The 57061-nt window shown below is 40.8% G+C and carries 73 protein-coding genes, 1 rRNA gene and 2 other annotated features; of the genes, 3 read left to right on the plus strand and 71 right to left on the minus strand.

The genetic code is table 11. The features are described 5' to 3' along the window. The 3 genes from GLW08_RS19710 to GLW08_RS19720 all read right to left on the minus strand — a co-directional run. Positions 1-111 (minus strand): 16S ribosomal RNA (locus tag GLW08_RS19710); the annotation flags it as partial. 676 nt (positions 112-787) lie between these two features. Then, positions 788-1447, minus strand: coding sequence for a beta-phosphoglucomutase (pgmB, locus tag GLW08_RS19715; RefSeq protein ID WP_160850340.1), 660 nt, complete (start codon positions 1445-1447; stop codon positions 788-790). A gap of 67 nt (positions 1448-1514) precedes the next feature. Continuing rightward, positions 1515-1736 carry a hypothetical protein gene (locus GLW08_RS19720; protein ID WP_160850341.1) on the minus strand — a complete coding sequence of 74 codons (222 nt, stop codon included), beginning with the start codon at positions 1734-1736 and terminating at the stop codon, positions 1515-1517. A 153-nt stretch (positions 1737-1889) separates the two neighbouring features. Here GLW08_RS19720 and pdaB point away from each other — a divergent pair, with 153 nt between their 5' ends. Next, the gene (gene pdaB / locus GLW08_RS19725; RefSeq protein ID WP_160850342.1) at positions 1890-2651 is read left to right on the plus strand and encodes a polysaccharide deacetylase family sporulation protein PdaB; all 762 of its coding nucleotides are present in this window, start codon (positions 1890-1892) and stop codon (positions 2649-2651) included. Between the two features lie 10 nt (positions 2652-2661). Here pdaB and GLW08_RS19730 read toward each other — a convergent pair whose 3' ends face one another. Then, positions 2662-3342: a KinB-signaling pathway activation protein gene (locus GLW08_RS19730; RefSeq protein ID WP_160850343.1), complete on the minus strand. Its 681-nt coding sequence runs from the start codon at positions 3340-3342 to the stop codon at positions 2662-2664. A 443-nt stretch (positions 3343-3785) separates the two neighbouring features. Between GLW08_RS19730 and gerD the strand changes: the two genes are divergently transcribed. Together gerD and GLW08_RS19740 are read left to right on the plus strand one after the other, a co-directional pair. Beyond that, positions 3786-4445 (plus strand): spore germination lipoprotein GerD, encoded by a 660-nt coding sequence (gene gerD / locus GLW08_RS19735; protein ID WP_160850344.1) that lies wholly within the window; start codon positions 3786-3788, stop codon positions 4443-4445. After that, entirely contained in the window at positions 4429-4578 is a 150-nt protein-coding gene (locus tag GLW08_RS19740; protein WP_160850345.1) for a hypothetical protein, read from the plus strand. Before gerD ends, GLW08_RS19740 begins: the two co-directional genes overlap by 17 nt. Before the next feature lie 181 nt (positions 4579-4759). On the opposite strand, the gene GLW08_RS19745 is transcribed toward GLW08_RS19740, so the two are convergent. The 67 genes from GLW08_RS19745 to radA all read right to left on the minus strand — a co-directional run bounded on the left by GLW08_RS19745 (position 4760) and on the right by radA (position 56729). Further along, on the minus strand, positions 4760-5812 hold the full coding sequence (locus tag GLW08_RS19745) for an Mrp/NBP35 family ATP-binding protein (RefSeq protein ID WP_160850346.1): 1053 nt from the start codon (positions 5810-5812) through the stop codon (positions 4760-4762). Positions 5813-6039: 227 nt separating this feature from the next. Beyond that, positions 6040-6756: an N-acetylmuramoyl-L-alanine amidase CwlD gene (gene cwlD / locus GLW08_RS19750; RefSeq protein WP_160850347.1), complete on the minus strand. Its 717-nt coding sequence runs from the start codon at positions 6754-6756 to the stop codon at positions 6040-6042. Between the two features lie 64 nt (positions 6757-6820). Continuing rightward, positions 6821-7264, minus strand: a complete 444-nt coding sequence (locus GLW08_RS19755) for a DUF2521 family protein (protein ID WP_160850348.1) — start codon at positions 7262-7264, stop codon at positions 6821-6823. Positions 7265-7993: 729 nt separating this feature from the next. Next, positions 7994-8386 carry a 30S ribosomal protein S9 gene (rpsI, locus tag GLW08_RS19760; RefSeq protein ID WP_160850349.1) on the minus strand — a complete coding sequence of 131 codons (393 nt, stop codon included), beginning with the start codon at positions 8384-8386 and terminating at the stop codon, positions 7994-7996. 19 nt (positions 8387-8405) lie between these two features. After that, entirely contained in the window at positions 8406-8843 is a 438-nt protein-coding gene (gene rplM, locus GLW08_RS19765; protein ID WP_036824363.1) for a 50S ribosomal protein L13, read from the minus strand. A 163-nt stretch (positions 8844-9006) separates the two neighbouring features. Further along, positions 9007-9750, minus strand: a complete 744-nt coding sequence (gene truA / locus GLW08_RS19770; RefSeq protein WP_160850350.1) for a tRNA pseudouridine(38-40) synthase TruA — start codon at positions 9748-9750, stop codon at positions 9007-9009. A gap of 13 nt (positions 9751-9763) precedes the next feature. Then, the gene (locus GLW08_RS19775) at positions 9764-10561 is read right to left on the minus strand and encodes a CbiQ family ECF transporter T component (RefSeq protein ID WP_160850351.1); all 798 of its coding nucleotides are present in this window, start codon (positions 10559-10561) and stop codon (positions 9764-9766) included. After that, the gene (locus GLW08_RS19780; protein WP_160850352.1) at positions 10558-11427 is read right to left on the minus strand and encodes an energy-coupling factor ABC transporter ATP-binding protein; all 870 of its coding nucleotides are present in this window, start codon (positions 11425-11427) and stop codon (positions 10558-10560) included. Before GLW08_RS19780 ends, GLW08_RS19775 begins: the two co-directional genes overlap by 4 nt. Beyond that, positions 11403-12242: an energy-coupling factor ABC transporter ATP-binding protein gene (locus GLW08_RS19785; RefSeq protein WP_160850353.1), complete on the minus strand. Its 840-nt coding sequence runs from the start codon at positions 12240-12242 to the stop codon at positions 11403-11405. Before GLW08_RS19785 ends, GLW08_RS19780 begins: the two co-directional genes overlap by 25 nt. Before the next feature lie 154 nt (positions 12243-12396). Then, positions 12397-12756, minus strand: a complete 360-nt coding sequence (rplQ, locus tag GLW08_RS19790) for a 50S ribosomal protein L17 (RefSeq protein WP_160850354.1) — start codon at positions 12754-12756, stop codon at positions 12397-12399. A gap of 46 nt (positions 12757-12802) precedes the next feature. After that, complete coding sequence (locus GLW08_RS19795; protein ID WP_160850355.1) at positions 12803-13747, minus strand: DNA-directed RNA polymerase subunit alpha; 945 nt, start codon at positions 13745-13747, stop codon at positions 12803-12805. A 183-nt stretch (positions 13748-13930) separates the two neighbouring features. Then, the gene (rpsK, locus tag GLW08_RS19800) at positions 13931-14320 is read right to left on the minus strand and encodes a 30S ribosomal protein S11 (protein ID WP_160850356.1); all 390 of its coding nucleotides are present in this window, start codon (positions 14318-14320) and stop codon (positions 13931-13933) included. Between the two features lie 24 nt (positions 14321-14344). After that, positions 14345-14710, minus strand: coding sequence for a 30S ribosomal protein S13 (rpsM, locus tag GLW08_RS19805; RefSeq protein ID WP_036819757.1), 366 nt, complete (start codon positions 14708-14710; stop codon positions 14345-14347). A gap of 23 nt (positions 14711-14733) precedes the next feature. Next, the gene (rpmJ, locus tag GLW08_RS19810) at positions 14734-14847 is read right to left on the minus strand and encodes a 50S ribosomal protein L36 (RefSeq protein WP_036819759.1); all 114 of its coding nucleotides are present in this window, start codon (positions 14845-14847) and stop codon (positions 14734-14736) included. A gap of 34 nt (positions 14848-14881) precedes the next feature. Then, a complete protein-coding gene (gene infA, locus GLW08_RS19815; protein ID WP_027446514.1) occupies positions 14882-15100 on the minus strand; it encodes a translation initiation factor IF-1 in 219 nt (72 codons plus the stop codon). Then, positions 15078-15410 carry a KOW domain-containing RNA-binding protein gene (locus tag GLW08_RS19820; RefSeq protein WP_160850357.1) on the minus strand — a complete coding sequence of 111 codons (333 nt, stop codon included), beginning with the start codon at positions 15408-15410 and terminating at the stop codon, positions 15078-15080. Before GLW08_RS19820 ends, infA begins: the two co-directional genes overlap by 23 nt. Positions 15411-15426: 16 nt before the next feature. After that, a complete protein-coding gene (map, locus tag GLW08_RS19825) occupies positions 15427-16173 on the minus strand; it encodes a type I methionyl aminopeptidase (protein WP_160850358.1) in 747 nt (248 codons plus the stop codon). Next, positions 16173-16823: an adenylate kinase gene (locus GLW08_RS19830; RefSeq protein ID WP_160850359.1), complete on the minus strand. Its 651-nt coding sequence runs from the start codon at positions 16821-16823 to the stop codon at positions 16173-16175. The genes map and GLW08_RS19830 overlap by 1 nt, the downstream gene beginning before the upstream one ends. A 34-nt stretch (positions 16824-16857) precedes the next feature. Further along, entirely contained in the window at positions 16858-18150 is a 1293-nt protein-coding gene (secY, locus tag GLW08_RS19835) for a preprotein translocase subunit SecY (RefSeq protein WP_160850360.1), read from the minus strand. After that, the gene (rplO, locus tag GLW08_RS19840; protein ID WP_160850361.1) at positions 18150-18590 is read right to left on the minus strand and encodes a 50S ribosomal protein L15; all 441 of its coding nucleotides are present in this window, start codon (positions 18588-18590) and stop codon (positions 18150-18152) included. Before rplO ends, secY begins: the two co-directional genes overlap by 1 nt. A gap of 32 nt (positions 18591-18622) precedes the next feature. Continuing rightward, positions 18623-18805, minus strand: a complete 183-nt coding sequence (gene rpmD / locus GLW08_RS19845; RefSeq protein ID WP_036819776.1) for a 50S ribosomal protein L30 — start codon at positions 18803-18805, stop codon at positions 18623-18625. A 13-nt stretch (positions 18806-18818) separates the two neighbouring features. Next, positions 18819-19322: a 30S ribosomal protein S5 gene (rpsE, locus tag GLW08_RS19850; RefSeq protein WP_160850362.1), complete on the minus strand. Its 504-nt coding sequence runs from the start codon at positions 19320-19322 to the stop codon at positions 18819-18821. A 22-nt stretch (positions 19323-19344) separates the two neighbouring features. Next, positions 19345-19707: a 50S ribosomal protein L18 gene (gene rplR, locus GLW08_RS19855; RefSeq protein WP_036819782.1), complete on the minus strand. Its 363-nt coding sequence runs from the start codon at positions 19705-19707 to the stop codon at positions 19345-19347. Between the two features lie 32 nt (positions 19708-19739). Continuing rightward, positions 19740-20276, minus strand: coding sequence for a 50S ribosomal protein L6 (gene rplF / locus GLW08_RS19860; protein WP_160850363.1), 537 nt, complete (start codon positions 20274-20276; stop codon positions 19740-19742). A gap of 30 nt (positions 20277-20306) precedes the next feature. Then, on the minus strand, positions 20307-20705 hold the full coding sequence (gene rpsH / locus GLW08_RS19865) for a 30S ribosomal protein S8 (RefSeq protein WP_160850364.1): 399 nt from the start codon (positions 20703-20705) through the stop codon (positions 20307-20309). 29 nt (positions 20706-20734) lie between these two features. After that, positions 20735-20920 (minus strand): type Z 30S ribosomal protein S14, encoded by a 186-nt coding sequence (locus tag GLW08_RS19870; RefSeq protein WP_036819790.1) that lies wholly within the window; start codon positions 20918-20920, stop codon positions 20735-20737. A 29-nt stretch (positions 20921-20949) separates the two neighbouring features. Further along, a complete protein-coding gene (gene rplE / locus GLW08_RS19875) occupies positions 20950-21489 on the minus strand; it encodes a 50S ribosomal protein L5 (RefSeq protein ID WP_036819791.1) in 540 nt (179 codons plus the stop codon). A 26-nt stretch (positions 21490-21515) separates the two neighbouring features. Continuing rightward, positions 21516-21827 carry a 50S ribosomal protein L24 gene (gene rplX, locus GLW08_RS19880; RefSeq protein ID WP_036819794.1) on the minus strand — a complete coding sequence of 104 codons (312 nt, stop codon included), beginning with the start codon at positions 21825-21827 and terminating at the stop codon, positions 21516-21518. A gap of 37 nt (positions 21828-21864) precedes the next feature. After that, a complete protein-coding gene (rplN, locus tag GLW08_RS19885) occupies positions 21865-22233 on the minus strand; it encodes a 50S ribosomal protein L14 (RefSeq protein WP_036819797.1) in 369 nt (122 codons plus the stop codon). A 43-nt stretch (positions 22234-22276) separates the two neighbouring features. Beyond that, complete coding sequence (rpsQ, locus tag GLW08_RS19890) at positions 22277-22543, minus strand: 30S ribosomal protein S17 (protein WP_160850365.1); 267 nt, start codon at positions 22541-22543, stop codon at positions 22277-22279. A gap of 20 nt (positions 22544-22563) precedes the next feature. Beyond that, on the minus strand, positions 22564-22767 hold the full coding sequence (gene rpmC, locus GLW08_RS19895; RefSeq protein WP_036819803.1) for a 50S ribosomal protein L29: 204 nt from the start codon (positions 22765-22767) through the stop codon (positions 22564-22566). Beyond that, positions 22757-23191, minus strand: coding sequence for a 50S ribosomal protein L16 (gene rplP / locus GLW08_RS19900; RefSeq protein ID WP_036819805.1), 435 nt, complete (start codon positions 23189-23191; stop codon positions 22757-22759). Before rplP ends, rpmC begins: the two co-directional genes overlap by 11 nt. Before the next feature lie 18 nt (positions 23192-23209). Then, a complete protein-coding gene (gene rpsC, locus GLW08_RS19905) occupies positions 23210-23848 on the minus strand; it encodes a 30S ribosomal protein S3 (RefSeq protein ID WP_160850366.1) in 639 nt (212 codons plus the stop codon). Between the two features lie 3 nt (positions 23849-23851). Further along, positions 23852-24193, minus strand: a complete 342-nt coding sequence (gene rplV / locus GLW08_RS19910; protein WP_160850367.1) for a 50S ribosomal protein L22 — start codon at positions 24191-24193, stop codon at positions 23852-23854. A gap of 19 nt (positions 24194-24212) precedes the next feature. Then, entirely contained in the window at positions 24213-24491 is a 279-nt protein-coding gene (gene rpsS, locus GLW08_RS19915) for a 30S ribosomal protein S19 (RefSeq protein WP_160850368.1), read from the minus strand. A gap of 54 nt (positions 24492-24545) precedes the next feature. Next, positions 24546-25376 (minus strand): 50S ribosomal protein L2, encoded by an 831-nt coding sequence (gene rplB, locus GLW08_RS19920; protein ID WP_160850369.1) that lies wholly within the window; start codon positions 25374-25376, stop codon positions 24546-24548. Between the two features lie 34 nt (positions 25377-25410). Further along, the gene (gene rplW / locus GLW08_RS19925) at positions 25411-25701 is read right to left on the minus strand and encodes a 50S ribosomal protein L23 (RefSeq protein ID WP_160850370.1); all 291 of its coding nucleotides are present in this window, start codon (positions 25699-25701) and stop codon (positions 25411-25413) included. Then, complete coding sequence (gene rplD / locus GLW08_RS19930) at positions 25701-26321, minus strand: 50S ribosomal protein L4 (protein WP_160850371.1); 621 nt, start codon at positions 26319-26321, stop codon at positions 25701-25703. Before rplD ends, rplW begins: the two co-directional genes overlap by 1 nt. Before the next feature lie 25 nt (positions 26322-26346). After that, on the minus strand, positions 26347-26976 hold the full coding sequence (gene rplC, locus GLW08_RS19935; RefSeq protein ID WP_160850372.1) for a 50S ribosomal protein L3: 630 nt from the start codon (positions 26974-26976) through the stop codon (positions 26347-26349). A 30-nt stretch (positions 26977-27006) separates the two neighbouring features. Then, positions 27007-27315 (minus strand): 30S ribosomal protein S10, encoded by a 309-nt coding sequence (rpsJ, locus tag GLW08_RS19940; RefSeq protein WP_036819828.1) that lies wholly within the window; start codon positions 27313-27315, stop codon positions 27007-27009. A 1121-nt stretch (positions 27316-28436) separates the two neighbouring features. Beyond that, on the minus strand, positions 28437-29627 hold the full coding sequence (tuf, locus tag GLW08_RS19945) for an elongation factor Tu (protein WP_160850373.1): 1191 nt from the start codon (positions 29625-29627) through the stop codon (positions 28437-28439). A 140-nt stretch (positions 29628-29767) separates the two neighbouring features. Beyond that, positions 29768-31846, minus strand: coding sequence for an elongation factor G (fusA, locus tag GLW08_RS19950; protein WP_160850374.1), 2079 nt, complete (start codon positions 31844-31846; stop codon positions 29768-29770). A 45-nt stretch (positions 31847-31891) separates the two neighbouring features. Then, positions 31892-32362: a 30S ribosomal protein S7 gene (gene rpsG, locus GLW08_RS19955; RefSeq protein WP_160850375.1), complete on the minus strand. Its 471-nt coding sequence runs from the start codon at positions 32360-32362 to the stop codon at positions 31892-31894. Between the two features lie 61 nt (positions 32363-32423). Then, positions 32424-32837: a 30S ribosomal protein S12 gene (rpsL, locus tag GLW08_RS19960; RefSeq protein ID WP_160850376.1), complete on the minus strand. Its 414-nt coding sequence runs from the start codon at positions 32835-32837 to the stop codon at positions 32424-32426. Positions 32838-32946: 109 nt separating this feature from the next. After that, positions 32947-33198, minus strand: a complete 252-nt coding sequence (locus GLW08_RS19965) for a 50S ribosomal protein L7ae-like protein (RefSeq protein ID WP_160850377.1) — start codon at positions 33196-33198, stop codon at positions 32947-32949. A gap of 140 nt (positions 33199-33338) precedes the next feature. Beyond that, on the minus strand, positions 33339-36956 hold the full coding sequence (gene rpoC, locus GLW08_RS19970) for a DNA-directed RNA polymerase subunit beta' (protein ID WP_160850378.1): 3618 nt from the start codon (positions 36954-36956) through the stop codon (positions 33339-33341). Positions 36957-37021: 65 nt separating this feature from the next. Further along, on the minus strand, positions 37022-40573 hold the full coding sequence (rpoB, locus tag GLW08_RS19975; protein ID WP_160850379.1) for a DNA-directed RNA polymerase subunit beta: 3552 nt from the start codon (positions 40571-40573) through the stop codon (positions 37022-37024). Between the two features lie 317 nt (positions 40574-40890). Then, on the minus strand, positions 40891-41511 hold the full coding sequence (locus GLW08_RS19980; RefSeq protein ID WP_160850380.1) for a class I SAM-dependent methyltransferase: 621 nt from the start codon (positions 41509-41511) through the stop codon (positions 40891-40893). An 80-nt stretch (positions 41512-41591) separates the two neighbouring features. Continuing rightward, positions 41592-41954, minus strand: coding sequence for a 50S ribosomal protein L7/L12 (rplL, locus tag GLW08_RS19985; protein ID WP_160850381.1), 363 nt, complete (start codon positions 41952-41954; stop codon positions 41592-41594). A gap of 52 nt (positions 41955-42006) precedes the next feature. Beyond that, positions 42007-42507, minus strand: coding sequence for a 50S ribosomal protein L10 (rplJ, locus tag GLW08_RS19990; protein WP_160850382.1), 501 nt, complete (start codon positions 42505-42507; stop codon positions 42007-42009). 71 nt (positions 42508-42578) lie between these two features. Further along, positions 42579-42734, minus strand: a sequence feature (ribosomal protein L10 leader region). A 48-nt stretch (positions 42735-42782) separates the two neighbouring features. Then, positions 42783-43481, minus strand: coding sequence for a 50S ribosomal protein L1 (gene rplA, locus GLW08_RS19995; protein ID WP_160850383.1), 699 nt, complete (start codon positions 43479-43481; stop codon positions 42783-42785). A 113-nt stretch (positions 43482-43594) separates the two neighbouring features. Continuing rightward, a complete protein-coding gene (gene rplK, locus GLW08_RS20000; protein ID WP_036819862.1) occupies positions 43595-44020 on the minus strand; it encodes a 50S ribosomal protein L11 in 426 nt (141 codons plus the stop codon). A 141-nt stretch (positions 44021-44161) separates the two neighbouring features. After that, on the minus strand, positions 44162-44698 hold the full coding sequence (gene nusG / locus GLW08_RS20005) for a transcription termination/antitermination protein NusG (protein ID WP_036819866.1): 537 nt from the start codon (positions 44696-44698) through the stop codon (positions 44162-44164). Positions 44699-44834: 136 nt separating this feature from the next. Then, positions 44835-45008: a preprotein translocase subunit SecE gene (secE, locus tag GLW08_RS20010; RefSeq protein ID WP_036819868.1), complete on the minus strand. Its 174-nt coding sequence runs from the start codon at positions 45006-45008 to the stop codon at positions 44835-44837. Between the two features lie 42 nt (positions 45009-45050). Next, positions 45051-45200, minus strand: coding sequence for a 50S ribosomal protein L33 (gene rpmG / locus GLW08_RS20015; protein WP_160850384.1), 150 nt, complete (start codon positions 45198-45200; stop codon positions 45051-45053). A 74-nt stretch (positions 45201-45274) separates the two neighbouring features. Next, positions 45275-45925, minus strand: coding sequence for an RNA polymerase sporulation sigma factor SigH (gene sigH, locus GLW08_RS20020; RefSeq protein ID WP_160850385.1), 651 nt, complete (start codon positions 45923-45925; stop codon positions 45275-45277). Between the two features lie 83 nt (positions 45926-46008). Beyond that, a complete protein-coding gene (locus GLW08_RS20025; RefSeq protein WP_160850386.1) occupies positions 46009-46518 on the minus strand; it encodes an NYN domain-containing protein in 510 nt (169 codons plus the stop codon). A 3-nt stretch (positions 46519-46521) separates the two neighbouring features. After that, on the minus strand, positions 46522-47265 hold the full coding sequence (rlmB, locus tag GLW08_RS20030) for a 23S rRNA (guanosine(2251)-2'-O)-methyltransferase RlmB (RefSeq protein ID WP_160850387.1): 744 nt from the start codon (positions 47263-47265) through the stop codon (positions 46522-46524). Beyond that, entirely contained in the window at positions 47265-47672 is a 408-nt protein-coding gene (locus GLW08_RS20035) for a Mini-ribonuclease 3 (protein ID WP_160850388.1), read from the minus strand. Before GLW08_RS20035 ends, rlmB begins: the two co-directional genes overlap by 1 nt. 2 nt (positions 47673-47674) lie before the next feature. Further along, entirely contained in the window at positions 47675-49075 is a 1401-nt protein-coding gene (gene cysS / locus GLW08_RS20040) for a cysteine--tRNA ligase (protein WP_160850389.1), read from the minus strand. Further along, a complete protein-coding gene (cysE, locus tag GLW08_RS20045) occupies positions 49065-49730 on the minus strand; it encodes a serine O-acetyltransferase (RefSeq protein WP_160850390.1) in 666 nt (221 codons plus the stop codon). Before cysE ends, cysS begins: the two co-directional genes overlap by 11 nt. 118 nt (positions 49731-49848) lie before the next feature. Continuing rightward, positions 49849-50072, minus strand: a binding site (T-box leader). Positions 50073-50116: 44 nt separating this feature from the next. Continuing rightward, positions 50117-51586 carry a glutamate--tRNA ligase gene (gene gltX, locus GLW08_RS20050; RefSeq protein WP_160850391.1) on the minus strand — a complete coding sequence of 490 codons (1470 nt, stop codon included), beginning with the start codon at positions 51584-51586 and terminating at the stop codon, positions 50117-50119. A gap of 102 nt (positions 51587-51688) precedes the next feature. Next, entirely contained in the window at positions 51689-52174 is a 486-nt protein-coding gene (ispF, locus tag GLW08_RS20055) for a 2-C-methyl-D-erythritol 2,4-cyclodiphosphate synthase (protein WP_160850392.1), read from the minus strand. 4 nt (positions 52175-52178) lie between these two features. Then, entirely contained in the window at positions 52179-52877 is a 699-nt protein-coding gene (gene ispD, locus GLW08_RS20060; RefSeq protein ID WP_160850393.1) for a 2-C-methyl-D-erythritol 4-phosphate cytidylyltransferase, read from the minus strand. A 119-nt stretch (positions 52878-52996) separates the two neighbouring features. Continuing rightward, positions 52997-54112, minus strand: a complete 1116-nt coding sequence (locus GLW08_RS20065) for a PIN/TRAM domain-containing protein (RefSeq protein ID WP_160850394.1) — start codon at positions 54110-54112, stop codon at positions 52997-52999. A gap of 162 nt (positions 54113-54274) precedes the next feature. Beyond that, a complete protein-coding gene (gene disA, locus GLW08_RS20070) occupies positions 54275-55348 on the minus strand; it encodes a DNA integrity scanning diadenylate cyclase DisA (RefSeq protein WP_160850395.1) in 1074 nt (357 codons plus the stop codon). Position 55349: 1 nt separating this feature from the next. Continuing rightward, entirely contained in the window at positions 55350-56729 is a 1380-nt protein-coding gene (radA, locus tag GLW08_RS20075) for a DNA repair protein RadA (RefSeq protein WP_160850396.1), read from the minus strand. Positions 56730-57061 lie beyond the last annotated feature (332 nt).

A 57061-nucleotide genomic window follows, 5' to 3' on the forward strand; every position in this document is an offset into this window, starting at 1 on the left:
TCGATCCACAACAATTACCCCGAAGGGATCATGTTGCTTCACGCGCTCGACTTGCATGTATTAGGCACGCCGCCAGCGTTCGTCCTGAGCCAGGATCAAACTCTCCATAAAATGAAGAAGTTCGCCTTTGCATCATTCAAAATGATTACTGGCTAATTCGTTAAAAAATTAACAGGTTGTTTACAAGTTGTTTTGTTCAGTTTTCAAAGATCAAAACATCGCCAGAAAGCGACTTTTGCATTATATCAAGAAATCAAATTGAAGTCAATAAATTTATTTAAAATTATTTCGCCTCAAAATGTTGTTCTTAGAAATCTTTTTCGCATTCCTTAATGCGACGCTAACTAATTTATCATGTTGTTCATTTGAAGTCAATTAGTTTTAATAAAAAACTTAAATCAGCGTTGTTTTTAAGGTCATGTGCGTTGTTGTCTCATTGACAACAGATAATAATATAGCACATGAAATGCTTCTTCGCAATAGGTTATATCAAATAATTTTTTAAAATAGATGAAACCAATTTATACTGCGTTTATTTCTTATAGAGAACCCCGATTTTTTCCGATGTTAAGAGGTGATTTGAGTTTCTTAACAAGAGCTCTCCCAATCACCTAAGGAAAAGCGCACTCAACAGCAACGATTACTTAATACCTCCAATGGAATTGGGACTGAAGCTAGGCACATGCAACCTCAACTTATTCTTTTATCGTTAAAAATCTTCTACTCTTTTTATAGGAGATTCCTTATTACTAAAGATAGCTTTTCATTGTTTCTACTATCATGAAAATTACATTTCTAATCGTCTTTTCAACTCTTCCCAAGAAAGCTGGGTTGGTTTTTGAACTACCCAGTCGGCTTGTGTCAGAACTTTTGCCGATCCAATACCAACTGCGTACATTCCAGCTGCTTTAATAGCCTGAACTCCAGCTTGGGCATCTTCAACACCTACACAATAAGCTGGGTCTACACTTAATTGGTCCGCGCCCTTCAAGAAAATCTCTGGATCAGGTTTACCATTTTCAACTTGAGCGGCGTCTACAACCGTATCTAGATATTGCTCTACTTCCAATCGCCTGATAACAGGTTTGGCATTTTTACTAGCTGAGGCTAGCGCTGTTTGAATACCCGATTCCTTTATTTCTTTCATAAACTCTAAGATGCCGGGCAACAAATCGTTTGGCGTTATATCTTGAATAAATGTTTTATAATGTTCATTCTTTTTTGTAGCGTAAAAATCTTTTTCTTGTTCTGAGAGTTGTTTGTTTCCGTGTTCGAGGATTTTTTCAAGCGATTCTTTACGACCTACTCCTTTTAATCTTTCATTAAACGAGCGATCCATCGGAATACCTAAATCATCCGCTAATTTTTTCCATGCTAAATAGTGATATTCAGCGGTGTCTGTTATAACACCATCTAAGTCAAAAATCACTGCTTGAATATGTCCCATACTCCCCCACCTAACTGTTAATGTGTTTCATCTTTCCTACACTATACCACAGAAGGAAGGGGTTGTCTTACCTATGCTTATACTTAGGCGGGAGATACTTGAGGCATTCTTTCTCTGTTGCAAACCGCTTAAATAGCTTGAATAAAATACGATATCTTTCTTCCATCGCTCTTTTCACAATATGTTCTATACGTTGATCCCCTAAATCGTGAAGCAATTCTTCCATTTCTCTTCTCAATAGATACTCTATTTCTTTACGTTCAAGTTCATTAATCATAAAACCTAACATAAACAATCACCTCTGTATGGATGGCATCTTCCCACTCATTGTGTCCATTTATTTGCATTTTATTAAAATCATTCCAAAAGGCTTGTTCATATCTTATTTTTCTCTACATAAACTAACTATAGATATAGATTAAGGGAAGGGATGTGGAGAGGTGTGCAACATTTTCATGTTTGGAAGTGGTCAAGCTTAAAAAGATGGGGATTAGTAGTCATTGCTGCTCTATTTTGTGCCATTTTTCTTGTTGTGGAACGAGACAGTGCATTTTCTGTATTTTCAACAGATAAAGGACCTAGAGCGTTAATTAGTAGTGGGGAAAAAGGGAAAGATGTTTCATTAACCTTTAATATTAGCTGGGGGCAACAACAAGTATATCCAATATTAGACACGTTAAAAAAGCATGGTGTGAAAGCGACATTCTTTGTAAATGGGGAATGGGCTGAACGTCACCCTGAGATTTTAAAGGCCATTACCGAAGATGGACATGAATTAGGTATGATGGGATATCGTTATAAAAGCTACCTGAAACAAGATATTACACAGGTTAAAAAAGACCTTTTATACGCTAGAACAGTCTTTGGGAAATTAGGGTATGATGAGTTATCTTTACTACGTACACCTAATGGACATGTTAACAATGAAGTTATTACGATGGCTAGTAAATTAGGGTACCAAGTCGTGCAATGGAGTGTAAACCCTAAAGATTGGGATAACCCTGGTACTCAAGTTATCGTTGACCATGTCATGAAAGAAACAAGTGGTGGAGACATTATTTTAATGCATGCTTCAGATTCCGTTAAACAAACAAACAAAGCCTTAGGAACTATTTTACCTGGCATCAAACAAAAAGGGTTCCACTTTGTCACGATTTCAGAACTTATTTCAAAAGCAGAAACAGAATCCTCACCTATTAATTAAGGGCAAACGCTTATTTACGTTTGCCCTTCTTCTTTTTAGGTTTTTTTGATTTATTTGATGATGAAGGTTGTTGCTTGGATTCCGTTGGAGATTCTTGGTCATTCCCCAAAGTTGTTAACCGATGCAACAATAGAATTTGATATGTGTTGCACAATAATAACGGGAAAATCATAAGTAATACATAATCCTGATCCCCAGCTTGTAATGCAGGAACCCATTCGACTGATGTTACGACGACCATAAAAAATAATGCAGGAATGAATGCATGCTTATTTGTCTCCCTTGCTTTTATGGTTGCTACAATCCACCCATATATAAAAATGAGGATAGGGGCAATAAGGAACGGCCAAATACTTGGGTCACCTTCTACATCACGATAACGAAAATAAACTAAATCAAACAACGCAAAACCAATTAGGCCTATTTGAATCGGAACCCAAAACCTTCGAAACATCCCTAAACCAAATTGGTGAACAGTTAAATACGCAAAAAAGCCCATTTGACTAATAATACTAAAAATGAAGCCAAATCCTAAAAACGTTAAAACGACTCCTAACAATCCAAAAGCATTAAAAGGCTGCAATGCTTCCATGTAAGCGTCATTTTTAACAAAAAAGCTTATGATTAACGTGGAAAGTCCACCCCATAATAATGTCCTGAGAAATAACCTTACCCATTTTCTACTTGTCAAAATCGTTCCTCCTAATGAAAGGCGCAAGTGCCCATTTAGCATGCCCACACGACGGGGATGGGTTCATGTTGCTACGTGATGCGGGCGTACAGGACGTAGTTCAGTTCGATATCGCTGCGTGACGCAGCGTTTTTAATCGAATTTCCATATCACCCCAAAACTTCATTCGTATGAAATAAAGGAAACATGGAGAGCGGTAGCAATCCTTATGTTTACTTAACTTAAGTGAGGAAGTTTGCTGGGCAGCTGGAGTCAGACGTAATAGCGCCAAAATTTTACTTTTATTTTCTGAGAACATATCTCTCTTTTATATATTTTTTCGTTAAACCATCCTTAGGTATTTTATCACGAAGAACTGCTTTTTTCCTTAGTTTCCTGCGTATAAATTTTTTCATATATCTAATATTAAGCATAGGGACGAAAGATGTGAAAGGAGTGCTCTTATGCTTAGGATAAAGAACCTCATTGTTATAGTAGCATCTCTATCTTTCTTAACTGCTTGTTCTGGTAATTCGTCCTCAGGAGGGGAACAACCCCAATATGAAACCACAAAAAAAATGGTGGTGGATATTCTCAAAACGGACGATGGGAAAAAGGCAATTACGGAAGTCTTGAATGACGATAAGATGAAACAGCAGGTTGTATTAGAATCGGATGTTGTCAAAAAATCGATTGAAGAGACCATCACTTCCGACAAAGGTAAGAAATTTTGGACAAAGCTGTTTGAAAACCCTCAATTCTCCAAAACCTTTGCCAAGTCCATGACTGAGGAACAAAAAAAGTTAACGAAGGATCTAATGAGTGATTCTGAATATCAAAAAAGTATGCTTGAGATTTTACAAAACCCTGAAATTACGAACCAAATGCTTACCGTTATGAAAAGTCAGCAATTCCGTGAACACCTTGAGAAAACCATTGAAGAAACCATGAACACCCCAATGTTCAAAGCAAAAATGAGTGAAATTGTACTCAAAGCCGCCGAAGAAATGAAATCCACTTCCGGTGATGAAAAGAGCAAAGGGCAAGGTGAAGGTGGAGATCAACAAAGTAAAAGTGGTCAAGGAAGTGGCGCTGGTGGAGCACAAGGTGACAGCGGTTCTTAATAAGAAAGGCGCAATCGCTGGTTTAGCGACGTATGTGCTGCGCCTACTCGACGTAGGTTGGTTTGATGTTGCTGCTCGATTCAGCGGTCTTAATCGAATCTCTTTCAGCCCAGAACTTCACCCAGTAAGATAAATGAAACACGAAAGCATGCGCGATTCGATGTTGACTTATCGACCGGAAGAGAGGGAAGCATATTAGCTGCTTATTGATGGAGCTAGACATGTAAGCGTCAAAATTTACACCTTCTTTACTATGAACAACGATTATAAACAAAATCCTGCCACTATATAAGTAGCAGGATTTTTTAGTGTTTTTATTCCAATTTCCCAACAATTTTATTAGCAATGTTAAGAAAGATTTGGCCAGTGGGGTGATCTGCTTGATATACGCCTGGGGCGAAAATGTCTTCTTCTTCATATGGTTGTTGCAATGGAATTTGCCCTAACACTTCTGTGCCTAATTGATCAGCCAACTTAGGACCTCCGCCCTGGCCAAAAACATATTCCTTTTGCCCTGTTAGTTTACTTTCGAAGTAAGCCATATTTTCTACAACACCGACTAATTCATGTTCTGTTTTTAGAGCCATCTGCCCAGCTCTTGCAGCTACAAAGGCAGCTGTTGGATGAGGTGTCGTGACGATAACTTCTTTTATGGAAGGCAACATGGAATGAAGATCAAGTGCAACATCCCCAGTTCCTGGAGGTAAGTCGATTAATAAATAATCCAAATCGCCCCACTCTACTTCCTTGAAGAAGCTTGTTAACATCTTACCAAGCATAGGACCTCTCCATATAATCGGCGAATTATCTTCAACGAAAAAGCCCATTGAAATTAGTTTGACTCCAAAACGCTCAACAGGAATGATTGTCTCACCACGCACGACAGGACGCTCTTCTACTCCCATCATGTCCGGTACACTAAAGCCATAAATATCCGCATCAATGATGCCTACCTTCTTCCCTAAACGTGCTAAAGAGGTAGCAAGATTTACTGTAACGGTAGATTTACCAACCCCGCCTTTACCACTAGCAACACCGATAAATGTCGTGCCTGTATTACCTTCTAATAATGAACCACTTTCTTCGCCTGTTTGTTGCGCGAATTGTTCAATGACTTCATCTGGAAGTTGGTGAAAACGCAGCCCTACTGTTGCCGCTCCAGCACCTTTTAAAACGTTTACAATTTCTTGTTGCAATTGCATTTGTTCTGCTGTATTCGGCTGGGCGATATTGATTTTCACACTGACATGATTTTTTTCTTCTCTAATTGTAATTTCTTCAATTCCACCTGTATCTTTAAATGGTGTATGTAAATGTGGATCCTGGATAGGATTTAATAATTCCACAACTTGTTCTTGTGTTAGCAAGAGGGTCACCAACCTTTTTTTGAGATTCTATAGGCAAGTATAACATATCTCCCTCTTGCGTTTTGAATGAAGGGCTTGATTTATAGAAATTCTTAAACAAAAGCTCAGTTCCTTAATAAATTTTGAAACCTTCTACTCCCCCTCATCCTGATCACCCTTTTACACAGGAGATTTTCTCAAGACAGGAGGAATGAGGCGCTACTTAAATTTTATTTTCATAAAAATCATCATTCTTCGGAAACTTCTTTCTCTGTGACATATCGAAGCATCCCCTCATAAATAGAAGCAGCTACCTTCTTCTGATATGCTTCTGTTTTTAACAATTCACGCTCATGCTCATTTGAAAGAAATCCAATTTCAACTAGAGCACCAGGTATATCAGCCTGCTTCACTAAGTAGACATTGCTTATAGCTAACGCAGAACGTTTGGTATTTTCTAAATTTCTCATGATTTCAGTTTGGATAAATTTTGCAAGGTTTTCGCTCTCAGGCGAAGCTGCATTATAAAACGTTTGCGCGCCATGCCATTGTGTAGAAGGAATGGCATTAAGGTGTACACTTACAAAAAATTCGGCGTCTTTCCCATTAATGAATTCTAACCTTCTTCTGATATCCTGTGATTTTCGTTTTGAATACCCTTTTAAATCTTCATCCGCTAAGTCTTTATCTGTCTCACGGGTCATATAAACTAGGGCTCCCCCTTGTTGCAAGTAATCCCGTAATTGTTTGGATACACTTAACGCTATGTCTTTCTCAAGCGTTTCATCTTGACCAACCGCTCCCCCATCTACTCCGCCGTGACCTGGATCAATGACAATGACTTTTCCTGCTAGAGGAAGAGACCATGTTTTCCATGAATCAAACGTCTCTATGGGATAACGTATTAAAAATATAAGAACACATAAACCTACAAACCAGCAAGTAATGTTAAATACTTTCCTCATCCTTGTCCCCTCCTCACCGTAACTACTTTTCAATATATGGGACAAGAATGGGTTTTATGATAGATTAATCAAGCTTTAATCTCCTTCGGCGCTCACCTTTTTCTAATCCGATATTCCACCATCTTAGAAAAAAATCAGTACATACCTTCTCACCTCTGACCGTAAACCATCCATTATGAGAAGTTGCTTGCTGCCAATATTCAAGATAATCAAAAAAATCGAGACTAATCGTTTTCAATTCAACTTCATAGCGTTCCGAAATTTCCTCTTCACTTACACCACAAAGACGAAATTGACTTGCCTCTGCTCCTAATAAATAAGCTTCCATCGCTTGTTCAATCGCTTCCTCACGAATAGCTGAATCATACACATAATAAGAATGGAAAAAAGGTTGAAAACAGTCTCTTACATCCTTCTGTACTTCTTCGATAGTTAATTCACGTAATAAATTACGTTCAAATGTAATTTGCTTTTTTAATCGTAATTGTTCCATAGGTACAACAGACATACCGAATCACCTCCGATTGCTTCTTAGTTTATTCGGTATGAACAGGAACCATTCTTCACAGCAGCAGTTGCCCTTAATTGGAAGAACTGGTGAGAGAATATTGGTAACCATCATATAAAACGTAACACTGATTTTGAATCTAGTGATGTGGTCATGAAGTTATTCAATAAACGAGGCATAATATTAAAGGCTTGAAGTTGAGACGCTGGTGGGAGATTGCGAGCAACATTTAAAGTTTCGGAGCAGTTTTTCCGATTTCAGAGCAACATTTCGAATTTGCGATCAAATTTTGGATTTTGCGATCACCTTTTTACATTTCGGAGCAACCGGGGTATGCGGACAGAAATGCGGTGGGCACCAGCCTAGCTGGAGGCTGTTGCGAGCGAGTTTTCGGAAATTGAAGCGATTTCTGAATATAGGAGCGACCGCCCCAATTTCCCGGCCCATGTTTCCATTAATCCCAACATTGCGGGAGATGGCATGGGAACAAGGAGACTCCCGCAGGAGAAAGAGGTAGGCAAGATCCCCTAAGCACTTTTCCCCCGAAGGTAGCTTGCCAGCTCGCCGGCAGGACACGAGTTGTTCCCATGCCATCTTTTTTCTAACTAAAGCGTCGGAAACATCCCTCTTATAACGAACTAAAGTCTTCAAGATAATGGGGCGATTATGAAACAAAAAAATCCTCTGGCCAGATAGACCAGAGGATTTTTTGATATAGAAAGCGAAAAATTAACGCTTTGAGAATTGTGGTGCACGACGTGCTTTTTTAAGACCGTATTTCTTACGCTCTTTCTTACGAGGGTCACGAGTTAGTAGACCTGCTCGCTTAAGAGAAGTACGGTATTCTGGGTCTGCTTCAAGAAGCGCACGTGCTACTCCGTGACGGATAGCACCAGCTTGACCAGTGAAGCCTCCACCATCAACGTTTACAAGAACGTCATAATTACCTTCTGTTTCAGTAATTGCTAATGGTTGCTTTGTGATCACACGTAGTGTCTCGTATGGGAAATAATCTTCTGCGTTGCGATCATTAATAACGATACGGCCTGTTCCTGGAACTAAACGTACACGAGCTGTAGACGTTTTACGACGACCAGTACCATTGTATTGTACTTGTGCCACTATTGGTTACCTCCTTTAATTATCCGCGAAGCTCAAGTGCTTCTGGTTTTTGTGCGTGATGCTTGTGTTCAGGACCTGCATACACATGAAGTTTCTTGCCCATTTTACGTCCTAGGCGTCCACCAGGTAGCATTCCTTTAATAGATGTTTCAAGCATTTCACGAGGGTATTTATTACGCATTTCTAGAGCAGAACGCTCACGAAGTCCACCTGGGTGGTTAGAGTGAGTGTAATACTTCTTGTCCGTAAGCTTATTTCCAGTAAGTTCAATTTTGTCTGCGTTAACAATGATTACGTTATCGCCAGTATCAACGTGCGGTGTGTAAGATGGCTTATGCTTTCCGCGAAGAACAGCAGCCACTTCACTAGCCAAACGACCTAGTGTTTGACCTTCCGCATCAACAACATACCATTTACGATCGATGTTGCCTTCATTTGCCATGAAAGTTGTGCGCATGGTCGGTTCCCTCCTGATTTCATTTGTTCATAAACGATTTTTTTATTCTCAACATAATTAGTTTTCCGGGGCTAATCATGGTTTAGAAATAAAATGCCATAGATTATAATATAACATTCTAATACCAAATGTCAATAGCATGTAACACCAGGAAACGTTGTTTTTAGTTATAATCTACTTTCCATAAAAATAAGCCTTGTGGTGGTGCTGTTTTGCCAGCTTTCCGTCGATCCTGTGCATCTAACATTTCTTGAATTTTTTCAGGTGGATGTTTTCCCTGGCCGACATCTAGTAGAGTTCCTACAAGAATTCTAACCATATTATATAAAAAGCCATCTCCTCGAAACGTAAAAATGAGCTCATCTTCTATCTTTTCACATGAAGCATGCGTAATGGTACGTACTTTATCACCTTTTAGGTGTGTTTTCATAGAGCAGAATGATGTGAAGTCATGTGTACCTTCAATATACGTGCACGCTTCTGTTATTGCTTCCATGTCCATTTTGTAAGGAACATGATATCGGATATGTCGTTTAAAAATATCAGGCTCTTTGCGATTTAAAACATAATATCGATACTCTTTTCCAGTGGTTTGGTGCTGAGCATGAAAGTTAGAGGCGACCTTTGTGACATGTAGGATGTGTATATCTGCAGGTAGCAACGTTTGCATGGCTTTTTTCCATTGATGCTCTTCAATCATAATGGGACTATCAAAGTGAATAACCTGCCCCATCGCATGAACACCTGCATCCGTTCGTCCCGACGCTATGATCCTTATTGAAGTGCCTTTATGCATTTTTGTTAATGCTTTTTCAATTTGCTCTTGCACGGTTCTCCCATTCACCTGTATTTGAAAACCCGAATAGTTAGTGCCATCGTATTGGATTGTGCAACAAATACGTTCCATTATTACATCGCCTCTACTGTCTTGTTAAAAATACACCTATCATTACGAGAATAAAAAAGGCTATTACATAGTAATCCTTTTTGGTTAATATTAATTCGCGAAGCTTTGTACGTCCCTCTCCACCTTGATACCCTCTAGCCTCCATGGCCATTGCAAGCTCCTCAGCTCGTTTAAACGCACTCACGAACAACGGGACTAACAACGGAACAATCGCCTTCATACGCTCCTTTAATGGGCCGCTGCGAAAGTCTACTCCTCTGGATGCCTGTGCTTTAGATATCTTTTCTGTTTCTTGCATTAATGTCGGGATAAACCGCAAAGATATAGACATCATTAATGCCAATTCATGAACAGGAAAACGAAGCTTTTTAAGTGGGGCCAGCAAGCTCTCAATTGCATCCGTTATCGATATAGGTGTTGTTGTCAGCGTTAGCATCGACGTCACCAATATGAGCAAGAAGAACCTTAATGAAATGGATATCCCTTGTATCAAGGCTCCAGAATAGATTGGATAGGAAAAAATCTCATACAATACGTCCCCTTCTTTCGTCATAAAGACATGGAGAAAGAAAGTGAAAAGAATAATAAACCAAACTGGCTTCAACCCTTTTAATATAAATCCGAGCGGAATACGAGTAATTAGTACACTCCCCACTGCGAATAAGGTTAAAAGCAAGTAACTCATGAATGAATTAGCAAAAAATACAATGATAACAAAGAAAAAAATAATCGATATCTTCGTCCTAGGATCCAGTTCGTGCACAATAGACTTGCCTGGCACATACTGCCCTATAACCATGGAACTGTTCACGCGTGGCCGCCCCCTTTCAGCTTACCATTTACAAGTTTAGCAAGCTCTTGGAGGGATTGCTTTTCATATGGGATACTGATATCAAGTTCCGCTTCAAGCTTTGCGAGTAATTCGATGATTTCCGGTACTTCTAATCCTACTGCATTTAATGCTTCCTTTTGTCGAAATACCTCAATGGGTTTTCCTTGCATATACACTTCACCGTGATCCATCACTATACAGTAGTCAGCATAGGCAAGAGCATCCTCCATACTGTGCGTAACCAATACAGTGGTCAGGCCCTTATCCTCATGCAGGTCATGAAACATATTCATGATTTCCCGCTGGCCTTTCGGATCTAGACCTGCTGTTGGCTCATCTAAAACAAGTACATTAGGCTCCATTGCCAATACACCTGCAATAGCAACTCGTCGCATTTGTCCTCCACTTAAATCAAATGGAGAACGCTCTAGCATATCTGAGGACAACCCTACAGCGTTTAAAGAGGAATGTACACGCCGATAGATTTCTTCTTCGGACACCCCAAAATTGGAAGGGCCAAAAGCGATATCTTTTTGAATAGTTTCTTCAAATAATTGATGTTCAGGATACTGGAATACGACACCTACTTGTTCTCGAAGTGCTTTGAGGTTCGTCTTCTTCCTATCCGCATTAAGCGAATACTCTCCCACACGTACCTCCCCATGAGTCGGTAGTAACAAACCATTCAAATGTTGGATCATAGTCGACTTCCCTGAACCTGTGTGACCAATGATGGCAACAAACGAGCCTGAGGGTATTGTGAATGACAAATTGTCAATTGCACGATGCTCGAATGGTGAATTGGGTTGATAGATATACTTTACGTCATTGAATGATATTTCCATAATTCATCTACCAATTCATTATGATTCATAGGTTCCTTTGAAAAATCCAAACCTAACTCTTTAAGCTCATGGGCTAGCTGAGTTACAAGTGGAGTACCAAGACCTATCTCTTGTAATTCTTCTTGCTTTGAAAACACGTCCCGTGGAGTACCCTCATACCACACTTCTCCATCGTTCATAACAATAACCCGATCCGCATACGTAACTTCATTTAAATCATGAGTAATGGTTACAATGGATACGTCTCGTTTGGTTCGTAAATGGCGTACGGTTTCCATAATCTCTCGTCTACCTTTTGGATCTAACATCGCAGTAGCCTCATCTAAAATCACTAAATCAGGTGCTACAGCTAAAATACTTGCGATTGCTACACGTTGCTTTTGTCCACCTGATAATCGATGTGGCTCATGATTTTCATAACCCTCCATGCCAACAGTCTTCAAACTAGCTTCAATTCTTTCAACCATTTCTGGACGTGGCACTCCGTGATTCTCAAGACCAAAGGCAACATCATCGATGACAGTTGTACCAACAAATTGATTATCAGGATTTTGAAACACCATACCTACTCGTTTTCGTATCTCCCAAATCGTCTGCTCATTAAGCATCATATCTGCAACGGAGATTGTTCCCTCCTGTGGAAATAAGAGACCATTCATAAGTTTGGCAATGGTCGATTTCCCTGAACCATTGTGCCCGATAATCGCAACCCATTCATTGGGGTGAATTGATATATTTAATTTATTTAAGATCCAAGGTTGTTCCTCCTGATATTTAAAAGAAACACCCTCGAACGACAAAAAGCTCTTCCCCATTTCACCCCTCCTCATCTCTGCTCGATTGCCTCATGACGACATTTGTTGCTTCTATACTCATGCTTTTTTCCTTTAAAAAAAGCTCTAAACGTATAAAAAAAGGGCTGGGAGTAACCTCGGAAGAGATTTCGTCCTGCCCTTTTTCTAACAAGGATTATACGAATTCGATAATCGCTGTTTTTGCACCGTCACCTTTACGTGCACCAAGTTTCATGATGCGAGTGTATCCGCCTTGGCGGTCCTCATAACGTGGAGCGATGTCTGAGAATAGCTTTTGAAGTGCTGTTTCACTGCTATCTTCGTCGGCTTTTTCGTTATATAAGAATGATTCTGCTTGACGACGGGCATGTAAATCGCCACGTTTACCAAGTGTAATCATCTTTTCAACAACAGACTGAAGTTCTTTCGCTTTCGCTTCTGTTGTTTCAAGGCGCTCATGTACAATAAGGTCAGTGGCAAGATTGCGTAGTAATGCCATACGTACGTCAGTTGTGCGACCTAATTTTCTAGCCATGTCAGTTCCCTCCTTTACAGAGTATCTCTATATCAGCGACTTTATCCTAGTCGTCTTTACGTAAGCCTAAGCCTAGTTCTTCAAGCTTATGCTTCACTTCCTCAAGAGATTTACGTCCAAGGTTACGAACCTTCATCATATCCTCTTCAGACTTTTGAGCAAGCTCTTGAACCGTGTTGATTCCAGCGCGCTTTAGGCAGTTGTAAGAACGTACAGATAAGTCAAGTTCTTCGATGGTCATTTCAAGAACCTTTTCTTTCTGGTCCTCTTCTTTTTCAACCATAATTTCTGCTTTTTGGGCTTCGTCGGTTAGTCCAACAAAAATATTTAGGTGTTCCATATAAATCTTGGCACCTAAAGATACTGCTTCTTCTGGTCGAATGCTTCCGTCAGTCCATACGTCTAACGTTAGCTTATCAAAATTTGTCACCTGACCTACGCGAGTGTTTTCCACTTGGTAGGTTACACGTGAAATCGGAGTGAAAATGGAATCAACTGGAATGACGCCGATTGGCTGATCATCATGGTTGTTTGTTTCTGCAGGGCGATACCCACGTCCTTTTTCAGCAGTGATACGCATGCGTAAACTAGCATTCGTTTGAAGCGTCGCAATGTGGATTTCAGGGTTTAAAACCTCAACATCGCTATCATGCGTGATGTCTGCTGCCGTAACAGATCCTTCTCCCTGCACATCAATCTCCAACGTTTTCGTTTCTTCAGAAAAAATCTTCAGAGCTAGTTTCTTAAGATTAATCACGATTGTTGTAACATCTTCTACTACACCATCGATTGTTGAAAATTCATGAAGAGCTCCATCAATCTGAACTGATGTTACAGCAGCGCCAGGAAGTGAGGATAATAGGATACGACGCAAGGAGTTTCCTAGTGTTGTACCATACCCACGTTCAAGCGGTTCGACGACGAACTTTCCAAATGTTGCATCATCGCTGATCTCAACCGTTTCAATTTTTGGCTTTTCAATTTCGATCATTAAATTTAACCCTCCTTCAAAACGTCGAAACCCCGGTTAGACTAAAGTCTAACCGAAATTCCTCAGGTAGGCAGTCCCCGTTTTTGCACATCTTTTATATTATCAATCTTTTGTCTTGTGCAATGTTGTTTAATAGCTATCATAACCCATTATAGACAGGGTGACAAATTCTATACAAACAAATTATACACGACGACGTTTTGGTGGGCGGCAACCATTGTGTGGTACTGGGGTAACATCACGAATGGCTGTAACTTCAAGGCCTGCTGCTTGTAGGGAACGAATAGCCGCTTCCCGACCAGCTCCTGGACCTTTTACAGTTACTTCTAGACTTTTCATACCGTGTTCTTGAGATGATTTAGCTGCTGCTTCCGCTGCCATTTGAGCTGCGAAAGGAGTAGATTTACGAGAGCCCTTGAAACCAAGGGAACCAGAACTGCTCCAGCTAATTACATTACCTTGAACATCGGTGATCGTAACAATTGTATTGTTAAAAGTAGAACGAATGTGCGCGACACCAGATTCTATATTCTTTTTCACGCGTTTCTTACGTACGTTTGTTTTACGAGCCATAGAGTTTCACTTACCTCCTTTGCCTTATTTTTTCTTATTAGCGATTGTACGACGTGGACCTTTACGTGTACGAGAGTTGTTCTTCGTTTTTTGTCCGCGTAGTGGAAGACCACGACGGTGACGTACTCCACGATACGAGCCAATCTCAATTAAACGTTTAATATCTAGGGAGTTTTCACGGCGAAGATCACCTTCAACGTTGTATCCCTCAACAGCTTTACGAATCTGAGCTAGTTCATCTTCAGTAAGATCACGAACGCGTGTATCTTCTGCAACGCCAGCTTCAGCTACGATTTCTTTCGCTGTAGTATGGCCGATTCCATACACATAGGTTAATGAAATGACTACACGCTTGTCACGTGGAATGTCTATACCTGCAACACGTGCCATTCAGCAGTGCACCTCCTTCAGTACTATCCTTGTTTTTGTTTATGCTTAGGGTTATCGCAAATAACCATTACTTTACCTTTACGACGGACAACTTTGCATTTTTCGCAAATTGGTTTAACAGATGCTCTTACCTTCATCATCCATACCTCCTTTTAGACGGAGTATTTCACGCTACTTATAGCGGTAGGTAATACGTCCTCTACTTAAATCATAAGGAGAAAGTTCAACCGTCACTTTATCTCCAGGCAAAATGCGAATGAAGTGCATACGTATTTTACCGGAAACATGGGCTAGCACAGTATGACCGTTTTCTAACTCCACTTTAAACATTGCATTAGGCAATGTGTCAACAACGGTACCTTCAACTTCAATTACATCTTCTTTCGCCATCGAGTTGATCCTCCTTCAAATCAGTCACTGCTTCATTTACAAATTTTGATAAGGCAAATCGGAGTTTGCCATTCGTTACGCGACCAGTTTCTAGAAGGCTGTTTTGGACTTCTGGGGATATATAGTCCATTAATTTAATGTGATGAACGTTCTTTTTCTTAGGACGATCATACTTTCTTTTCTCCCCATCCGCTAGCAGCACAAAACGATTATCAACTACACCGATGATAATCATATATTGTTCTACCTCTCGCCCTTGCAAGACACGAACAACTTGACCTATTCGTGGACTCGACTCCGCTTCGTTCAACAACGATCACCTTCACTTAGGCTTTTGTTAATATCTCAAAACCTTCATCCGTTATGGCAATGGTATGCTCAAAGTGAGCGCACAATTTACCATCTTCTGTAACAACCGTCCAATTGTCATCAAGTGTTTTAACATAACGCTCACCTGCATTGACCATTGGTTCTACGGCTAAGACCATTCCAGGCTTCAAACGAGGGCCTTTATTGGGCGGTCCGAAATGTGGAATCTGTGGGTCTTCATGTAGTTCTTGACCTACACCATGACCGACATATTCCCGCACAATCGAAAAGCCTTTAGGCTCTACAAATGACTGAATCGCATGAGAGATGTTTGATAATCGAACAGCAGGTTTTGCTTCGTTTAACCCTTTAAAAAGGCATTCTTCTGTTACATCAAGCAATTCCTGCGTTTCTTCATCAATTTCACCTACTGGATACGTCCAGGCTGAATCACCATGATATCCTTTATATTTAGCACCAATATCAATGGATATAATGTCACCATTATTCAGCGTGCGATCTCCCGGAATACCATGTACCAGCTCTTCATTGACCGAAGTACAAATACTACCACGGAACCCATTATAACCTTTAAAAGAAGGAATTGCATCCATATCGCGAATGAATTTATCTGCTATATCATCTAATTGCTGTGTTGTAATGCCTGGTTTTATATGCTTTTGCAATTCTTGGTGCGTCAGTGCAACGATTTTACCTGCGTGACGCATGATTTCAATTTCGCGTGGTGTTTTTGTAATTATCATTAAGATAAGCCTCCGAGCTTTTCATCGATATCATGGAAAACTTTATCAATGTCTTGGTCGCCATCAATGGTAACGAGATATCCCTTATCTTCATAGAAGTTTAAGAGAGGTTTTGTGTTTTGTAGATTGACTTCCAAGCGCTTGCGAACCGTTTCTGGCTTGTCATCATCGCGTTGAATCAATTCGGAACCATCATGATCACATTTCCCTTCTACTTTAGGAGGGTTATATTTCACATGATATGTTGCTCCACATGTCGGGCATATGCGACGGCCTGTTAAGCGCTCCACAAGGTGTTCAGTATCAACATCGATATGAAGTACATAATCAAGTGTTGTACCTAAATCAGTTAATAAGTTTTCTAGCGCTTCTGCCTGAGCAATGGTTCTTGGAAACCCATCAAGCAAAAAGCCATTCTTACAATCATCTTTGGCAAGGCGTTCGCGAACTATACCTATTGTTACTTCATCAGGTACAAGTTCGCCAGCATCCATATAGGATTTAGCCTCATTTCCTAGCTGTGTTCCTTCTTTGATCGCAGAACGGAACATATCTCCTGTTGAGATATGAGGGATTTCATACTTTTCAACGATTTTTTCCGCCTGGGTGCCTTTTCCGGCCCCGGGAGGACCCATTAAGATTAAGTTCAAAATGTTCCCCTCGCTCTCATTGGTTAGTACAATCTTATTTAATGAAGCCTTTATAGTGACGTTTCACTAGTTGGCTCTCTAATTGTTTCATTGTTTCTAAAGCTACACCTACTACGATTAGTAGACCTGTACCTCCGATTTGTACACTTTGCGGTAGTCCTACTAGTCCTCCAAGCACAACAGGCATAATAGCGATAAGTGCCAAGAACAGAGATCCTACAAATGTTAAACGGTACAAGACACGAGTCAAATACGTTTCAGTGTTCTTTCCTGGACGAATTCCAGGAATGTACCCACCTTGTTTCTTCAGATTCTCTGCCATTTGTTCAGGATTAACTTGAACAAATGTGTAGAAATAGGTGAATGCTATGATTAGTCCTACATAAATAATCATTCCAGGCCAGTTCTGATAATCAAAAATATACTGGATGGTACTCGCAATCTCATTATCACCAAAGAAGCCAGCCACTGTACGTGGAGCAATGATGAAGGAAATTGCGAAGATTACTGGAATTACCCCTGCTGCGTTTACCTTAATTGGTAAGTGGGTAGAGTGTCCACCAACAGGTGAACGGTTAACTAAACGTTTCGCATATTGGATTGGGATTTTACGCAATGCTTGTTGAATGAAAATGACACCAACAACAATTGCTACCGTGACCAACGCGATTAATGCTACAATAACTAAATTTATAAATAACTGCTCACCAGCATCCGCAATATACTTTTCATAAAGTTGGTTTACACCACTAGGAATACCAGCTGCAATTCCTGCAAAAATTAGAATTGAAATCCCATTTCCTACGCCATGAGCAGTGATTTGTTCACCTAACCACATTAAAAAGGCTGTTCCACTTGTTAGAACCAAAGCAATTACTAAGAATTTAGTAACACCAGGATCTGCAATCAACTGACCTTGAGTTAGTGTGTTAAAGCCAATTGACATTCCAATTGCTTGGATAAAAGCAAGAACAACCGTTGCGTAGCGAGTAAACTGAGCTAATTTACGACGTCCAACTTCACCTTGCTTTTTCCATTCAGCAAATTTCGGTACAACATCCATTTGCAACAATTGCATGATAATGGATGCCGTAATGTAAGGCATAATTCCCATTGCAAAGATGGAGAATTGTTTCAATGCCCCACCTCCGAATGTGTTTAAGAAACCAAAAACGTTATTTTCATTCATAAAGTTAATGGCTTCTTTATTGGTGAATGGAACAGGAATAAACGTTCCAAGGCGGAAGATGATTAGCATAGCAAGTGTAAAAAAAATCTTCCGTCGTATATCACCCACGCGCATAAAATTGGAGATTGTCTGGAACATTAGATCACCTCAGTTTGACCGCCCGCTGCTTCAATTGCTTCCTTCGCTGAAGCAGAGAACTTATGAGCTTTTACGTTTAGTTTCTTTACAATGTTACCTTTTCCAAGAATCTTGATACCTGATTCAAGTTTGCTAACCACGCCTGTTTCAAGTAAAAGCTCAGGAGTGACTTCTGTACCATCTTCAAAACGATTTAATGCTTCAAGGTTCACTACTGCGTACTCTTTACGGTGAATGTTTGTAAAACCACGCTTCGGTAGGCGTTGGAATAAAGGCATTTGACCACCTTCGAAACCTGGACGCACACCGCCGCCAGCACGAGCTTTTTGCCCTTTATGACCACGGCCAGAGGTTTTACCATTACCTGAAGACATGCCGCGACCAACGCGGTTACGTTCTTTACGAGTACCTTTTACTGCCTTCAATTCATGAAGTTTCATTCGAGCACCTCCTCTTTTACGCTTTACGTTTATTAAGCTTCTTTAACCGTTACTAGGTGAGATATCTTATCGGCCATACCACGTACAGCTGGAGTATCGTCATGAACAACGGTTTGATTAATTTTGTTAAGACCAAGAGCCTTTACAGTAGAGCGTTGCCCTTCTGGTCTGCCAATTACACTGCGCGTGAGGGTAATTTCTAATTTTTTAGACATGTCATTTCCCTCCTTATCCTAACAGTTCTTCTACAGACTTTCCACGAAGTTTTGCTACGTCTTCTGCACGCTTCAATTCGTCAAGTCCGTTTAGAGTTGCACGTACCATGTTAATTGGTGTGTTAGATCCTAATGATTTAGAAAGAATATCACCTACACCTGCAAGTTCAAGCACGGCACGAACAGGTCCACCAGCGATAACTCCTGTACCTTCTGCTGCTGGCTTCATTAGGATGTTACCAGCACCAAAACGTCCAACGATTTCATGTGGGATCGTAGTTCCAACTCTAGGTACTTCAATTAAATTTTTCTTCGCATCTTCAATTGCCTTACGAATCGCTTCTGGTACTTCTAGGGCTTTACCCGTACCAAAGCCAACATGACCATTTTTATCTCCTACTACAACCAATGCAGCAAAACGGAAACGGCGTCCACCTTTAACAACCTTTGCTACACGATTGACCGTAACAACGCGTTCTTCAAGATCTAATTTACTTGGATCAACGCTTATACGCATGTGTATGTCCCTCCTTTTACTATTAAAATTCTAGACCAGCTTCGCGAGCAGCGTCAGCTAAAGCTTTTACACGGCCGTGATATAGATAACCACCACGGTCAAAAACAATTGTTTTGAAACCATTGTCTTGCGCACGCTTTGCAACTAATTCACCAATCTTAGCTGCTGCTTCTACGTTACCAGTATTCTCTAGATTTAAATCATTTTCAACTGTAGAAGCGCTTGATACTGTTACACCATTCACATCATCGATAAGTTGTGCATAGATGTGTTTGTTTGAACGATAAACGTTAAGACGTGGACGTTCCGGAGTACCAGCTACTTTTTTACGAACGCGTGAATGTCTTTTCTTACGTACCGCATTTTTATCAGCTTTTGTGATCATCTAGGTCACTCCTTTCTGTTCCCTATCGAACCTTATTTAGCAGTCTTACCTTCTTTACGACGTACATTTTCACCTTCGTAACGAATACCTTTTCCTTTGTAAGGTTCAGGTGGGCGAATGGATCGGATGTTTGCAGCTACCGCACCAACTAGCTCTTTGTCGATACCTTTTACAGTAATCTTAGCCTGGGACGGAACTTCAAGCTCGATACCATCACGGTTTTCAATCTCAACTGGGTGAGAGTAACCAGCGTTCACTACAACCTTGTCACCTTGTTTCATTGCACGGTAACCAACACCTTGAATCTCAAGGCTTTTTTCGAATCCTTTAGAAACACCTTCAACCATGTTTCCAATAAGGCTACGAGTAGTACCATGTAAGGAACGGTGCTCTTTGTTGTCAGATGGACGTTCAACTGTTAGAACGTTGTCTTCGATCTTAATTGTCATTTCAGGGTGTAATGTGCGAGTTAATTCGCCTTTAGGGCCTTTAACTGTTACATCGTCCCCATCAATATTAATTTCAACACCTTCTGGGATGTGTAAATGTTTTAATCCTACACGAGACATTCTATGCACCTCCTCATTTATAGAAATATATTACCAAACGTAAGCAAGCACTTCGCCGCCGATAGCTTGTTGACGTGCTTCTTTGTCTGTTAGTACACCATGTGAAGTAGAAACGACTGCTATTCCAAGACCGTTTAACACACGAGGGATTTCATCCGCTTTTGCATAAACACGAAGCCCTGGCTTACTGATACGTTTAAGTCCAGTAATTACGCGCTCGTTGTTCGCACCGTATTTAAGAAAAATGCGTATGATTCCTTGTTTATTATCTTCTACGAATTCGTAATCACGTACGAAACCTTCACGCTTAAGGATGTCTGCAACTTCCTTTTTAAGTTGTGAAGCAGGAAGTTCAAGTTTCTCGTGACGTACCATGTTTGCATTACGAATACGAGTTAGCATATCTGCAATTGGATCTGTCATGACCATTAGTGTTTACCTCCTTCCCTAATGTGGGATTACCAGCTTGCTTTTTTGACTCCAGGAATTTGACCTTTGTATGCAAGTTCACGGAAACAAATACGGCAAAGTTTAAAATCTCGTAGCACTGAGTGTGGACGTCCACAACGTTCGCAACGCGTGTACTCACGGACTTTATACTTTTGAGGTCTTTGTTGTTTCACGATCATTGATTTTTTAGCCACTATTTTCCCTCCTTTTAAAGCTTAATAGCTTATTTTTGGAAAGGCATACCGAATTGAGTTAATAATTCGCGTGCTTCTTCGTCATTATTAGCTGTAGTTACAATAACGATATCCATACCGCGTACTTTGTTAACTTTATCATAATTAATCTCTGGGAAAATCAATTGTTCTTTAACTCCAAGTGTGTAGTTTCCACGGCCATCGAAGGCTTTCTTGGAAATTCCACGGAAGTCACGAACACGTGGTAGAGATACAGCAATTAGTTTTTGTAGAAACTCATACATGCGCTCACCACGAAGGGTTACTTTTGCACCAATAGGCATTCCTTCACGTAGACGGAAACCTGCGATTGATTTTTTCGCCTTTGTAATCAAAGGTTTTTGACCAGAGATCAATGTTAACTCCTCAACAGCGTTGTCTAATGCCTTTGCATTTTGCACCGCGTCACCAACACCCATGTTGATGATGATTTTTTCAACCTTCGGTACCTGCATTACTGATTCATAATCGAATTTGCTCTGTAAAGATGGAATTACTTCCTCTTTATATTGTTTCATAAGTTCGTTCATCGGGTAGCCCTCCTTTCGTCGCTAAGTTATTTATCTAACGCTTCACCGGATTTTTTAGCGATACGAACTTTGTTTCCGTCGCGCTCTTCATAGCTAACGCGAGTTGGTTCGCCAGTTTTCGGATCAATTGGTAATACGTTCGATACATGGATAGGTGCTTCCTGGCTAAGGATCCCGCCCTGAGGGTTGTCTTGTGACGGCTTGGCATGTTTTTTAATAACATTTACGCCTTCTACAAGGACACGCTCTTTTTTGGGATAAGCTTCAAGAATCGTAGCTTCTTTGCCTTTATCCTTACCAGTGATCACCATGACTTTGTCACCTTTTTTTACGTGCATGCTTGTGGCACCTCCTTACAAGGCAAAAAATTCTTGACTATAATACTTCTGGAGCTAGTGATACAATCTTCATAAATTTGTGTTCACGAAGTTCACGAGCAACAGGTCCGAAAATACGAGTACCACGTGGGCCTTTATCGTCTTTGATAATTACCGCAGCATTTTCGTCAAAGCGGATGTAAGAACCGTCTTTACGGCGAGCTCCAGTTTTAGAACGAACGATAACAGCACGTACTACTTCGTTCTTTTTGACAACGCCACCTGGTGTTGCTTGTTTCACTGAGCATACAATTACATCGCCAATGTTTGCAGTTTTACGGCCTGAACCGCCTAGAACTTTAATAGTCTTCACTTCACGTGCACCAGAGTTGTCTGCAACTTTTAACGTGCTTTCTTGTTGAATCATACAGGTGTTACCTCCCTTCGGCATTCATTCCGAGCGATCTCTATTAGATAATTACTGATTCTTCAACGATTTCTACTAAACGGAAACGTTTGCTTGCTGAAAGAGGACGAGTTTCCATGATTCTTACAACATCGCCTACTTTAGCTGAGTTCTGCTCATCATGTGTTTTGAACTTCTTTGAATATTTAACACGTTTACCATAAAGTTGATGGAACTTATAAGTCTCAACTAAAACGGTAACCGTTTTATCCATTTTATCTGAAACGACACGGCCAACATAAACTTTACGATTATTACGCTCTTCAGTCATCGAGGCTAACCTCCTCTCGTTTATCTATTATTTACGCCTACTTCACGTTCACGAACAACGGTTTTCATACGCGCGATTGACTTACGAACCTGACGGATGCGCGCTGTGTTTTCCAACTGGCCTGTTGCAAGTTGGAAGCGTAAGTTGAAAAGCTCTTCTTTAAGAGATTTAACTTTTTGTTCAATTTCGGCAGTGGTTAGTTCTCTAATTTCATTAGCCTTCATTGATCTCACCACCAATTTCTTCACGTTTTACAAACTTCGTCTTAATCGGTAGTTTGTGAGAAGCAAGACGCAATGCTTCGCGTGCAACTTCTTCAGATACACCAGCGATTTCAAACATGATCTTACCTGGTTTCACAACTGCTACCCAGCCTTCAGGAGCACCTTTACCGGAACCCATACGTACCTCTAGAGGTTTAGCTGTATAAGGTTTGTCTGGGAAAATCTTAATCCATACTTTACCGCCACGTTTCATGTAACGAGTCATAGCAATACGTGCTGCCTCGATTTGACGGCTTGTGATTCGAGCTGGTTCTACAGCTTGTAGTCCAAATTCACCGAAAGCTACAGTAGTACCGCCTTTTGCACGGCCACCTAAGCTGTCGCGATGTTGCTTACGATATTTAACGCGTTTTGGCATTAACATAATGCTTATCCCCCTTCCTTAATTCTTTTTAGATGGAAGGACTTCTCCACGATAAATCCACACTTTAACACCTAGCTTACCGTAAGTAGTGTCTGCTTCTGCAGTACCATAATCGATATCTGCGCGAAGTGTGTGTAGTGGTACAGTACCTTCACTATAACGTTCTGCACGTGCAATGTCAGCCCCGCCTAGACGACCAGATACTTGGGTTTTAATACCTTTAGCACCGGCACGCATAGCGCGTTGGATAGATTGTTTTTGTGCACGACGGAATGAAACACGGTTTTCTAATTGTTTTGCGATGTTATCAGCAACTAGTGCTGCATCTAAATCAGCTTTTTTCACTTCAACGATGTTGATGTGAACTCTTTTACCAGTAAGTTCATTAAGAGCTTTACGAAGTGCTTCAACTTCGGAACCACCTTTACCAATTACCATTCCTGGCTTAGCAGTGTGGATGGAAATGTTAACGCGGTTCGCAGCACGTTCGATTTCAACTGTAGAAAGAGCTGCTTCTGAAAGACGATTTTCTACATATTCACGAATTTTAATGTCTTCATGTAGTAAATCTGCATAATCTTTACCGGAGTACCATTTAGACTCCCAGTCACGAATAACGCCAATACGCAGACCTACTGGATTAACTTTTTGACCCACTTCTTATCCCTCCTTCTTTTCTGATACAACTACTGTGATATGGCTAGTGCGCTTGTTGATTTGGCTTGCACGTCCCATTGCGCGAGGACGGAAACGTTTCAACGTTACACCTTCGTCTACAAACGCTTCAGAAATCACTAGGTTTTCTGGGTCCATTTCATAGTTATGCTCAGCGTTTGCAATCGCAGAATTTAATACCTTTTCAATTTCCGGAGAAGCTCCGCGTTGTGTATGACGTAATACCGCAATCGCTTCGCCAACCTTTTTTCCTCGAATTAAATTGATTACCAAACGAACTTTACGAGGAGCAATACGAACGGATTTCGCAACGGCTTTGGCTTGCATCTTGTGTGCCTCCTCTCATTTAGCGTTTTGTTTTCTTGTCATCGCCACCATGGCCTTTAAACGTACGTGTTGGTGCGAATTCGCCAAGTTTATGACCTACCATGTCTTCTGTAACATAAACAGGTACATGTTTGCGTCCATCATATACTGCGATTGTGTGTCCAACAAAATTAGGGAAAATTGTAGAACGACGAGACCAAGTTTTGATCACCTGATGCTTGTTATCTTCGTTTAATGATTCTACTTTCTTCATCAAGTGATCATCGACGAAAGGTCCTTTCTTTAGGCTACGTCCCATGAATTTACCTCCCTTCGTGTTTGACAATAAGAATATTGCTTATTATCAAGCATATTATTTCTTACGACGACGAACGATATATTTATCAGTATCTTTGTTACGTTTACGAGTCTTCTTACCAAGAGTAGGTTTACCCCATGGAGACATTGGAGAAGGAAGACCGATTGGCGCGCGTCCTTCACCACCACCGTGTGGGTGATCAACTGGGTTCATAACAGAACCACGAACAGTTGGACGTACACCTTTCCAACGAGAGCGTCCAGCTTTACCTACAGTGATAAGTTCATGTTCTAGGTTACCAACTTGCCCTACAGTTGCGCGGCAAGTACCAAGAATCAAGCGAACTTCGCCTGAAGTTAAGCGAACTAGTGTATATTTACCTTCACGTCCAAGGATTTGAGCCTGCGCACCTGCTGAACGAGCTAGCTGTCCACCGTGACCTGGCTTCAACTCAATGTTGTGAATAGTAGTACCTACAGGAATGTCTTTCAACGGAAGAGCGTTACCTACTTTGATGTCTGCTTCCTCACCAGCAATAATAGTAGTATCTACTTTAAGGCCTTTAGGAGCAAGGATATAACGCTTTTCACCATCAACATAGTTGATTAATGCAATGTTAGCGGAACGGTTTGGATCGTACTCGATGCTAGCAACGCGGCCTGGTATTCCATCTTTGTCGCGATTGAAGTCGATTTTACGATATTGACGCTTATGACCTCCGCCTTGATGACGAACTGTTAGACGACCTTGGTTATTACGTCCACCTTTGTTATGAAGTGGAGTTAACAAGGATTTTTCTGGTTGATCAGTTGTGATTTCGCTGAAATCAGAACCTGACATAAACCGACGACCGTTTGTGGTTGGTCTATATTTTTTAATCGCCATCTGTTTACCCTCCTTTATTGTTGAAGTTTATTTATTATGCACCTTCGAAGAATTCAAGGTCTTGGCTATCTTCAGTTAACGTTACAATAGCTTTTTTACTATCTGAACGGTAACCTCCATAACGACCCATACGCTTGAATTTACCTTTAGTGTTCATTGTGTTTACTTTTTCAACTTTAACATCAAAGATTGTTTGAATAGCTTCTTTGATTTCAGTCTTATTTGAATCTGCATCAACTTCGAATGTATATTTTTTCTCAGCCATTATATCAGCAGATTGTTCTGTGATAATGGGGCGCTTAATAATATCACGTGGATCTTTCATTATGCAAGCACCTCCCCTGCTTTTTCAGCTGCTTCTTTAGTTAAAATCAGCTTGTCATGCGTTAGCAAGTCAAGTACATTTACTTGATCAAGTGTTACGGCTTTAACACCAGGAATGTTGTTAGAAGAACGAACAACGTTTTCGTCATGGTCAACTGTAACAATTAGAGCTTCTTTTGCACTAAGTCCGTTTAGTAGGTTCGCAACTTCTTTTGTCTTTGGAGCTTCAAGTGAAAGACTCTCAAGTACGAAAAGGTCATTGCTTGCTGCTTTTTCAGAAAGAGCAGATTTTAGAGCTAAACGACGTACTTTTTTAGGTAGCTTGTAGCTGTAACTGCGTGGTGTAGGACCAAATACAGTACCACCACCTACCCATTGTGGTGAACGGATGGAACCTTGACGAGCACGTCCTGTTCCTTTTTGACGCCACGGTTTGCTTCCTCCGCCACTTACTTCTGATCTGTTCTTAACTTCATGAGTACCTTGACGTAATGATGCGCGTTGCATCAATACAGTCTCATGCATAACATGTTCATTTGGTTCAATACCAAAAACGGCATCAGCTAATTCTACATCACCAACTTGAGAACCGCTTTGGTTATAAAGTGTTATTTTAGGCATGACTTATCCTCCCTTCGTTTTGTAATTAATGGACCGCGCTTGGGCCTGTAATTTTAACGTAAGATTTCTTCGCACCAGGTACATTACCTTTAACAAGTAGAAGGTTACGTTCTTCGTCTACTTTAACAACCTCAAGGTTTTGGATTGTTACTGTTCTAGCACCCATTTGACCAGGTAGTTTTTTACCTTTGAAAACGTGCATAGAGTTAATGTCACCCATTGTACCTGGACGACGGTGGTAACGAGAACCGTGTGTTAGTGGTCCAGTGGATTGGTTATGGCGCTTGATTGCACCTTGGAAACCTTTCCCCTTAGAAGTACCAGTAACATCAATTTTGTCTCCAGCTGCAAATACGTTTACAGAAACCTCTTGACCCATTTCGTAGTCTTCAAGGTTTGTATCACGGAATTCACGAATGAAGCGCTTAGGAGTTGTTTCAGCTTTTTCAACATGGCCTTTAACAGGCTTGTTAGCTAACTTTACGCGCTTTTCAGCGAATCCTAACTGGATTGCTTCATATCCATCATTTTCAACTGTTTTCTTTTGAAGAACAACGTTTGGTTCTGCTTGAATAACAGTTACTGGTGTTAACTCGCCATTGTCATTGAAAAGCTGAGTCATACCAATTTTACGACCTAAGATTCCTTTCGTCATCCGTTACACCTCCTATTTCGTTCGTATTATTTATAATTTAATTTCAATGTCCACTCCGGATGGTAAATCTAAACGCATTAGTGAGTCAACCGTTTGTGGTGTTGGATTAACAATGTCAATCAAACGTTTATGCGTACGCATTTCAAATTGCTCACGAGCATCTTTGAATTTATGTGTAGCACGTAGAATCGTATAGATAGATCGATCTGTAGGAAGCGGGATTGGACCAGATACATTAGCACCGGAACGCTTCGCTGTGTCTACGATTTTTTCAGCGGATTGATCAAGAATACGGTGATCATACGCCTTTAAACGGATACGGATTTTCTCTTTTGCCATTATTTTCCCTCCTTTTTTCGCCCATTTTAGTAATAGACATTCTCCGCGAAAATTCATCCTGACCGCCCTGCCATGGCAAAGGGGCCGGGTGTGTCAGCAACCTTTCGCTTCATCGCCTTTTATGACCAACATTATTCATTATAATAAATAGTTAGTCCATATGCAAGAGTGAATTCAATATTCATCGAATGAATTCGCACTTTTAATATTATACAAATCATATAGACACAAATCAAGGGGGTAATTATAATTTCTATCATTTCTTATAGTTTTAGATTCTGATTTCGAGTTTCTTCTATTATAATGTGTTGATTTGTTATTACTCTTTTTACTATGAAAATGCTCACTAATCTATTACCCTCTGAAGATTTGTGGATTATGTACTTCTAAAACTAGACACCCACTCAAAATAGTCTCCCTAATCCTTAATCCCTTAATTATCATTTGTTAACCTTTCCATAACTATTGAACATAAGAACTAGAAAATGATAGCAGCAGAATAAATCGGGTACTTTTTAAGCTTGGGTACTAACCGTAAATGCCGAATGAAGCCCCCCAGCTTTTCGAAACAGGATTGCTACTCCCCATGGTACATACTCCATTGCAACCATAATCATGCTGTTACTTATTTCAAGATATATAAACAAGTAATATGTAAATCAAGGTTGAATAGATCGGTTAAAGAATAACCCAGTGGTTTCAGTTTAGCTAATTAGTGCAGAGGATTGCTGCAGAATATAGAGGATAATAAATCTTACCATACTGGAGATTTAAAAAAAGAGTTATGCGATACTAGCGAAAAGAACACCAGTCGATACGGATACGTAATCCATAAGTCACCACTTTTAAAATTTGATATACAAGAACAAAAGCGCAAGCGCCCCCTTAGAGGCGTAAAAACTGGATGCAACGTATGAGATAAAGGAAACACGAAGAGCGCAAACGTTCGATGTTGATTTATTATAAGGAGATGCAGGAAGATTACTAGTCGCTGCGCTCTGGAGCTGGACGTGGCCCCTATACATATTAAGTTATACACAAGCCAACCTTTTTATAGTACGCTAGACAACGAAAAAAAGCAGTGAGCTTGAAAGCTCACTGCTTTTAATAATCTTTAAAGATTACTCAACGATTTTAGAAACAACGCCAGCGCCTACTGTACGTCCGCCTTCACGGATTGAGAACTTAGTACCATCTTCGATAGCGATTTTGGAGATAAGCTCAACATCCATTTCAACGTTGTCACCAGGCATAACCATTTCAACGCCTTCAGGTAGCTGAATAACGCCAGTTACGTCTGTAGTACGGAAATAGAACTGTGGGCGATAGTTGTTGAAGAATGGAGTATGACGTCCACCTTCTTCTTTAGAAAGTACATAAACCTCAGCTTTGTACTTATGGTGTGGAGTAATCGTACCTGGCTTAGCAAGTACTTGTCCACGGTTGATGTCGTCACGGTTCACACCACGTAGTAGTGCACCGATATTGTCACCAGCTTCTGCATAGTCAAGAAGCTTACGGAACATTTCTACACCAGTAACAGTAGTCTTGAATGCTTGTTCTGCCATACCGATGATTTCAACGTCGTCACCAACTTTGATAGTTCCGCGCTCAACACGACCAGTAGCAACAGTACCACGGCCTGTGATTGAGAATACGTCCTCAATAGGCATCATGAATGGCTTGTCGTGGTCACGTTCTGGAGTTGGGATGTACTCATCAACAGCTTCCATAAGTTCGAAGATACGGTTAACATACTCTTCGTCACCTTCAAGTGCTTTTAGAGCAGAACCTTTTACAACTGGTACGTCATCGCCAGGGAATTCGTACTCAGATAGAAGATCGCGAACTTCCATTTCAACTAGTTCTAGAAGTTCTTCGTCGTCTACCATGTCAGTTTTGTTAAGGAATACTGCAATAGCAGGTACACCAACCTGACGAGAAAGTAGGATGTGCTCACGAGTTTGTGGCATTGGTCCGTCAGCTGCAGAGACAACTAGGATCGCACCGTCCATTTGTGCTGCACCAGTAATCATGTTTTTAACATAGTCAGCGTGCCCTGGGCAGTCAACGTGTGCATAGTGACGGTTGTCAGTTTCGTACTCAACGTGTGCAGTCGCGATTGTGATTCCACGCTCGCGCTCTTCTGGAGCACCGTCGATTTGGTCATATGCCATTGCTGTACCTGAACCTGAACGATTGTGTAGGCATGTAGTGATTGCTGCAGTTAATGTAGTTTTACCATGGTCAACGTGTCCAATTGTCCCGATATTGACGTGGGCCTTGGAACGGTCAAATTTTTCTTTACCCATTAAAAACTTCCTCCTTTAAATATGCAAAGTTATAATTATAAACTAAATTTATTTGTGGCATAGAATCGAAACGATGTCTACACACGAATCGATTCTATACTTACAATACAAGTTATACTTGAAGTTCGTCAAAAAATCAATTATTGACCAGAATTTTTCTTAACAATTTCTTCAGAAATGCTCTTCGGTACTTCTTCATAGTGAGAGAAGTGCATTGTGTACGTTCCACGACCTTGCGTGTTGGAACGTAAGCTCGTTGCATAACCAAACATTTCAGAAAGTGGTACGAAAGCTTTTACAAGCTGAGCAGAACCACGAGTATCCATACCTTCTACACGTCCACGACGGGAAGTTACGTCACCCATGATATCACCCATGTACTCTTCTGGAATAACGATCTCAACTTTCATCATTGGCTCAAGAAGAACTGGTTTACACTTGTTCTTCGCTTCTTTAAGAGCCATAGAAGCTGCAACTTTATAAGCCATTTCATTGGAGTCAACATCGTGGTAAGAACCATCAAATAGAGTCGCTTTAATATCGATTAATGGATAACCAGCAACAACCCCATTTTCCATAGCTTCTCCAATACCTTGTTGAACAGATGCGATGTATTCACGAGGAATTACACCACCAACGATTTTGTTGTTGAACTCAAAGCCAGCGCCTTCTTCGTTTGGTTCGAATGTAACCCAAACGTGACCGTATTGTCCACGACCACCAGACTGACGTACGAATTTACCTTCAACATCAGCTGAGCCACGGAACGTTTCACGGTAAGCAACTTGTGGGTTACCAATGTTCGCTTCTACCTTGAACTCAACCTTCAAACGGTCAACGATAACGTCAAGGTGAAGTTCACCCATACCAGAGATAATCGTTTGTCCTGTTTCTACGTTTGTTTCTGTTTTGAAAGTAGGGTCTTCTTCAGCTAGCTTCGTTAGAGCAACTGCCATCTTGTCTTGGTCTGCTTTAGATTTCGGCTCAATGGCAACTGAGATAACTGGGTCAGGGAAGTCCATGGATTCAAGAATAACAAGGTTCTTTTCATCACAAAGTGTGTCACCTGTTGCAGTATCTTTCAAACCAACACCAGCTGCGATATCTCCTGCATATACTTCGGAGATCTCTTGACGGGAGTTTGCGTGCATTTGTAGGATACGACCTACACGCTCACGCTTATCCTTAGTAGAGTTTCTTACGTATGAACCGGAGCTTAGAACACCAGAGTACACACGGAAGAATGTTAGTTTACCAACGTAAGGGTCCGTCATAACCTTAAAGGCTAGTGCAGAGAATGGTTCTTTGTCGTCTGGACGACGAACAACTTCTTCTTCTGTACGTGGAACGAAACCTTCGATTGGTGGCACATCAAGAGGTGAAGGTAGATAATCGATGACCGCATCAATTAGTAACTGTACACCTTTATTCTTGAATGCAGAACCGCAAAGTACTGGATAGAAATCAACGCTTAGGGTAGCTTTACGAATAGCTTTCATAAGCTCATCGTTAGAGATTTCTTCTCCTTCAAGGTACTTCATCATTAGATCCTCATCTGATTCTGCAACACCTTCAACTAGCTTTCCGCGATATTCATCAGCAATTTCCTTGTGGCTGTCAGGGATTTCACGAGCTTCAGCACGTGTCCCTAAATCATCAAGGTAATAGTATGCTTGCATTCCGATTAGGTCAATTACACCTTCGAAATGATCCTCTGCACCAATCGGCAGTTGGATTGGGTGTGCATTAGCACCTAAACGATCTTGTAGTGTACCTACGGAGTAAAGGAAATCAGCTCCTACTTTGTCCATCTTGTTAACGAAAACAATACGTGGAACACCGTAAGTAGTAGCCTGACGCCATACTGTTTCAGTTTGTGGTTCAACACCTGACTGTGCATCAAGTACTGCCACGGAACCGTCAAGTACACGAAGGGAACGTTCAACTTCAACTGTGAAGTCTACGTGTCCAGGAGTATCGATAATGTTAATACGATGATCCTTCCACTGAGCTGTTGTCGCAGCTGAAGTGATTGTAATTCCGCGTTCTTGTTCCTGTGACATCCAGTCCATTTGAGAAGCACCTTCGTGTGTTTCTCCTAGCTTGTGAATGCGTCCTGTGTAGAAAAGAATACGCTCGGTAGCAGTTGTTTTACCCGCATCAATGTGCGCCATGATACCAATGTTACGTGTCTTCTCCAAGGAGAACTCTCTTGGCATGAATTCTTCTCCTTCCTATTGGGTGGTATAGTGTTGGTTTCGCTATTACCAGCGATAGTGAGCAAATGCTTTGTTTGCTTCAGCCATTTTGTGAACATCTTCGCGTTTCTTAACAGAAGCGCCAGTGTTGTTCGCAGCGTCTAGAATTTCATTAGCTAAACGCTCTTCCATTGTTTTCTCACCGCGAAGACGAGAATAATTCACGACCCAACGTAGTCCTAGTGCTTGACGACGCTCAGGGCGTACTTCAACTGGTACCTGATAGTTAGATCCACCTACACGACGTGCTCTAACCTCAAGTACTGGCATTACGTTTTTAAGTGCTTGTTCAAAAGTTTCCATAGCGTCATTTCCGCTACGCTCTTGTACAAGATCGAAAGCTTTGTAAAGAATTTTTTGCGCTTTACCGCGTCGTCCGTCCACCATGATTTGGTTGATAAGGCGAGTTACAAGCTTTGAGTTGTACATTGGGTCCGGTAAGACATCACGCTTTGGTACTGGTCCTTTACGTGGCATATGTCCCCCTCCTTTCAAGAGTAGTTACTATTTTTTTATCTAACATGCATCGAGTCATGCATTACTTTTTAGGCTTTTTCGTTCCGTACTTGGAACGACCTTGCATACGGCCTTCAACACCTGCTGTATCAAGTGCGCCACGAACGATGTGGTAACGCACACCTGGTAAGTCCTTAACACGACCGCCACGGATAAGAACAACACTGTGCTCTTGTAGGTTGTGGCCAATACCAGGGATATACGCAGTAACCTCAATGCTGTTTGTCAAACGAACACGTGCATATTTACGAAGTGCAGAGTTCGGTTTCTTTGGTGTTAGTGTCCCAACACGCGTGCAAACACCACGCTTTTGAGGTGATGAAAGATCAGTAAAACGCTTTTTAAAGCTATTGTAACCTTTGTTTAGGGCTGGAGAGTCAGACTTTTTCGTCTTAGAAACACGCCCTTTGCGTACTAATTGGTTAATAGTAGGCATTCTATTTTCCTCCCTTCAAATCTAATTGAGTAAAACCACACATCCAGGTGGTTCATAAATAGGCAAAAAACAAAGCTTTCGCGAATGACAGAATCATACCGCCAAAACTTCACTGCTTTATCGCCACTACAGCTGCTCCAACGTCGATCCCACAAGCTCTTCCTAATTTATTCATAGAATCTACTTGTGTAACTGGAGTTGTTAGCTCCTCGGCAAGACGCAGAACTCTAGTAGTTACTTGCTGTTCAGCATCTTCAGCAATGATAACTTCTTGAACTTTACCATGTTTCATAGCTTTCATGGTTTGTTTAGTTCCGATGACTATATTCGGCTTGGCCTGTGCTACTTTTTCATAAGACATATAAAATATCCTCCAAAGTAACAAGGATAAATGGAAGCACCTTGAATATAGTATCACTCACCTATCGTAATGTCAACGTAGTTTGAATGATTTTTTCAAGATACTTCCGTAATTATCACTTGCAACATCAACTTAATGATTTAGGATTGGGTAATCTCTTCAGGCTCTTCTGCCTTAATCATATCTTCTGTTAGTTCATCTGATGCAGGTTGAACACTGCGATATCTAGGCATTCCAGTACCAGCTGGTACAAGCTTACCAATGATAACATTCTCTTTAAGACCAAGCAATTCATCACGTTTTCCTTTAATTGCAGCATCTGTAAGAACACGTGTTGTTTCTTGGAAGGACGCTGCTGATAAGAAGGAATCTGTTTCAAGTGATGCCTTGGTAATTCCGAGAAGTACTGGACGGCCAAATGCCGGTTGTTTACCAGTAAGCAATGCAGATTCATTAGCTTCTTTGAATTGGTGAATCTCAAGTAAGGAGCCAGGTAGAACATCTGTGTCACCAGCATCATGTACTCGGATTTTACGAAGCATCTGACGAACCATAACTTCAACGTGCTTGTCGCCGATTTCAACACCTTGCATACGATATACTTTTTGTACCTCTTTTAGCAAGTACGTTTCAACGCCTTCTAAGCCTTGGATTTTCAATAGATCTTTTGGATCAATTGAACCTTCTGTTAATGGTTCACCTGCGATGACAGAGTCACCAACAGCAACTTTCATACGAGCACCATAGGAAGCAGTATAGCTACGCTTTTCAACTTCACCTTGAATGGCAATCTCTAGTTTGTCTTTCACTTCATTAACTTCCTCTACTGTACCATGAATTTCACTGATTACAGCTTGCCCTTTCGGGTTACGAGCTTCGAATAACTCTTGGATACGAGGAAGACCTTGTGTGATGTCATCTCCCGCAACACCACCTGTGTGGAAGGTACGCATTGTAAGCTGAGTACCAGGTTCACCGATTGATTGTGCTGCGATGATTCCAACTGCTTCTCCAACTTCAACTTCGGAACCAGTAGCAAGGTTACGGCCGTAACACTTCTTACATACACCGTGGTGTGTGTTACATGTAAACACAGAGCGGATAACTGCAGTTTTAACACCAGAGTCAGAAATGTACTTAGCTGCATCTTCTGAAATAACTTCATTAGGTTTCGCTAGCACTTCCCCTGTTTCTGGATGCTTAATGGTTTGATAAGCAGTACGCCCAACAAGACGATCCACAATTGGTTCGATCATTTCAGTACCTTCACGTAAATCCATTACCTCTAAGCCACGGTCTGTTCCGCAATCGTCCTCTCGAACGATTACGTCCTGAGCCACGTCAACAAGACGACGAGTCAGATAACCTGAGTCGGCAGTCTTAAGTGCTGTATCGGCAAGACCTTTACGCGCACCGTGAGTGGAAATAAAGTACTCAAGTACCGTTAAACCTTCACGGAAACTGGACTTGATCGGTAACTCAATAATCTTACCAGCCGGATTGGCCATAAGACCACGCATACCAGCTAACTGTGTAAAGTTAGATGCGTTACCACGTGCACCAGAATCACTCATCATGAAGATAGGGTTCGTTGGGTCTAAGGATTTCATTAGACGTTCTTGAATGTCGTCTTTGGCTGCTGACCATATAGCGATAACACGATCATAACGCTCATCATCCGTAATAAGACCACGACGGAATTGTTTCATAACCTTATCTACTTTGCCTTGAGCTTCATCAAGAATTTCTTGTTTTTCAGGAAGTACAACGATGTCAGAGACACCTACTGTTATACCTGCTTTAGTGGAATAAGCGAAACCAAGATCCTTCATACGGTCAAGCATTCTAGATGTTTCACTAATCTTAAAGCGTTTGAATACTTCAGCGATTACATTACCAAGAATCTTCTTCTTGAATGGTTCTACAAGCTCACGACCCTGAATGTTTTCTACTACATTTGTTCCTTTAGGGATGAAGTAATGTTCAGGAGTTCGTTCTTCAAGATTAGATTGCGTTGGTTCGTTAATATATGGGAACGACTCTGGCAGAATCTCGTTAAATATCAGTTTACCAACAGTAGTAATTAGCAGCTGGTTGTTTTGTTCTTCAGTGAATGTTCCATTATCCAAGGAAGAAGCTTGCACAGCTACACGAGTGTGTAGGTGAACATATCCATTCTGGTAAGCAATTAGAGCTTCATGAGTATCCTTGAATACTTTACCTTCACCAATAGCACCTTCACGTTCAAGAGTAAGGTAATAGTTACCTAATACCATGTCCTGCGAAGGAGTAACAACTGGCTTACCATCTTTAGGGTTTAAGATGTTTTGAGCTGCTAGCATTAAAATACGAGCTTCAGCTTGCGCTTCTGCAGATAAAGGTACGTGAACAGCCATTTGGTCACCGTCAAAGTCTGCGTTGTAAGCCGTACATACTAGAGGGTGAAGTCGAATTGCTCGACCTTCAACTAGTGTAGGTTCGAACGCTTGAATACCTAAACGGTGAAGCGTTGGTGCACGGTTAAGAAGCACTGGATGCTCTTTAATTACCTCTTCTAGCACATCCCATACTTCTGGGTGAATGCGCTCGATTTTACGCTTAGCAGATTTAATATTGTGTGCAAGTCCTCTATCAACTAACTCTCTCATAACAAATGGCTTGAATAGCTCAAGAGCCATTTCTTTTGGAAGGCCAACTTGGTACATCTTCAGACTAGGTCCAACTACGATAACGGAACGACCTGAGTAGTCAACACGTTTACCTAGAAGGTTCTGACGGAAACGACCTTGCTTACCTTTAAGCATGTGAGACAGTGATTTTAAAGGACGATTTCCTGGTCCAGTAACTGGACGTCCACGACGACCATTATCGATTAGGGCGTCAACAGATTCTTGAAGCATACGTTTTTCGTTCTGCACGATAATTGTAGGAGCTCCAAGATCTAACAGACGCTTAAGGCGGTTATTACGGTTAATAACACGACGATATAAGTCGTTTAAATCGGAAGTCGCAAAACGACCACCATCCAATTGAACCATTGGACGTATTTCTGGAGGTATAACCGGAAGTACATCTAGAATCATCCATGAAGGATCATTACCAGATCCACGGAAGGCCTCTAGTACTTCTAAACGCTTAATAGCGCGAGTACGTCGCTGACCTTGAGCAGTTTTAAGTTCTTCCTTAAGTGTTTCTACCTCTTTATCAAGATCAATGTCTTGTAGCAATCTACGAATAGATTCCGCGCCCATCATTGCTTGAAATGATTTCCCGTATTTTTCACGGTAAGTGCGGTATTCTTTTTCTGATAGTAATTGCTTTTTCTCAAGTGCTGTGTCACCTGGGTCTGTAACCACATAAGCCGCAAAGTAAATAACTTCTTCAAGGGCACGTGGTGACATATCAAGTACAAGACCCATACGACTTGGGATGCCTTTGAAATACCAGATGTGAGAGACAGGGGCAGCTAGTTCTAAGTGCCCCATACGCTCACGACGTACTTTTGCTTTTGTAACCTCTACTCCACAACGGTCACAAACAATCCCTTTGTAGCGCACGCGTTTGTATTTACCGCAGTGACATTCCCAATCCTTTGTAGGACCAAAAATACGTTCACAAAACAGTCCATCTTTTTCAGGTTTTAATGTACGATAGTTAATCGTTTCTGGCTTCTTCACCTCACCAAAAGACCAAGAGCGTATCTTGTCTGGTGAAGCTAAACCAATTTTCATATATTCAAAATTATTTACATCTAGCAAGGGGCCTACCTCCCTTATAGTATCCAGGTTTTACCCTAAGCTTAGAAATACAACGTCTCAAGCTTTTATTCAATTTCGTCCTTTGGATCTCCATCTAAATTCAGCTTTTCTGCTGATTGTGTTTCCTCTTCTTCAATATCACGGATATCAATCTCTGTTTCGTCAGCAGATAACATCTTCACATCCATACCAAGACTTTGTAATTCTTTGATTAATACTTTGAATGATTCTGGAATACCTGGTTCAGGTACATTGGAACCTTTCACGATGGATTCATACGTTTTAACACGACCAACGACATCATCCGACTTAACCGTTAGAATTTCTTGTAACGTGTATGCAGCACCATATGCTTCTAATGCCCATACCTCCATCTCACCAAAACGCTGTCCACCAAATTGAGCTTTACCACCCAATGGTTGTTGCGTAACTAGGGAGTAAGGTCCAGTTGAACGGGCGTGAAGCTTATCGTCTACCATGTGCGCTAGTTTAATCATATACATAACGCCCACGGATACACGGTTATCAAAAGGTTCACCTGTTCGTCCATCATAAAGAATCGTTTTCGCATCTCGAGCCATTCCAGCTTCCTGCAATGTTTCCCATACGTCTTCTTCCCGAGCACCGTCAAATACAGGGGTTGCCACATGAATGCCTAGCTCTCGAGCAGCCATACCTAAGTGTAGCTCTAATACCTGACCGATGTTCATACGTGAAGGTACACCTAATGGGTTTAACATGACATCGACTGGTGTTCCATCTGGCAAGTATGGCATGTCTTCTTCAGGAAGAATACGGGAAATAACACCCTTGTTTCCGTGACGACCTGCCATTTTGTCCCCTTCTGAAATCTTACGTTTTTGTACGATATAAACACGTACAAGTTGGTTAACTCCAGGAGGTAACTCATCACCGTCTTCACGGTTGAAGATTTTCACGTCTAGCACAATACCGCCAGCACCATGTGGTACGCGTAGAGATGTATCACGTACTTCGCGTGCTTTCTCACCGAAGATTGCATGTAATAAACGTTCTTCTGCAGATAGCTCTGTTACACCTTTTGGCGTCACCTTACCAACTAGTAAGTCACCATCGCTAACTTCAGCACCCACACGAATAATACCGCGATCATCTAAGTCTCGTAGCGCGTCTTCTCCAACGTTTGGAATGTCTCTAGTGATTTCTTCAGGTCCTAGCTTCGTATCACGAGCTTCTGATTCATACTCTTCAATGTGAATAGAAGTGTACACGTCGTCTTTCACAAGACGTTCGCTCATGATGATAGCATCCTCATAGTTATAGCCATCCCATGTCATGAATGCAACTAGAGGGTTTTTACCTAATGCTAATTCACCTTTTTCCATAGAAGGGCCGTCAGCAAGGATTTCACCTTGTTCTACACGGTCACCGGCACTTACTATTGGTTTCTGGTTATAACAAGTACCTTGGTTCGAACGGATAAATTTCTGGAAACGATAGCGATCAAGGTCACCTTGAACCTCTTTGCCATCTACCATGGATATACGACGAACTTGAACTTCTTTAGCATCAACACGTTCAACAATACCTTCATGCTTCGCCAATACAGCTGCACCGGAGTCTTTACCTGATACATACTCCATGCCAGTACCTACAATTGGTGATTCTGGCTCCATCAATGGTACTGCCTGACGCTGCATGTTCGCGCCCATTAGGGAACGGTTGGAGTCATCATTTTCAAGGAACGGAATACATGCTGTTGCCGCAGAAACAACCTGCTTAGGAGAAACGTCCATGTAATCAAGACGTTCACGTTTCACTGCAGTGTTTTCACCACGGAAACGAGCGATAACCTCCTCATCTGTGAAGGCCCCATCTTCATCAAGCTTCGCGTTTGCCTGTGCAACAACGTAGTTGTCTTCTTCATCTGCTGTAAGATAGTCAATCTGCGCTGTAACTTTATTCGTTTCTGGATCAACACGACGATAAGGTGTCTCGATAAACCCGAATTTATTCACCTTCGCATAGGAAGATAAGGAGTTAATAAGACCGATGTTTGGTCCTTCTGGCGTTTCAATTGGACACATACGACCATAGTGAGAATAGTGTACGTCTCGAACTTCGAAACCAGCACGTTCACGTGTCAAACCACCAGGCCCTAACGCTGATAAACGACGCTTATGCGTTAACTCAGCTAGTGGGTTAGTTTGGTCCATGAACTGTGATAACTGTGAACTACCAAAGAACTCTTTAATAGAAGCTATTACTGGACGAATGTTGATTAGTTGCTGCGGTGTAATAGATGCCGTGTCTTGAATAGACATACGCTCACGTACTACACGCTCCATACGGGATAAACCAATACGGAATTGATTTTGTAGCAACTCACCAACTGAGCGGAGACGACGGTTACCTAAGTGGTCAATGTCATCTGTACCACCCACGTTGTGTAGTAGGTTAAAGAAGTAACTTACAGCAGCAATAATATCAGATTGTGTAATGTTCTTCGTACTATGATCGATTTGAGCGTTTCCAATCACATTAAGTGATTTCTCACCCTCAGGATCGGTTGGATCAACAATCTTAATGGATTGAATCCGAACTGAATCATCTAGCACTCCTTCATTAGGTTCAATTACACTATCGCCAAGATTATCTTCTTCATTACCTTCTAAATAAGGTATGATTTTATCTAACAGACGACGGTCTAGCTTATCGCCTTCATTTGCTAATACTTCACCCGTCTCAGGGTCTACCAGTGTTTCTGCTAACACTTGGTTGAACAGACGGTTTTTAATATGAAGTTTTTTATTAATCTTATAACGTCCAACATGCGCTAAATCATAACGCTTCGGATCAAAGAACCGTGAGATTAATAAACTCTTCGCGTTTTCAACTGTTGGTGGTTCACCTGGGCGAAGACGCTCGTAGATTTCTAGTAAGGCTTTCTCACTATTTTCTGTGTTGTCCTTCTCTAGTGTGTTCTTCAAGAATTCATTTTCACCAATAAGGTCAATAATTTCTTGATCTGTTCCAAAACCTAGAGCTCTTAGGAGTACAGTGATTGGTAATTTACGTGTACGATCTATACGTACATGAGCTACATCCTTTGCATCTGTTTCAAATTCTAACCATGCACCACGGTTAGGAATAACAGTTGCTGTGTAACCTTTTTTACCATTTTTATCTACTTTCGGGCTGAAATAAACACTTGGGGAACGTACTAGCTGAGAAACAATGATACGTTCTGCTCCGTTAATGACAAATGTACCTACATCAGTCATAAGTGGGAAATCACCCATGAACACTTCTTGCTCTTTTACTTCGCCAGTTTCTTTATTAAGCAAGCGAACTTTCACACGAAGAGGAGCTGAATAAGTGACATCTCGCTCTTTAGATTCATCCACTGGATATTTTGGTTCTCCTAGAGTGTAATCGACAAACTCTAGTGATAGATTCCCTGTGAAATCTTCAATTGGAGAAATGTCTTGGAACATCTCCCTCAAACCTTCTTCTAAGAACCAATCATAAGAAGCGGTTTGAATTTCAATTAAGTTTGGCAATTCAAGTACTTCGCTGATGCGCGCATAACTTCTTCGTTGGCGGTGTCGTCCATACTGAACTAGTTGACCTGTCAACTGATTCACCCCTCAAATCAAGCATTTTAATAAAGAAAAAATCGTTCGGCAAAACTACATGCCGAACTAACCAACACAGATCTTTATTACCTATCTGTGCCAGTACTATATATACACATTCGTCTAGAGACGAATGTAATAGATTTTTTCATTTTCTCTAACGTTAGACAAAAGAAAAAAGGGTTTCATACAAAACCACAATTCTTATTCTTTTCATTCGATTTTACAAGTCTTGACTTATGTCAAGAGAATTATACACAAAAAACTCAAAAAAAATCTTGACAAAAAGACTTACTTATTGGCATTTTTCAATACTATCATACCTGTAAATCCGAGTCAATCTTTTTAGCTTTGAGTACGTAATAGCCTTTACTACGTTTGATGATCTCTACTTCATCGAACATTTTTTCTAATAGGGAATGAACAGATGGGGCTCCTTGCTTTTTTTGAATGACTACCCATAACTCACCAAGCGGTAAAAGGGCTTCAAAGCTTTGTTTAAGCATAGAATGTACAACCTGTTTTCCAGCTCTAATCGGCGGATTCGTTAATATAGATGCAAACTGCCTTCCCTGAATCGCCTGAAATTGGTCACTCTCCAAAATTTCTACATTAGTAGCATCGTTTTGTTCAGCGTTTTTCTTCGCTAATTCCAAGGCTCTATCATTCACATCTGCCATTACTACTTTACGTCCTGGATACTCCAGAGCGAGGGAAAGACCAATTGGGCCATATCCACAACCCAGATCAAGAAATTCTCCTTGAATACCAGGTTCTTCAAAGGATTCTATAAGAGTCCTTGAACCAAAATCAACTTCATCTTTAGAAAATACCCCTTGATCTGTGCTAAAGCTCAGCTTTCTTCCTCTTAATTGAAATGTCCAATGCTTTTGAGCACTTTTTGATCCGGGATTTTTTGAATAATAATGTTCAGCCATCCCTATCACCTACCCGAGCAATCATTACGTTAAAGGCAAAAGCAAAGCTCGCCGATAGTCAGCGAGCTTTTTTGCTTTCCTTACTTAAGTTCGATCTTAGCGCCAGTTTCTTCTAGCTTAGCTTTCATTTCTTCAGCTTCTTCTTTTGATACGCCTTCTTTGATTGCTTTAGGAGCGTTGTCTACAACGTCTTTAGCATCTTTTAGGCCTAGGCCAGTGATTTCACGAACTGCTTTAACAACTTTGATCTTAGAAGCACCTGGATCTTCAAGTACAACGTCAAATTCAGTTTGCTCTTCTTCAACTTCAGCAGCAGCGCCGCCTCCAGCAGCTACAGGCGCAGCAGCAGTTACACCAAATTCTTCTTCAATTGCTTTAACTAGATCGTTAAGTTCAAGAACGTTCATTTCTTTAATTGACTCAATAATTTGTTCTTTAGTCATGATTAGTCCTCCTTAAAATTTTTATGCTATATGACTGTAAGTCGTCAGGCGATTAAGCGCCTTGTTCTTCTTGTTGATCCGCAACTGCTTTTGTAGCAAGTGCGAAGTTGCGCATCGGTGCTTGTAGTACAGATAGAAGCATGGATAATAGACCATCCTGATCCGGTAGTTCTGCAAGCTCTTGTAGTTGTGCTACAGTAGCAACATTTCCTTCAACAACGCCGCCTTTAATCTCAAGAGCGTCGTTTTCTTTCGCGAAGTTATTGATGATTTTAGCTGGAGCTACAGCATCATCTGCACTAAACGCAAGAGCTGTTGGGCCTACAAGAACTTCATCAAGATCTGTAAGTTCAGCTTCTGCTGTTGCACGACGAGTCATTGTGTTTTTGTACACTTTGAAATCAACGCCTGCTTCGCGTAACTGTTGACGAAGATTGGTTACTGTATCAACATCTAGACCGCGATAATCAACAAGAACTGTTGATTTGCTATTTTGAAGCTTCTCTGCAATATCAGAGACAATCTGCTTCTTATGCTCAATAATTTTGCTCATCGTTCCACCTCCTATTGAGTTTTCATCATACCAGTAGGGTGCCGTTGTTCATAAAAAGACGCGTGCGAAATTTTGCCATTAAAAATGCCCCCATGTAGACATGGAGGCACATAAGTCCGAGATAGTTATGAGCGAACAACTATCTCAAATTATTATCTACACACCTCGGTAGGTAATTTAAGCGACTGTCTCGCACCTACTGTCTACGGTATAACGTATTTATTTATTCAACAAAAGCAATTATAACTAACGCTTTTTAGAATGTCAACGATAAATTAGTTAGATTTAAAGCCAGAAACATCAACACGTACACCAGGACCCATCGTAGATGCGATGGAAGCATTACGCATGTAAGTTCCTTTAGCAGCTTGAGGTTTAATCTTCATTAGCGTTTCAGTAATCGCCGTGAAGTTCTCAGCTAGTTTACTATCCTCAAAGGAAACTTTCCCGATTGGAACATGAATATTTCCTGCTTTATCAACGCGGTATTCAACTTTACCTGCTTTGATTTCATTAACTGCTTTTTCTACTTCAAACGTAACTGTTCCAGTTTTAGGGTTTGGCATCAAGCCTTTTGGTCCTAGTACGCGACCAAGCTTACCAACTTCCGCCATCATATCAGGTGTAGCTACAACTACATCAAACTCAAACCAACCTTGGTTGATTTTGTTGATTAGCTCTTGTTCACCTACATAGTCTGCACCAGCTGCTTCAGCTTCTTTTGCTTTATCGCCTTTAGCGAAAACAAGAACGCGCTGTGATTTACCAGTACCGTGTGGTAGAACTGTAGCACCACGAATTTGTTGGTCTGCTTTTTTAGGGTCTACGCCTAAGCGGAATGCCGCTTCAACTGTTTCGTCAAAACCAGCTTTTGATGTTTGTTTTACAAGATCTACTGCATCTGTAACATCATAGCTTTTTGTTTTATCTACAAGCTTCAAAAGCTCTTGATATCTTTTACTTCTTTTTGCCATTTTCATTTCCTCCTTTGTGGTTATAACGGTTTTACCTCCCACGAATAAAGGTTGCGAAATGGTAAAAGCTCCATCCTCGCAACCTTTTCCTACATATCAGGGCCGCTGTGGGATTAGTCTTCGATAACAAGTCCCATACTGCGCGCTGTACCTTCTACCATACGCACAGCTGCATCTACGTCAGCAGCGTTTAGGTCAGGCATTTTCGTTTCGGCAATTTCGCGAACTTTGTCGCTCTTAATTGTCGCAACTTTATTACGGTTCGGTTCACCTGATCCGGATTTGATACCAGCCGCGTCTTTAAGAAGAACTGCTGCAGGTGGAGTTTTTGTAACAAATGTAAATGAACGGTCTTCAAATACCGTGATTTCAACCGGAATAATCATACCAGCTTGATCTGCTGTACGCGCGTTGAATTCCTTACAGAAACCCATGATGTTCACACCTGCTTGACCTAGTGCTGGTCCAACTGGCGGAGCCGGGTTAGCTTTACCTGCAGGAATTTGAAGTTTTACAACTTTAATAACTTTTTTAGCCACGAGACACACCTCCTTAAGTCCGTGATGTGGTTACAGGGGCTTTGCCCCTCCCACTCTTCTTTATAAACATAAATCCTCTTACTCGAGGCATAAAGAACATAAAAATTCTAGCATTTTTAAAAATAGAATGCAAGGGGAAGACTATGATAATTTTTCAATTTGAGAAAAATCTAGCTCAACAGGCGTCTCACGACCAAACATATTCACGTGAACTTTAACCTTTTGCTTATCCAAGTCTATATGTTCAATAGTTCCTGTGAAGTCTGCAAAAGGGCCCTCTGTTACACGAACACTTTCTTTGATTTCAAAGTCAATGTCATGAACTGGCTCGTCCATTCCCATGCGCTTAAGAACCGCTTCAATCTCTTCATCTAAGAGAGGAATTGGCTTTGAACCAGACCCTGTAGAGCCAACGAATCCTGTAACGCCTGGAGTATTACGGACAACATACCAAGAATCATCAGTCATTACCATTTCTGCTAATACATAGCCCGGGAAGGTCTTCTTCTTCAGTGTCTTACGTTTCCCGTTCTTAATTTCAGTTTCTTCATCTTCGGGTACTAGGACACGAAAGATTTTATCCTCCATCCCCATTGATTCAACGCGTTTATCTAAGTTCTTCTTCACTTTATTCTCATAGCCTGAGTAAGTGTGTACGACATACCATCTTTTTTCCATAGCGTCAGGACAAACGGTTTGCCCTTCCCTCCCTTGTTGATATTTCAGTGAATTTTTTTTTACAACATGAAAAAACCCGTAGAACGGGTTTTTGAAGTGAAAGTATTAGTAACATTATAACATAATCATAAGTGCTTTATTCGAAAAATAATTCAAGAATCTGAGAAATACCAAGATCTACGACAGCAAAATAGACTGCAACAAACGCAACGGTAGTAATTACCGTTACTGTGTATTTAGACAATTCGCGACCTTTTGGCCAGCTAACCTTTTGCATTTCTCTTGATACGTTCTTAAAGAACTTTATCATGGTAGTACCCCCAAACTTTCACCTAATAGCTTGCTTGCACGTTTATTTCGTCTCCCGATGCAGAGTATGCTTACCGCAATTCTTGCAAAATTTTCGTACTTCGAGTCGCTCGTTAGTTAACTTAGGATTTTTCTCAGTAGTATAATTTCGGTTCATGCATTCAACACATGCTAAAACGACTTTTTTACTCAACGTACTCCGCCCCTTACTAGGGTTAGTCACTTCCAATAATGTACCATGCTCCCCTAACCCTGTCAACGCTCGTACTACAATGTGATTTCGCTGATTTCAAGGTAGCGTTCTAACTTTCGTTTCACCCTTTGAAGAGCATTATCAATGGATTTCACATGTCGATTAAGTTCCAAAGAAATCTCCTGGTAAGTTTGCCCCTCTAAATACAATGTAAGGACTTCTCGTTCTAATTCGCTTAATAATTCAGACATCTTTACTTCCATATCCCCGAACCGTTCGCGGTTAATGATTAGTTCTTCTGGGTCTAATGCTTTTGCGCCTGCAATCACATCAAGAAGTGTTCTGTCTGATTCTTCATCATAAATAGGTTTGTCTAAAGAGACATAAGAGTTAAGTGGAATATGCTTCTGTCTAGTGGCTGTTTTGATAGCAGTGATAATTTGGCGAGTTACACATAGTTCTGCGAAGGCTTTAAATGAAGATAGCTTGTCCTCTTGATAATCGCGAATCGCCTTGTAAAGGCCTATCATTCCTTCTTGTACAATATCTTCACGATCTGCTCCAATAAGAAAATACGTTCTAGCTTTGGCACGTACGAAATTTTTGTATTTGTTGATTAAATGTTCGAGTGCTCGACTATCACCTTTATGAACAAATTCTACAACTTCTTCATCCGATAAATGGTCTAAATCATTGCTGTCAGTGCTTATCTGCCCGATGCTCACGTAAGGATTCCCCCCGACCGTACTGCCATGGATATAGAAATATTATACAGTAACCGCTTCAAAAGCGTCAACAGCGCCCAAGTCTACTTTTCCCCTCGACGCCATTTTTCAAATACATCCAGGACTTCTTTTTTTATCGGAATCTTAGGCTTATGGTTTACCTGATTCTGTGATTCAACTTCCTTTTCAATTTCTTTTTCGATATTTTTCATTTCGATGTGAAGTTCCCGCGCCGATTTCCTTAAAGCGCCTTGTGCAAAAATTGTCCGCTGTTCTGTATAGTCTGATGTGGCTACATACACTTGGTTTCGAACATTTTTTCTCTCCTTGGATAGCTTTTCAATTCTTTCATCTGCCGTTTCATTTTCTCTTGTGTACACGACTTCAATTTTATGATTCTTAACTTTCTTTTCAATACCGCGAACATAATGGGCGTCGAAAACAACAATGACCTGAGCTCCTGAGTACGCTTGATATTCTGCCATTTTCTCGATAAGAAGGTCCCTGGCAGAACCCAAATCCTTATCTCTTAAGGTTTGGAGTTCTGGCCATGCCCCAATAATGTTATATCCATCGACAATTAAAACGATCATTCTTTACTCCCCAATTGGATGACGTTTCCGATGAACTTCATACATTAATAAGCTGGCTGCTACGGAAGCATTCAACGACGTAACATGGCCAACCATTGGTAAATGGACAGTCCAATCACATTTTTCTTTAACTAAACGACTAATCCCTTTTCCTTCACTTCCAATTACAAGTGCAATTGGCATATCACCTTGCAGTTGACGGAAATCTTCATCACCTTTCGCATCTGTACCTACTACCCAAACATGTTCTTCTTTTAATTCTTCAATCGTACGAGCGATGTTGGTAACACGAACAACTGGGATGTATTCAATCGCACCAGTCGAAGTCTTCGCTACCGTCCCAGTTAAGCCAACGGAACGACGTTTTGGAATGATCACTCCATGTACACCAGCAGCATCTGCCGTCCTCAAGATGGAACCTAGATTATGAGGGTCCTCTATCTCATCGAGAATTAAAATAAATGGAGCTTCATCCTTATCCTTCGCTTTTTGAAAAATGTCTTCTAGTTCACTGTACGTGTAAGCAGCCACAGAAGCGATAACTCCTTGGTGATTACCGTCTACCAGTTGATCCAATTTCTTCTTCGGTACTTTTTGCACTTGGATACCATGTTCTTTTGCTTGCTTATGGATTTGCTGACTTGCTTGTTGTTGCATTTGTTCTGATACCATTATCTTATTAATAGCTCGTCCTGATTTTAGTGATTCTAAAACAGCGTTTTTTCCTAAAATCCATTCATCCTTCATTATGATCCCCTTTCTTCTACATATTGGATGGCTTTTTTAACCAATTCATCCAGCCGATCTCTTTGTTCTGAAAAATAGAGATAACCAACTAACGCTTCAAACGCTGTGCTATACCGGTACGTCTGAACATCAAGATTCTTAGGGATCGTTCCAGACTTGGCATTTCTACCTCTGCGAGCAACACTTTCTTCGGATTCAGTTAAAAGTTCTTCGTCTTGCCAGTGATGCAATACACTTGCCTGAGATTTTCCAGAAACAAAGCGAACCGCAGCTTGATGCAGCTGCTGCGGCTTCACCTTCCCTCCACGAATAAGGTGCTCACGCACATATTGTTCATAGACAACATCCCCCATATAAGCAAGGGTTAAGCTTTTCATTTCTTTCACGTCTACCTCTTGTTGGTTCATCCTTACCCTCGTTTCCAGCGTGTACCTTGTGGTGTGTCTTCTAGGATGATGTTACGCTCTTTTAATTCATCACGAATTTCATCGGCAGTTTGAAAATCTCGGTTTTGTCTAGCATTAATACGTTGTTGAATTAAATCTTCAATCTCGTCGTCTAGTAGTTCTTCTTGGCCTCCAATTTGGACACCTAAAATTCCAGATAATTCAACTAATGCCGATTGAAAAGCTTCAATGACATCTACGGAAGTATGATCTGACTGCAAATAGACGTTTGCATCTTTTGTGATATCAAATAATACTGATATAGCATTTGCGGTGTTAAAATCATCATCCATTTCAGCCACAAATTGCGCCTTATAGCTTTCAAGTTTTTCAAGCCATTCCTTCTTCGATTGTTCCATGTTTGTTGCCGCTTGTTTGCGATGTTCTAAGTTCTGGTAAGCATTTTTAATACGGTCTAAGCTATTTTTAGCACCTTCTAATAGCTCTTCACTAAAATTGATCGGATGACGGTAATGAACACTTAACATGAAGAAACGGATAACCTGTGGGTCATGGATTTTAATAATATCGTGAGCTAGAACAAAGTTCCCGAGTGATTTAGACATCTTCTCATTTTCTATTTTAATATACCCATTATGCATCCAATAGTTCGCAAATGTTTGCTCGTTTAAGGACTCTGATTGGGCAATCTCATTCTCGTGGTGGGGAAACGTTAAATCCTGGCCACCTGCATGAATATCAATAGTGTCCCCTAGATATTTCTTTGCCATAGCTGAGCATTCAATGTGCCATCCCGGGCGTCCTTCACCCCAAGGACTATCCCAGGTAATCTCGCCATCTTTGGCATCTTTCCATAATGTAAAATCAAGAGGATCTTCCTTCTTCTCCCCTACTTCAATTCGAGCACCTGTACGTAGGTCATCGACAGATTGTTGTGAAAGCTTACCATACGTATCAAAAGAACGTGTACGGAAGTAGACATCCCCCTCTGACTCATATGCATGACCCTTATTAATTAACGTTTGGATGAATCCAATGATCTCATCCATGTTTTCTGTAACTCTCGGATGGTCAACCGCTTCTTTGACACCAAAAGCACCAACATCTTCCTTATAAGCTGCAATAAAACGCTCCGCTACTTCAGGCACTTCAGTTCCTAGTTCATTGGCAGCTTTTATCAACTTGTCATCTACATCAGTGAAATTCAAAACATAATGCACATCATATTCTTTATACTCAAGGTAACGACGGACCGTATCAAATACAATAGCTGGGCGAGCATTTCCAATGTGAATATAGTTATATACAGTAGGCCCGCATACATACATCTTTACTTTTCCCTCTTCTATCGGCTGGAATGTCTCTTTTTGCCTTGTTAGGGTGTTATAGATTTTAATTGTCATCTTTCTTCACTCCTTGTTTGAGCTCCTGTATTTCTGTTTTTAGTTCATTTAATTCTTTTTCCATTTTAGTAAATTGATCTGCTACCGGATCCGGCATTTTATGATGGTCTAAATCTTTACGAACTTTCTTTCCATTTTGTACAACTACCTGCCCAGGGATACCCACTACTGTTGAGTGGTCTGGGACATCATGTAACACAACAGAGCCAGCACCGACCTTCGAGTTTTCTCCAATGGTTATCGAACCAAGGACCTTAGCTCCTGTTGCAACAAGAGAGTAATCTTTTAAGGTTGGATGCCTTTTTCCTTTTTCTTTTCCTGTACCGCCAAGGGTTACTCCTTGAAAGATTGTTACGTTGTCCCCTATGTCACACGTCTCTCCAATGACGACGCCCATACCATGGTCTATAAAAAACCGTCTGCCAATTTTGGCACCAGGATGAATTTCAATCCCTGTAAAGAAACGGCTAATTTGAGATATAACTCGTGCAAGAAAGAAAAACTTCTTCTTATAACAAGCATGGGCTATACGATGCGACCAAATCGCATGAAGTCCAGCATATGTCAGTATTACTTCAACACGGCTTCGTGCTGCGGGGTCTTGATCAAACACTACATCGACATCTTCTTTAAACATTTTAAACAATCCACCCATACCTGTACCTCCTACTTCTGCATTCATTTTATTAGACTTTCAACCTATCTAAGTTGTACATAAGCCAAATACATCTCATTTCCTAGAAAATAAAAAATGCGTCTCTGTGTTTTTATAACACAGAGACGCATTTGCGCGGTTCCACTCTGTTTGAGAATCATGTTGATTGTATGACTCTCCAACTTCATTCTCTATAACGGGAGAAAGCCGCTTTTGTGTACTTATTTCAACAAAAGACTCAGAGGTGCATTTCAAAAGGGATCCAAAGAATCACTTGCAGCCGATGGCGATTCTCTCTGTGTATGGAAGCCACTTTTTACTTATCCTCTTCTACGTTCCTTATAGGATAGTTCTAATATATTACACTTTACGTGAAATGTGAATTTCTATGCTTTTAATTGTTGCACAGCACTGGTTAAACGAACCTGTACCGTCTCTTTACCGAGCAAGTAAATAGCGTTTGGCAGCTCTGGGCCGTGTGTTTGACCTGTTGTGGCGACACGTACAGGCATGAATAATTTCTTGCCTTTATGACCTGTTTCTTTTTGAACTGCTTTGATTGCAGCTTTAATAGCTGCTGGCTCAAATCCTTCCATTTCATCAAGTTTGGTACTTAAGGTTTCAAGTACTTCTGGAACTTGTTCACCACGTAACACTTCCATCGCTTCTTCATCATATTCAATTTCTTGCTTGAAGAATAATTCAGTTAGCTCGACTATTTCTGCAGCATAGTTCATCTGCTCTTGATATAGTGCAATTAGCTCAGTAGCCCACGTACGTTGGTCTTCCGACATGTTTTCAGGTAGGCGTCCCGCTTCAATCAGATGAGGTAGCGCTAGCTCCACTACACGTTCAAGGTCTGCAGCCTTCATATATTGATTGTTGATCCATTTCAGCTTCTGCGGATCAAAAACAGCCGGGGAAGAAGCTAGGCGTTCTGGGTCAAAGATATCAATCAACTGAGTTCGTGTGAAGATTTCTTCTTCGCCTACTGGTGACCAACCTAGAAGGGTAATAAAGTTGAATAACGCTTCTGGTAAATAACCTAAATTTTTGTACTGACCAATAAACTGAAGAATATGCTCATCACGTTTACTTAGCTTTTTGCGTTGCTCATTCAGAATAAGTGCCATATGACCAAAGCTAGGTGCTTCCCAATTAAATGCATCATATACCATCATTTGTTTAGGTGTGTTGGAGATGTGTTCCTCACCGCGCAATACATGTGTAATTTTCATTAAGTAATCATCAATAGCAACAGCAAAATTGTACGTTGGTGTACCATTTTTCTTCTGAATTACCCAATCTCCAAAATCACTAGATTGGAATGTGATATCGCCGCGAACAATATCGTTAAAGGTGTAGGTTTGTCCCTCAGGTACACGTAAACGGATACTTGGCTTACGACCTTCCTCTTCCATCTGTTTCTGCTGCTCCTCTGACAAATCGCGATGCGCACCAGAATACATCGGCACTTCCCCACGGGCGCGTTGTGCTTCCCGCTCTTCATCTAGTTCTTCTTCGGTCATGTAGCATTTGTACGCGAAACCTTTTTCAAGTAGCTCATCGATATATTTTTGGTAGATATCAAGGCGTTCCATTTGGCGGTACGGACCGTACTTTCCACCAACATCCACACTCTCATCCCAATCGATTCCTAACCATTTCAGGAATTCCATTTGGCTTTGCTCTCCTCCAGCTACGTTTCGCTTTTCATCCGTATCTTCAATACGAATAATAAACTTACCTCCTAGATGTCGAGCATATAAATAGTTGAATAGGGCTGTACGAGCATTCCCAATGTGTAAATGTCCAGTTGGGCTTGGCGCGTAGCGTACGCGAACTTCATTCGTCATATTTTTTCTCCTTCCTATATTGGAACATTCGTATTTATGTATATCTTTAGTTTATCATGCTAATGGGATGTATGCGTTAATGCTTGTTCATTTCCTCCCATATTATAGCGATTCAGATTGCTGAAGTAAAACAACCGCTTGAGCTGCTATTCCTTCTTTACGCCCTGTGAACCCTAATTTTTCCGTAGTGGTTGCCTTAACATTAACTTGTGAAGGTTCTGTCCCTAATATACCTGCGATATTTGAACGCATTTCCTCAATATAGGGTGCCATTTTCGGCGCTTGAGCGATAACTGTACAATCGACATTTCCCAGGGAATATCCTCTGTTTTCGACTAATTTCCACACATGGTGTAACAATTGGCGGGAATCAGCATCTTTGAATTCCGGATCTGTGTCAGGAAAATGCTTACCAATGTCGCCTTCACCAATCGCTCCTAAACATGCATCTGCGACCGTATGAAGTAATACATCTGCATCTGAGTGACCAAGCAAGCCTTTCTCATATGGGATGGTCACCCCGCCTACAATACAAGGTCTACCTTCAGCAAACTGATGTACATCAAACCCTTGTCCAACTCTAAACATGCCATCACTCTCCTTCATTCATACTACGCTTATTTAAAATAGCCTGAGCTTTCTCGACATCTTCAGGTGTTGTCAGCTTAATATTATCATAGCTACCTTGTACAATTTCGACTGGTAATCTGAGTTGCTCGACTAGCGATGCATCATCGGTACCTAGAAAACCGGTATTTTTAGCATGTTCATGCGCTTTTTCAATGATGGAAAAATGAAATGCCTGTGGTGTTTGGGCAGCCCAGAGTTCACTACGATTTAAAGATGTCAGACCTGAAGCAGTTTTCCGTTTGATCGTGTCTGTTACAGGAACAGCAAGCAGCGCAGCACCCCCGCGTTCTGCTTCTTCGGTTAATTTGTCTAGATTATCTTTTTTTACAAATGGGCGGGCACCATCATGGATTAACACAACGCCTTCTTTAGAATCACATGCTTTAAGCCCTTGGTACACACTATCTTGCCTTTCGGTACCACCGTGAACGAATTTAACTTTATCCATGTATTTGTAGCAAGCGATGAGGTTTTCCATCTCCGACTGTTCATTCGGGTTAATAACTAAATTAATCGACGTGCAATTGTGATCTTCATTAAAAACATCTAGTGTATGTACGATTAAAGGTTTATCTTCCAGGCAGATAAATTGTTTGTTTTGCTTCGCTCTCATACGCTTCCCTTGCCCTGCGGCTAATATTATGATTTGATACGGGACCATAAAAATCCATCCTAATTTCAGATTACGTAATTATTTGGAGTAAGTCTATCAAACATAACAAAAGCGATAACGATCCCGTTATCACTTTTGTTGTTTTCCTCTATTTGTTTATACCTTTTTTATAAAGCTTTTTCAAGTAATTTTGGCTTCGCAAAAATCATTCGTCCTGCTGAAGTCTGTAATACACTTGTTACCAATACTTCAATTGTTTGTCCAATATAATCTTTTCCTTCTTCAACGACAATCATTGTACCGTCATCCAAATAAGCTACACCTTGGTTTTGTTCTTTTCCGTCTTTAATAACGTGAACGGTAAGTTCTTCACCAGGTAGAACTACTGGTTTAACAGCATTTGCTAAATCGTTTATATTTAATACTTGAACATTTTGAAATTCACATACTTTATTAAGGTTAAAATCATTCGTTACAACCACGCCGTTTATGAGTTTAGCTAGTTTTACAAGCTTACTATCTACCTCTTGAACATCCTCGAAATCCCCTTCATAAATCTCTACGTTTACAGGGAGTTCTTTTTGCATGCGATTCAAGACATCAAGCCCTCTACGACCACGATTACGCTTCAACACATCAGAGGAATCAGCGATATGCTGCAACTCTTCTAACACGAATTGAGGAATTAACACAGTACCTTCTAGAAAGTGAGTTTGGCAGATATCAGCAATTCGGCCATCAATAATAACGCTTGTATCTAATATCTTTGCTTTCGGATGTTTCATAGATGGCTCATCATCAACCTGTTCTTCATTATCAGAGTGCTTCTTCTTCTCTTTCTCTTTTTTGGTAGCAACAGAAAGAATGTTAATAAATTCATCTCGACGTTTGAAACCGACCTGGAAACCTAAATATCCAAGTATAACGGTTAAAAAGATTGGTACCACCTGCGACACGACGTTAATGCTGATATCTGTTAACGGAATGTTTACTAGATAAGCAACAATCAAACCTACAATTAGACCTAAGCTACCAAATAACAAGTCAGCTACCGGTACATTGACGAGGGTTTCTTCCACCCATCTCAAAAAATCTACAATGTAATCTACAAACCAAAACGTTAATAAATAGAGAATAATAGCTCCAAGAATCGTTGTGGTCACTTGGTTGTTAAGCCAAGTAGGTTCTGATAATCCTAGTAAGCCTAATAAGTCTGGCAGATACAAAAACCCAATTGTACCTCCAGCAATAACAATAAATAATTGCACGACCCTTTTTAGCAACACGGTCACCTCCTAACAAGCAGTATTGCCAAGTTTATAAATATTAATCGAATAAGTTCATGAATCCTGTGTGATATGTCGAAACAGTATCACATTTTACAAAAATAGTCAAATGAACGAAACTAACATCGTACCATAAATAGGTATAATGTGTCAATTTGCTTAGATATGGCGGTCGATAAACAACTGCTCCTGAATCCTATTTAATCCTTCTTTTATCTTAGAAGCTCGTACTTCACCGATTCCATCTACCTTAACGAGTTCTTTTGGGGATGCTTTAACAATTTCATTTAGAGTTCCAAATTTTTTAACCATATGATTAATGATTAAGGAAGGGAGCCTAGGGATTTTATCTAAAATACGATACCCTCTTGGAATAACGGGGTCCTCTAATTTGGTTGAGGCCGAATACCCTAATAATTTTAATATATGGGAATCCTCTACCAGCTCATTGTTGGTTACTTCTTGAAGTTTTCGAATCATATAATACGGTTCGTAATCAGAGCGTTTACTATAATCCCGAATTAACAATGCCGCTTCATCCTCTATATTTGAAACAAGCTCTGTAAGCTGTAGTTGAATAAGTCTACCTTCTGTACCAAGCTCATTCACATAATTCAGTATTTCATTCTTTATACGAAGGACCATCTCAATACGATGCATAACTTGCAGCACCTCAGAGAAAGTTACCATCTCTTCAAACTCGAGTGCTCCTAAATTGGTAATACCTTGATCTAACACATTTTTATACTTTTCTAATGTCTGCATTGCTTGATTAGCCTTGGTCAATATCACACCTATATCCTTCAAGGAATACCGCAAGTTGCTCTTGTATAAGGTGATAACGTTTCTTCGTTGGGATATTGCTACGACTAATTCACCTGTTTGTTTGGCGACACGTTCAGCTGTACGATGACGCATACCTGTTTCTGTAGATACAATAGACGGGTCTGGTATTAATTGTGCATTGGCGTATATGATTTCGCTACCTTCTTCGTTCAAGATTAGAGCTCCATCCATCTTTGCTAATTCATATAAATTCGCAGGCGTAAACGAAGAATTGATGTGAAATCCGCCATCAACTAATTGTTGCATCTTCTCATTATAACCAAGCACAATTAACCCACCAGTATTTGCTCGTAACACATTTTCTATCCCTTCGCGAAGTGGTGTGCCTGGTGCGACAAATCGTAATATATCTCCAATCATAGACCCTCTCATCTCATACCATTCCATCCTAAGCTCCTCCCAACGTTGCCTTTAACGCTTCTTGTACTGAATTAACCCCAATGATTTCTAAATCCTCAGGGAAGGTCCAGTCACCGATGTTTTTCTTTGGAACAATGGCACGTTTGAATCCTAACTTTGCTGCTTCCTGCACCCGCTGTTCAATACGAGCCACTCTTCTCACTTCTCCTGTCAAACCAACTTCTCCTATGAGGACATCATCGGGTTTGGATGCTTTATCTTGAAAACTAGAAGCTATACTTACAGCAACGGCAAGGTCTATAGCAGGTTCATCTAGTTTGACTCCTCCCGCCACTTTCACATAAGCATCCTGATTTTGCAATAACAACCCAACTCGCTTCTCTAATACAGCCATCAATAACGGAACTCGGTTATGGTCTAATCCAGTAGCCATACGCCTAGGGTTACCATATGCCGTTGGGGATATTAACGACTGGATTTCTACAAGGACAGGCCTTGTCCCCTCCATCGAAGCAACCACAGTAGAACCTGCTGCACCTTGTGAGCGCTCCTCTAAGAAAATTTCCGAAGGGTTCTCTACTTCTCTTAACCCTTCTTCTTTCATCTCAAAAATACCCATCTCATGAGTGCTTCCAAAGCGGTTCTTGACACTTCTAAGGATTCGGAAGGTATGATGCCTTTCACCTTCAAAATAAAGCACAGCGTCCACCATATGCTCTAATAAACGCGGACCAGCTATGGAGCCTTCTTTTGTTACGTGCCCAACGATGAAAATTGGAATCCCTTTGTTCTTAGCTATGCGCATTAATTCACTTGTGCATTCACGAACTTGTGAAACGCTACCTGGTGCTGACGATACTTCTTCTTTAAAAATAGTTTGGATGGAGTCAATAACAACAAAAGACGGCTGGATTTGTTCAATTTGATTGGATACATCTACCATGTTGGTTTCTGCTAACACAAATAAATTGTCTGAAAGCGTTCCAAGCCGATCGGCTCTTAATTTTGTCTGTCTCGTCGATTCCTCACCAGATATATATAAAACATTAACTTGTTTATGAGCTAACTGAGACGAAACTTGCAAAAGGAGAGTAGACTTACCAATCCCAGGATCTCCACCAATCAATACCAAGGACCCTGGGACAATACCCCCACCGAGTACGCGATTCACCTCTGGCATATCCGTCTCAATTCGAGGTTCTTGCTCCGTTGCTATAGCCGTTATTCTCTCAGGTTTCTTTCTATCATTTGAATCACTTGTTACAAATGTATGTTTGCTGTTTGATTTCGATGATACTAGTTCTTCTACCAATGTATTCCATTGGTGACAGGCAGGACATTTTCCCATCCATTTTGCTGATTCATAACCACATTCCTGGCAGACAAACTTTACTTTTTGCTTTGCCACATCTATCTCTCCTTTAAAAGAGGAGAATACTCCTCTCATTATCTCATACGTATAGACTCTTGATGAGTTACAATGTATTTACAAAAACATTACTTTGTCTCTAACAATAGTGTTACTTCTGATACTACCTAAAACATAAAGAAAAGCGCAAGCGCCTCGGTAGCATATACTGTAGCCTGCTCCGGTTGAATCTTTATGGCTGACTGTTCTAGCTTACATTAGGTAGGTCAGGTTTATGGTCGCATAACAACGGAATAGAGGAAAGCTTACATGCGTTGAGGCTAATACATATATGAAAAAATCGGAAGGCGAACGCCTTCCGATTTCTAATT

Origin of the sequence: Pontibacillus yanchengensis, from assembly GCF_009856295.1 — a bacterium.
Classification (GTDB): Bacteria; Bacillota; Bacilli; order Bacillales; family BH030062; genus Pontibacillus; species Pontibacillus yanchengensis_A.

Excerpts from the sequence above, each read along its gene's own strand:
- rpsH (WP_160850364.1), bottom strand. The coding sequence starts at position 20,705 with ATGGTCATGACAGATCCAATTGCAGATATGCTAACTCGTATTCGTAAT.
- rlmB (WP_160850387.1), bottom strand. The coding sequence starts at position 47,265 with ATGAAGGATGAATGGATTTTAGGAAAAAACGCTGTTTTAGAATCACTA.
- rplR (WP_036819782.1), bottom strand. The coding sequence starts at position 19,707 with ATGATCACAAAAGCTGATAAAAATGCGGTACGTAAGAAAAGACATTCA.
- GLW08_RS19980 (WP_160850380.1), bottom strand. The coding sequence starts at position 41,511 with ATGGCTGAACATTATTATTCAAAAAATCCCGGATCAAAAAGTGCTCAA.
- ispD (WP_160850393.1), bottom strand. The coding sequence starts at position 52,877 with ATGGTCCCGTATCAAATCATAATATTAGCCGCAGGGCAAGGGAAGCGT.
- fusA (WP_160850374.1), bottom strand. The coding sequence starts at position 31,846 with ATGCCAAGAGAGTTCTCCTTGGAGAAGACACGTAACATTGGTATCATG.
- cysS (WP_160850389.1), bottom strand. The coding sequence starts at position 49,075 with ATGACAATTAAAATCTATAACACCCTAACAAGGCAAAAAGAGACATTC.
- GLW08_RS20025 (WP_160850386.1), bottom strand. The coding sequence starts at position 46,518 with ATGATCGTTTTAATTGTCGATGGATATAACATTATTGGGGCATGGCCA.
- rplM (WP_036824363.1), bottom strand. The coding sequence starts at position 8,843 with ATGCGCACAACTTTCATGGCAAATGAAGGCAACATCGATCGTAAATGG.
- pgmB (WP_160850340.1), bottom strand. The coding sequence starts at position 1,447 with ATGGGACATATTCAAGCAGTGATTTTTGACTTAGATGGTGTTATAACA.
- rpsK (WP_160850356.1), bottom strand. The coding sequence starts at position 14,320 with ATGGCTCGTAAAACAAACGTACGTAAGAAACGCGTGAAAAAGAATATA.
- cysE (WP_160850390.1), bottom strand. The coding sequence starts at position 49,730 with ATGGGTGGATTGTTTAAAATGTTTAAAGAAGATGTCGATGTAGTGTTT.
- map (WP_160850358.1), bottom strand. The coding sequence starts at position 16,173 with ATGATAATTACAAAAACACCACGCGAAATTGAAATCATGCGTCACGCA.
- GLW08_RS19785 (WP_160850353.1), bottom strand. The coding sequence starts at position 12,242 with ATGGGGAAGAGCTTTTTGTCGTTCGAGGGTGTTTCTTTTAAATATCAG.
- rplD (WP_160850371.1), bottom strand. The coding sequence starts at position 26,321 with ATGCCTAAAATAACACTTTATAACCAAAGCGGTTCTCAAGTTGGTGAT.
- rpsS (WP_160850368.1), bottom strand. The coding sequence starts at position 24,491 with ATGGGACGTAGCCTAAAGAAAGGACCTTTCGTCGATGATCACTTGATG.
- rpmJ (WP_036819759.1), bottom strand. The coding sequence starts at position 14,847 with ATGAAGGTAAGAGCATCTGTTAAACCAATTTGCGAAAAATGCAAAGTT.
- rpsJ (WP_036819828.1), bottom strand. The coding sequence starts at position 27,315 with ATGGCAAAAGAGAAAATCCGTATCCGTTTAAAGGCGTATGATCACCGT.
- rplF (WP_160850363.1), bottom strand. The coding sequence starts at position 20,276 with ATGTCTCGTGTAGGATTAAAACATTTACACATCCCAGAAGGTGTTGAA.
- gltX (WP_160850391.1), bottom strand. The coding sequence starts at position 51,586 with ATGACGAATGAAGTTCGCGTACGCTACGCGCCAAGCCCAACTGGACAT.
- rpmC (WP_036819803.1), bottom strand. The coding sequence starts at position 22,767 with ATGAAGGCTAATGAAATTAGAGAACTAACCACTGCCGAAATTGAACAA.
- gerD (WP_160850344.1), top strand. The coding sequence starts at position 3,786 with ATGCTTAGGATAAAGAACCTCATTGTTATAGTAGCATCTCTATCTTTC.
- infA (WP_027446514.1), bottom strand. The coding sequence starts at position 15,100 with ATGGCGAAAGAAGATGTAATTGAAGTTGAAGGTACCGTTGTTGACACA.
- rplN (WP_036819797.1), bottom strand. The coding sequence starts at position 22,233 with ATGATTCAACAAGAAAGCACGTTAAAAGTTGCAGACAACTCTGGTGCA.
- secY (WP_160850360.1), bottom strand. The coding sequence starts at position 18,150 with ATGTTCCAGACAATCTCCAATTTTATGCGCGTGGGTGATATACGACGG.
- rplO (WP_160850361.1), bottom strand. The coding sequence starts at position 18,590 with ATGAAACTTCATGAATTGAAGGCAGTAAAAGGTACTCGTAAAGAACGT.
- disA (WP_160850395.1), bottom strand. The coding sequence starts at position 55,348 with ATGGAATGGTATGAGATGAGAGGGTCTATGATTGGAGATATATTACGA.
- rplC (WP_160850372.1), bottom strand. The coding sequence starts at position 26,976 with ATGACGAAAGGAATCTTAGGTCGTAAAATTGGTATGACTCAGCTTTTC.
- GLW08_RS19795 (WP_160850355.1), bottom strand. The coding sequence starts at position 13,747 with ATGATCGAAATTGAAAAGCCAAAAATTGAAACGGTTGAGATCAGCGAT.
- rpmD (WP_036819776.1), bottom strand. The coding sequence starts at position 18,805 with ATGTCTAAAAAATTAGAAATTACCCTCACGCGCAGTGTAATTGGCAGA.
- rplP (WP_036819805.1), bottom strand. The coding sequence starts at position 23,191 with ATGTTAATGCCAAAACGCGTTAAATATCGTAAGCAACATCGCGACAGC.
- rplQ (WP_160850354.1), bottom strand. The coding sequence starts at position 12,756 with ATGGCTAGAAAATTAGGTCGCACAACTGACGTACGTATGGCATTACTA.
- ispF (WP_160850392.1), bottom strand. The coding sequence starts at position 52,174 with ATGTTTAGAGTTGGACAAGGGTTTGATGTACATCAGTTTGCTGAAGGT.
- rpsL (WP_160850376.1), bottom strand. The coding sequence starts at position 32,837 with ATGCCTACTATTAACCAATTAGTACGCAAAGGGCGTGTTTCTAAGACG.
- rplX (WP_036819794.1), bottom strand. The coding sequence starts at position 21,827 with ATGCACGTAAAAAAAGGTGACAAAGTCATGGTGATCACTGGTAAGGAT.
- truA (WP_160850350.1), bottom strand. The coding sequence starts at position 9,750 with ATGGAACGTATTTGTTGCACAATCCAATACGATGGCACTAACTATTCG.
- nusG (WP_036819866.1), bottom strand. The coding sequence starts at position 44,698 with ATGGAAAAAAGATGGTATGTCGTACACACTTACTCAGGCTATGAGAAT.
- rplV (WP_160850367.1), bottom strand. The coding sequence starts at position 24,193 with ATGCAAGCCAAAGCCGTTGCGAAATCCGTTCGTATTGCTCCTCGTAAA.
- secE (WP_036819868.1), bottom strand. The coding sequence starts at position 45,008 with ATGATAAAGTTCTTTAAGAACGTATCAAGAGAAATGCAAAAGGTTAGC.
- cwlD (WP_160850347.1), bottom strand. The coding sequence starts at position 6,756 with ATGAGGAAAGTATTTAACATTACTTGCTGGTTTGTAGGTTTATGTGTT.
- GLW08_RS20035 (WP_160850388.1), bottom strand. The coding sequence starts at position 47,672 with ATGAACCAACAAGAGGTAGACGTGAAAGAAATGAAAAGCTTAACCCTT.
- rplE (WP_036819791.1), bottom strand. The coding sequence starts at position 21,489 with ATGAACGAACTTATGAAACAATATAAAGAGGAAGTAATTCCATCTTTA.
- tuf (WP_160850373.1), bottom strand. The coding sequence starts at position 29,627 with ATGGGTAAAGAAAAATTTGACCGTTCCAAGGCCCACGTCAATATCGGG.
- rpsG (WP_160850375.1), bottom strand. The coding sequence starts at position 32,362 with ATGCCACGTAAAGGACCAGTACCAAAGCGTGATGTCTTACCGGACCCA.
- rplA (WP_160850383.1), bottom strand. The coding sequence starts at position 43,481 with ATGGCAAAAAGAAGTAAAAGATATCAAGAGCTTTTGAAGCTTGTAGAT.
- rpsM (WP_036819757.1), bottom strand. The coding sequence starts at position 14,710 with ATGGCACGTGTTGCAGGTATAGACATTCCACGTGACAAGCGTGTAGTC.
- GLW08_RS19780 (WP_160850352.1), bottom strand. The coding sequence starts at position 11,427 with ATGGAAATATCATTCAATGACGTAAAGTATATCTATCAACCCAATTCA.
- rplW (WP_160850370.1), bottom strand. The coding sequence starts at position 25,701 with ATGAAAGATCCACGTGATATTATTAAGCGCCCCATTATCACAGAACAA.
- rplL (WP_160850381.1), bottom strand. The coding sequence starts at position 41,954 with ATGACTAAAGAACAAATTATTGAGTCAATTAAAGAAATGAACGTTCTT.
- GLW08_RS19965 (WP_160850377.1), bottom strand. The coding sequence starts at position 33,198 with ATGTCTTATGAAAAAGTAGCACAGGCCAAGCCGAATATAGTCATCGGA.
- rplJ (WP_160850382.1), bottom strand. The coding sequence starts at position 42,507 with ATGAGCAAAATTATTGAGCATAAGAAGCAGATTGTCTCTGATATTGCA.
- GLW08_RS19720 (WP_160850341.1), bottom strand. The coding sequence starts at position 1,736 with ATGTTAGGTTTTATGATTAATGAACTTGAACGTAAAGAAATAGAGTAT.
- rplB (WP_160850369.1), bottom strand. The coding sequence starts at position 25,376 with ATGGCGATTAAAAAATATAGACCAACCACAAACGGTCGTCGGTTTATG.
- GLW08_RS19755 (WP_160850348.1), bottom strand. The coding sequence starts at position 7,264 with ATGTCTGTTGTACCTATGGAACAATTACGATTAAAAAAGCAAATTACA.
- rpsQ (WP_160850365.1), bottom strand. The coding sequence starts at position 22,543 with ATGACTGAAGAGCGTAATAATCGTAAAGTTTATGTTGGCCGTGTCGTT.
- rpsE (WP_160850362.1), bottom strand. The coding sequence starts at position 19,322 with ATGCGTATAAGCGTTGATCCAAGTAAATTAGATCTTGAAGAACGCGTT.